Here is a 57671-nt window from a genome sequence, read left to right as displayed (position 1 = left end):
TGAAGCCGCTCCACAAGATCGCATAACATGTCGAGGGAATGGTCTTTCCACGTCAGCGCCATTTCAAGCATTTCGCGCATGAATTTTATGATCGGCTCCCACGTCGAGAACGCTTCACCGAATCCGTACCCGTCGGAGCGCCAGCGCGGCTTGTGACTGTAATGCCCTATCTGGTGATGTACGCCGAACTGAGCGACGCAAATCTTCCACGCAACGTCAGGGCACCTCTTGGCAAGACTTTTCATGAGGTCTACGCGCTGCTGATGGTTAGCCGCAGTCTGCGGCATCCATGCGCGAAAGATGGACTCCAATGAATTGATCGGCTTATTGACCCAGTTGTCGTTGATCTCAATTTGGGCAAGCCGGGCCAGAATGAAAGCCGCACGCGGCAACGTCGCGGGATTCCACGAAAGCCCCTCCAAAGCCCACAACAAGCCGGTGCGGCTCGGATGACGCCCAAAAACACTGCTGTCTACCGGGCGCAGAAGGCCGAGCACCGCAGGTTCGTTGGACTTGAGGTCTCTTTCTAGGATCGAAAGGAATTCATCGGGGGCCGCTTCCGCATAAGTCGGAAGATCGCGGTCGTTGGCCTCCAGAATCCTTGTGTTCAACGGGGTCGGCAACAAGTCCCGTACGACGCGGATCGCCTCAATCTCAGTATCAATGCCAAGGCGACCTGAGAACAAATGCTTGCCGTGCACCGCGAGCAGCACCAACGTCTCTGAAATGCCCTCACGGAAGGCTGATGAAAATTTTCGCGTCTTGCCGTGGATCGCCGCAGCCCAGCGCTGACCTTCGTCTAGGTCGAGCGCAGGGTCATCTTCACCTAGAACCATGCGTGCCATCGAGAAATAGCGCTTCAGATCATCGGCGGTGACCACGCCTGCGATGGCGTACAGCAAATCGATTTTTGAGATCACGCCCGTGAAATCGCCGATCGACCAGATCGGCGCGTCATTCAACTGTGCTAATTTTTGACATTCTTCCTCCAGCTCGTCGTAAGTATGTCCCCTCGACAGCAGCGAAAGCGCCAATTTGTCCGTTTCGTTCTTGCTGTTCCAGGCGCCGACGAACAAGAACGGCACGAGGCTTGCCGCTGTCTCATGATTGTCTGCCCATGCCGGCGTGCGCACGGCCGGCACCGTGGAAAGCTGGCGTCGCAGCACGGTAAGGGAGCGGCCGGTGGCGGTCGACAAGCGCGCAATGTCGTCGCGATCCTTGCCCATCTCTGCGAGGGCCTTGTCGAAAGCCTCATAATTGACGGGCTCCAGGACGATGTCTGGTTCTTTGGTCGTGGCGTTGCGCGGGTAGACGACGATGGAATGCATCGACGTTGCATAAGGCCCGAGTTCGCGCTCGACCTCCCGCGTAAATACCACCGGAATGAAGCTCTGCGCGCCCGCAGCCAGGCGCGGCAGGACGCCGGGCTTGTCGAAGACCAGCACGCGGTCGCGGTACGATATCAGTTCCTCGCCACCGCGTTCGCCGAGCAGTTGCGCGAGGAAAGCGAGCGCTTCCTCGGTCGAATCTGCCGCGATCATGATTGGGGCTTCGGATGGCTTGGACAAACGTGCGAGCATGACCCGCTTGGCGGCTTCGATGGCGGGCGCGAATAATGCACCCGTCAGCGGTGGCTTGGAGACGTCGGCCCAATCTGCCCAACATTTATCGAGCGAGCGCACATGCTGCGCTGGAATGTCCGTTTCGTTGGCAAACCATGCCTGACCGGACAATGATTGTTCGAGCCATTGCTCAAGATCGCTCGCATCGTACGCGCGAACATCCTTCCAGAGCCTCTTTGCCTGCATGGCCGACACCCATGTGGCCTTGCCGAGCCAGCGCCGCGGTGTGACGAACACGAACGTCGTCTCGGCCCGCTCTTTTTTGCCGTGCGCCTTAACGCTTTTCTCGAAATCGCCCTCGGCCTTCGTCTTGGGATCTTCGTTCACACCGAATTCCCAGCCTGAGCGCCCGGCGGGCACCCATGGCGTTCCCTCACCCGCCTCCACAAAACCGTCCCAGCCGGGCCGTTCCGCGTCGTCATTGCCCGGGAAATCGACCTTAGTAATCCCCCTGCCGGTGGAATGGACCAGCGTACGCAAGAAAACCGCGAGGCGGCTGCGTGCGGGGATGTTGTGGGAAACCCAGCCTTCAATGTTGTTGGCTTTGATCCTCAGAAACGGCGGCACATAAGCCATGGCATTGGCCGGCGCATCCTTTTGATTGGCCTGCGCGGCATCGTATTCCGCCTGCATGTCGAGAAGCTCTTTGCGTGTGAATTTCTTGAATGCTTTCTCCAGCCGCGCTGCCATGTCAGCGGACAGCGCGGCGTTGCCGTTGAGCAGGTTCGATAAAGCCGGTCGCCCTACCCCCATGATCTGGGCGGCCTTGGTGACCGACATTCCGTGCGGAATAACCTCAGTTTTGATGCGGGTTCCGGGGTGCGGAACTTCATTCGATTCAGACATGGTAGGCTCCCAGGAACTGGTGGCAGCAAGCCGAATCGTTCGCTTGAGCCGAGTGTAGCTCGTAGCGCTACACAATACAATGGCGAAGGAAAGCTAGCCCTTCCCTGGCATGCAGCAATTGCGCGCGCCTATGGCTCGCATTCGCTGCGACGTGCACGGCGTCTTTTGACCTACATCGAGGAGCAGGGCTCCATCGTTTGCCAGCTTGACGGTGCCGGTCGGCGGATCGTGACGCTAGTCGAACTGGCCACTGATCGGATGCCGGTGCGAGACAAGCCGCAGTCTGGCCTTGCGTCGCGGATCGCAAGGCCGGTCCACTCAACGGGGGGCCGATCACTCAACGTCATCACCTACGCGAGCCAGCGTTTGCGCCGCTTGTAGTGCTTCACATCGCGGAATGATTTTCGTTTCTCGCCGGCGACGCCGAGATAGAATTCCTTGACGTCCTCATTTGCGGCGAGCGCCCTCGCCTCGCCGTCCATCACCACTCGGCCATTTTCCAGGATGTATCCGTAGTTTGCGTATTTGAGTGCCATATTGGTGTTCTGCTCGGCGAGAAGAAACGAGACGCCTTCCTTGACATTCAGATCCTTCACGATCTCGAAGATCTCTTCGACGATCTGCGGCGCGAGGCCCATCGAAGGCTCGTCGAGCAGGATCATCTTCGGACGCGACATCAGCGCACGGCCGATCACACACATTTGCTGTTCGCCGCCGGACGTGTAGCCGGCGGTCGAACTACACCGTTCCGCGAGACGGGGAAAATAGGCATAGACTCGCTCCAGGTCCTGCGCGATCGCGGCCTTGCCGTCCGTCCGCGTAAAGGCGCCGGTCAGGAGATTCTCTTCGACCGTAAGGTGAGCGAAGCAACGCCGTCCCTCCATCACCTGAATGCAGCCGCGCCGCACCACTTCGTTTGGCGACAGGGACTGCACTTCGACGCCGTCGAACAGGATCGAGCCCTTGGTGACCTCGCCGCGCTCTGCATGCAGCAGGTTGGAGACAGCCTTCAGCGTCGTTGTCTTGCCCGCACCATTGGCACCGAGCAGCGCGACAATACCGCCTCGCGGCACGTCCAACGATACACCTTTCAATACGAGGATGACGTGATCGTAGACAACCTCGATATTGTTGACCACCAGAAACAGCGCTGCCGCTTCTGTCGCCGTGGGGGCGTTAAGGTTTGACACGCTGCTCCCTCCAGACGGTTTCGGCTCTCGCTAGATCCGGGAGGAGCGAACGCTTCTCCCGGATCGCTGAGATGAGTTCAACTCTCTTTCGAGCAGTCGCGCGGTTGAATCTTTTTGTCCGCGGCATACTTCGCCGAAACTTCCTCGACGAGTGGTTCAGTGTCGGATTGGTTGGCCGTGTACCAGTCGGAGATGACCTTCCAGCCCTTGCCGTCCCACTGCTGTACGCGCCCGTCCCGCGCCCCCTCGTGATCTGAGCAGGAAATCTTGATCGGCTTCAACATGCCTTCGAAGCCGAGTTCCTTGAGACGTGCTTCAGAGAGGTTGAGGTTCTCAAGGCCCCAACGGACCTGCTCGCCTGTCAGCGGCTTCTTGCCGAACTTTTCCTGCGCCTTCCGAATCCCCTCTACGCCGAGCATGGCGTTCACCATGCCGCGGTTGTAGAGAACCTCGCCGACCTTGTCGGGCTCCGACGCCCCCTTGCCCTTTGCATAGACGTATTTCTCGATGTCGGCATGCACGGGGAATTTGCCTGCACCATGCTGAAGCATCAGCGCCTTGTAGCCGACGGCTTGATCGCCTGCCGGCTGTACATCCGGCTCTGCGCCCGACCACCAAACACCGATCATCTTGTCGCGCGGAAAGGCAACGGCCGCCGCTTCCTTGACTGCCGTGCCGTTCATGACGCCCCAGCCCCAGACCAAGACATAGTCCGGCCGGTTCTGGCGGATTGACAGCCATTGCGACTTCTGTTCGACACCGGGATGCGTGACCGGGATCGGCGTGAACTCAAAGCCGTACTTCTTGGCCAGCACCTGCAGCATCGGGATCGGCTCCTTGCCGTATGGGCTGTCGTGATAGAGCAGCGAAATCTTCTTACCCTTCAGCTTGTCGGCGCCGCCCACCTCCTTGGCGACGTGCTGGATCGCGATATCGGCCGCGGACCAATACGTGCCGAGCAGCGGGAAATTGTACGCGAACACCGCTCCGTTCTTGGAATCGGCACGGCCATAGCCCATCGTGATAATCGGGATCTTGTCGGTTGCGGTCTTTTCGGTGAGGGCGAACGTAATGCCGGTCGACAGTGGATTGATGAAGGCTGCGCCGGTCGGGCCCTTGCCCTTGAGACGCTCGTAACACTCAACGCCCTTGTCGGTGGCGTATCCGGTTTCGCATTCCTCGACCAGGAGCTTGACGCCGTTGATGCCGCCATCGCGCTCGTTGATAAGGTTGTAATAGTCGGCCACGCCGTTTGCGTACGGTACGCCATTCACGGCGTATGCGCCCGTCCGGTAGGATAGTATCGGGACGAATTGCTCGTTCTGCGCTGCAGCAGGAGAGGCAAACGCCCCGCCTGAAAGTATGGCTGCGGCCAGCATCAGTTTGTTGCGTAGCATGGTTGATGTCCTCCTCTGTGAGCCCCTCTTTTGCAGTGCCGGGGGCTTTGCTTCTTCACTCCTTCTACCAACGGCCGTCACCCGCATTGCGATCTCGGCCCGATCGCTTCAGTAAGGAAACGGCCAAAGTCTGAGTTTCTCCTTGCCAATCGAAATAAGCCGGGCAAACCCATGTGGCTCCTTGATGAGAAGATAGCAGATCAACGATCCAAAGATGATGAACTCCAGATGCGTAATCGTCTCCGTCGACAGCGGCACACCGAGTTGGGTTGGAATCAGGTTCAGCATGATCGGCAGAATGAGGATGAAGGCCGCACCGACGAATGAGCCCATGATCGATCCAAGGCCGCCGATAATCACCATAAAAAGAAGCTGCAGCGAGCGGTCGATCGAGAAGGCGAGCGGCTCCCACGAGCCCAGGTAGACGAACGCCCAGAGTGCGCCCGCCACGCCGATGATAAATGAAGAGACCGCAAACGCCGTGAGCTTTGCGTAGAGTGGCCGGATGCCGATCAGCTCGGCGGCGATGTCCATGTCGCGGATTGCCATCCATTGTCTGCCGAGATTGCCGCGAACGAGGTTCTTCGCCAGAACCGCGAACACCGTTACGAAGATCAGGCACAGCAGATAGCGCTCAATCGGCGTGCCTACGTGCAGACCGAAGAAGTTCAGTGCCGGTGCATTGACCGACCCTGAGGGCGCGTAATTGGTGAACCACGGCACTCGCAGGAATACCCAGTCGAAAAAGAACTGTGCCGCGAGCGTTGCGACCGCGAGATAGAGGCCCTTGATCCGCAGGCTGGGAATACCGAAGAGGATTCCGGCAATCGCTGCCATGAGCCCGCCGAGCAAAATGGATGTCGGCACGGGCAGCGGCGGGATCGAAATCGCAAAGCCAAGCCAGGCAAGCGGAATATGAACTCCGGTCCCAAACTTGTAGGCAGAGTAGGCGCCGATGGCCATGAACGCGCCGCTGCCGAGCGTGATCTGGCCGCAATAACCGACGAGAATGTTTACGCCGATTGCGGCGAGCGCGAGGATCAGGAAGGGCAGCAGAATGGCGCGAAGCAGATAGTCGCTGCCGAACGGCCAAATGTCGAAGTCGGCCAGGAGCGGCACGCCAATGAAGGCAATACCGAGCAAGATGGCGAGCGCAATACGGTCCTGGCGGATCGGGAAGATCGCCATGTCCTCCGCGTAGGTCGTCTTGAATTGGCCTGCCTCACGATAAAGCACAAGGAACTCCTCGTCGTCAGATTCGCTCGATGATCCGCTCGCCGAACAGCCCCTGCGGCCGTACGAGCAGCACCGCCAGCGCCAGCACATAAGCGAACCAATATTCGATACCGCCACCAATATGAGACCCCAGGAACACCTCGGCTATCTTCTCGCCCGCACCCACAATAAGCCCGCCGACGATGGCTCCTGGCACCGAAGTAAGGCCCCCAATGATCAGAACAGGCAATGCCTTCAGCGCGAGAAAGGTGATGGAGAACTGTACGCCCAGCTTGGTACCCCACACGGTCGCCGCAACCAGCGCGACGAGACCGGCGGCAAGCCAGACCACGAACCAGATCCAGCTGATTGGAATCCCGACCGACTGCGCGGCCAAGTGGTCGTCGGCGACCGCCCTGAGTGCGCGGCCGGTCTTGGTTTGCTGGAAGAAGATCGCGAGACTCGCGACCAGAATGCCGGCGATAACGGCGCCCCAGACATCCAGTTTGTTGACCAGAATTCCACCCGGAAAATGACTTTCGAACAGGAGCCAGACGTCGGTCGGGAACAGTCGCAACGGGTAAACATCGGAACCGAAGATCATCTGCGCTGCCCCCTCGAGGACGAATGTCACGCCGATGGTGGACATGAACAGCGTGAGGGCGCCCTGATTGACAAGCGGTCCGACCACGAACCGCTGTATCAGCCAAGCTGTTATCGCCATGATCGCGGCAGCGAAGCCAATGCCAAGAATGACCGCTGTCCAAGGCGAAAAGCCCCTGGCTACCAGCAGGTCGAGCGAGCGAACCAGCGCAAGCCCGGCAAGCAACACCATCGCGCCTTGGGCAAAATTGAACACACCGGATGCTTTGAAGATCAACACGAAGCCGAGCGCGACCAGCGAATACAGCACGCCGGACATCAATCCGCCGATCAGCACTTCGAGAACTTGACCCAATGCGATCACGCAATGCTCCCTGGATCATGATGCGATTACAAGTAATCGCATCATGATCTCATCTCGTTGTTTGAGCATGATCTTTTCGGAAAACCGGTTTCCACTCTTCCGGATCATGCTCTAGTGCGCGACGCCAAGATAGGCGTCTATCACGCCCTGATTCTTTTTGACCTCATCCGGCGTGCCATCGGCGATCTTCACGCCATGATCGAGCACCACCACGCGATGGGAGAGATCCATCACCACAGCCATGTCGTGCTCGATCAGCGCAATCGTCGTGCCGTAGTGAAGGTTCACGTCGATGATGAAGCGCGACATGTCCTCCTTCTCCTCGAGGTTCATGCCTGCCATCGGCTCGTCGAGGAGAAGAAGATCGGGCTCCATCGCAAGGGCGCGGCCAAGTTCGACGCGTTTCTGAAGGCCGTATGGCAAACGCGCAACCGGTACCTTGCGGATTGCATCAATCTCCAGAAAATCAATAATCTCCTCGACCCGGTGCCGATGCTCGATCTCCTCCGCCAGCGCAGGGCCGTAGCGCAGCATCTGCCACAGAAGGCCCCGGCGCATCTTCAACGTGCGGCCAGCCATAATATTGTCGAGCGCGCTCATTCCCTTGAACAGTGCGACGTTCTGAAAGGTTCGCGCGATACCGCCCCGGGCCGCCTCGAACGGCTGCATCTCGGCGCGGGTCCTTCCCTTGAAGGTGATGGCGCCGTGATTGGGATGATAAAAGCCGTTGATGACGTTGAGCATCGAAGTCTTTCCGGCGCCGTTCGGTCCGATGATGGCGCGAATTTCGCCTTTCCTGATGTCAAACGAAACGTTCCTCAGCGCTTTCACGCCGCCAAACGCCAGCGATACCCCCTCGACCTGAAGCAGGATTTCGCCGGTATCCGGCATCCTCATGCGGCTCTCCCCAGAGCTTGCGTCGCACCAATTGTTGGCACGTCGCGGATCTTGACCCGCGCCGCGATCACGCCCTTGCGACCATCCTCAAAAGTGACCTCGGTGGAAATGTCGACTTCACGAGAACCGTCGTAGAGCGCCGTGATCAGTGGCGCATAGCGCTCGGCGATGAACCCGCGGCGAACTTTCTGCGTGCGGGTCAATTCGCCATCATCTGCGTCGAGTTCCTTGTGCAGAATGAGAAAGCGGCGAATCTGCGCGCCCCGCAGCATCTTTTCCTCCGCAAGGGAACGGTTCACCTCGGCAACATCTTTCGCCACCATGTCATAGACGAGCGGATGCCCCGCCAGCTCCTGATAGGAACCGTAAGCGATGTTGTTGCGTTCGGCCCAGTTCGCCACAGCGACCGGGTCGATATTAAGAAAGGCGCAAACGAAATCCCTGCCATCGCCGTAAACGACCGCTTCCTTGATGTTGGGAAAAAACTTCAACTTGTTCTCAAGATATTTCGGCGCAAACATCGTGCCGTCAGCTAGCCGACCGACATCCTTCGCGCGATCGATGATCTTCAGGTGTCCGGTCTTCTCGTCGAAGAAGCCGGCGTCGCCGGTCTTGACGTAGCCGTCGGACGTCATGGCTTCCGCAGATTTCGCCTGATCCTTGAAGTATCCGACGAACATGCCCGGTGAGCGGAACTGCACCTCGCCCGTTTCCGCGATGCGGATGTCGACGTTCGGTGCAGCCGGGCCGACCGTATCGGAGTAGATCTCACCGTCAGGCTGGCAGGTAACGTAAAGGAACGCTTCGGTCTGACCGTACAGTTGCTTCAGGTTTAGTCCGATCGAGCGATAGAACGCGAACAGATCCGGACCGATAGCCTCGCCTGCAGTATAGGCGACTCGCACGCGAGACAGGCCAAGGACGTTCTTGAGCGGCTCGTAGACCATCAAACGTCCGACCGCATAGAGCAGCCGACCAGACAGCGGCACCGACTTTCCGGTCAAGATCTGTTCGCCATACCGCCGCGCAATGCCAAGGAAGTAGTTGAACATGCGCCGCTTGATGGCTGCGGCGTCCTCCATGCGGATCATCACCCGCGTCAGCATGGCTTCGAAACCACGCGGCGGGGCGAAATAGAAGGTTGGCCCGATCTCGCGCCGATCCTGTTCGATCGTCTCACTGCTCTCCGGACACGCCATGCAGAATCCAGCGACAATGCCCTGTGCATAGTTGAGGTAATGATCACCAACCCAGGCGAGCGGCAGGTAGGCGAGCGCCACGTCCTTGTCGGTCAGCCTGTCAAACCTGACGGTGTCAGTCGCAGCGTCGATGCAGCCTCGCGCCGACAGCATGACGCCCTTCGACGCGCCGGTTGTTCCCGAGGTGTAGAGGATGATCGAGATGTCAGAACCTTCACCCTGCCGGATGAACTCGTCGATCTGCCTGCCGAGCGCCGCGCTGGCGGTCAGCGCGGCGCGGCCGTCTTCAATGACATCGCGGATTGCGATTAATCGGTCGTGGTCGTAGTCATCGAGGCCACGCGGCTCGTCATAGACGACCTTGTGGAGATGCGGCACCCGGTCGGATATAGAAAAGACCTTGTCGACCTGCTCCTGATCTTGCGCCGCAACAAACTTCACGTCGGCGTGAGCGAGGACATGAGCAAGCTCGTCGGCCACTGCGTCCGAATAGACCGGAACGGGAATCGCGCGCAGCACTTGCGCTGCCATCAGCGTCCAATAGAGCTTCGGCCGGTTGGAACCAACGATGGCGATCGTGTCTCCTGGCTGTAATCCAAGTCGATGCAAGCCCGCAGCGTAAGCGCGCACGATCTCTGCCACCTGGGCCCAGGTCCACGTCTGCCAGATGCCGAGATCCTTATGCCGAAACGCAGGACGGCTGCTAAACTGCGCGGCATTTCGCGCCAGCAGCTTGGGGAACGTGTCGAACGATCCGCCAACGGCCATGTCGGTCTCGATCTAAAAATCGGCACGTTGGTTCGCGCCTGCTTATTGTGACGCTGCGCCCTTCGGGAAGCAGCCATACAGATTCCGCATGCGTCCGTTACATTACAACGGATCGAGGGTCCTACAAGTGCCGGCGTGACCGACCCAGGCCCATTGGTGGGGTATCAATTGGTAGAAATGAGCAAGCGGGCGAGGGACGGTAGCGTAGCTTCGCGCTACTTGCAGTAGCAGGTCTTCGAGCATGCAGACCGTAACTCAGCTAGAGGCCGATATACCCACGCGCCTTGATCGCAATTGCGGCCGCACTGCGGGACCGCCCGAATCCGATTCAGCAGGTAACGTGAAAAAGGCCGATCTTCTTCGCGCGCGAGCTGTTGAACGTATGGATCGCCTCAGGGGTCGGCTGCAACACGACCACGCAACCCTTTTTCGCAAAATACGCCTCTGCTTCCGGCGACAGATGCACATTGCCCATCTGGCCCGAGCCAAGGATTAGCTGCTCGCATCCATCCTCAAAGACGAATTTCGCTTCGTCCTTCGAGAGGACATGCGAGGTGCCGTAGTACTTCTTCGACAACTTCTTCTTCCGCTTTGCCACTTCGCCGGACAGACGGACGATCACGTCGTGTTCATAAGTTTTTCCGTCAATCGTGATGGTGCCGAATGTAGTGCGTTCGATCTCCATGGCTGACCTCCTCATGATCCCCGCACAAGACCCCAACTCCGCGTCGGCAGACGAGCCAGGCATCGATGTCAGGGCAGCCCGCGTCGCTCGCCGGCTTGCGGGCCTCCTGTTTTGCGAACCTTGGACCCGGCGGTGCCGTTAGCCGGCAATTCGCTCCTGCCGTCTACCCGACGATCTGGAACGCGTCAGCCGCACGCAACACCGTGCCGTCCTCCCAGTGGCGTCCGACCAGCATCATGCCAACCGGAAGCCCTGCCGACATGCCTGCCGGAACCGTGGCGGCAGGATGGCCAGTAACGTCGAACGGGCACGTGTTGGAAATCATCTCGAGTGCTCGCGCAACGTAGTCCTCGCGGCTCGCATTCGGGGCCGGGAGTAGCGTGGCTTTCAACGGTAACGTAGGCATGAGCAGAAGATCGACTTGTTTAAGTTGCTCGTCGTAGGCGGCGCGTAGAACGCGCGCGAGGTTTTGGGCCTTGGCGTAATAGCGGCCCTGGTAATTGTCCTGCATGTACTGGCCGAGCAGGACGACGAGCTTGACGGTCTCCGAAAGATCGTTGGCGCGCACCCGTCGGCTCCGGCCGTAGAAGTCCAAAAGCGAAGTTGTGTAGTGCCCTTTCCAGTTGGTACCCATGCTGTTGCCCGCGACCATCAACGCGGTGGCGCCCTCGACGGCAATAGCGTTCCAGATGTGGATGCCGTCACGGTGCAGGGGGATCGATACCTCGCTCACAGTCCCTCCTGCTCGCGTCAAGCGCTGTGCCGCCTCGCGTACCATGGCATCGACATCGGGCTCGGAATTGGGCCAGCCAAACCCCTCCTTGACGATCCCGATCTTTAGGCCGCGGGCGTCTCCGGTGAGTTGCTTGGTATAGGCTTCCGTACGCAGTCCCGCTGGTTGGCGTGGGTCGAGGCCATCGGGTCCGGCGAGCACCTCGAGAAGCCGGGCGGCATCGCCGGCGGTACGGGCAATGGGTCCGGTATGATCGAGCGTTAATTCAATCGGAAAGACACCTGTGTATGGCACAAGTCCGTGCGTGGGCTTGTGGCCAACCGCTCCGCAGAAAGAGCTGGGAATTCGGATCGACCCTCCCTGGTCGCCGCCGATGGCCATGTCGCACTCGCCGGCGGCGACGAGCGCCGCGCTGCCGCTGGAGGAGCCTCCGGCAGATCGCTTCGGATCGTGCGGATTGAGCACGGGCCCAGTGTCGGAGGTATGGCTGCCGCCCGAGAAGCAAAGATGCTCACACACGGCCTTGCCGACGATCTCCCCACCGGCATCGAGGATGCGGGTCACAATGGTCGCGTCCACGTCAGGGACGTAACCCTCCAACACGTTGGAGCCGTTCATCATGGGAATCCCGGCGACGCACACATTGTCTTTGATCGCGATTTTCTTGCCCGCGAGAGGCCCCGACGCTGCGCCTTTAACCGAGCACCTCCAGTACCAAGCGTTGAGCCGATTATCTGAGGCGGGTGGACGGAATCCCGCGTCCCGCGGGTACTTCACCGCCAATGTCGGCTCCGCGAACTGGTCCAGGCGACGGTATGACGCAAGCACACCGTCCATGAGGTTGCGGAACGACATCAAATCGTCGCGGCTGAGATCCAAATTGTAAGATCTGGCGATGCGCCCCAATTCAGGCAGCGGCGGCTTGCGCAGAATCCGCGGAGCCGTCACCGTCGGCGGTGGCGCTTGCATGCCCGACTCGGCGGCCGCACGAGCGGAAGTTGTCGTTGCGGCGACAACGGTTGCCGCCACACCAGCCGTGCCGGCATGAAGGAAGCGGCGACGCGAATAGTTTGGCGATGCTCTCATGGCATATCCTCCCTCGACCAACGGGTTGACTCCTCGATCCACCACTCGTCCTAAGGCGTCGGGGACGGTTTGGTGGTCGGTGGCCGCGACGGTCAAGCGGAGGCCACCGCCGCGGCCGGCGTGCCAAGCTGCAAAGTCATAACGAGCCCTTGCGTCCGGACAGCGCTGAGGCGCAGCAGTCGCATGAGGTCGGAACGTGAGGCGTGGGGCCGAGCAGATCGGCGGCTAAGGCCTCTACCAGATGCCTCCGGCATCCTCGCGCGGACTGCGGAGCGACGCGCGGTCCAGCAGGCAGATTATCGCGCAGCCACCGGCGATCTTCAAGAGCTTGCAGCTTTCACGGCTTGCGTTCGTCAGGCCACGTCGGGGACGATGTCGAAGCCGCAGCGGAAGTCGGCATCGAATGGCTCCGTCGCAAGATGAGGCCGGCGGCGCTAGCCGAGAGGTCGGCTTTGTCTGAAATGGAAGCCGTTCGGAGTGAACCGGCGTGCCACGGCGCGCGCCTTGTCCTCGCATGTCTCGAGCGCGATCTTCTGGGCGAGCATGACATCTCCGATCGGAAGCGCGCCGATCGGCATGAAACACAGCCCCTCCTGCAGGCGACCTCTTTCGTCGATCTCGCAGACGTTCACCGAGGCCCCGGCGTGGATTCTGTACCGCTTTCCGCTGTCGCTTCCGACGACTTCGAAGTAGCCCCTCTTGGCGAACTGCTCCCGCTGCGCGGGCGATAGCCATCTCCGCAGAAGCCGCAGCGACCGGCCTTCTGGCGTGCTCTCGGCGCCGTGCGTGATGAAGAGACTGCGCGCCGCTCTCACCCGGGAGCGGCCGCCCGGCGGCAACCGCCGAAAACCGAACATGGTGACTACCCGCCGACCAATCTGGGGAAAAAGAGGGTTTCTTCCGCAGTGGGGTCGAACGATCGGATCTGCGAGACCTGATCGGGGCCTCGCCTGACCGCGGCGGTGAAGCCAGCCTTCGTCAATTCATAGAACCGCTGCTCCGCCTTCGCCACTTCCCGTACGTCGTGGGGGTTGAAAGAGTGACGGCTGTCGCCGGTGCGGTTCATCACGATCTGGATCGCCATGATCTTCCTCCTCGGATGGATGATAGCCAAGGACCCACCAGTATCTGACCGACCTGACGGATTTTCAAGAGAAGAACATTCCGATTGGAAGACGCCGGAGCCAGACGATGGAGCTACCAACATCCGCAAGGTCGCTAGCAAGCACTGGGCTCAATGGGCTCGGGGACCGAAAACCGTTGCGCTATATCATTCAACTTCTTCAGAAATTTAACCGCCAAGGCGGCGACATCTGCTTCGCAATCGACGGGGCGCGTCCCCTCGCCTGCTTCGCCGGTATCTGGACCAACTGGATGTCGGCACGGAAACTGAAAGAAGGTAAAACTATCAGCGATCTGTTCGCGTTGCTCTGAGAGGACACGGCTGAGCGTCCCGTCGAGGCTCGTCCAAATCACTCGGCGCGACTAAGGTCGTGAATGACCGGCCGAAGGTCACTTGAGGTTAGCTCCAAAGTAGCCAACGTGATAGGCAGCTTGAAACGCCGTGGCCCGGCACTTCCAGGATTTAGAAAGAGTACACCGTCAATCGTTTCGATCCGCGGTCGATGCGAGTGGCCGGAAACGACGACATCAATTCCGCAAGCTGCTGGATCGATCTGCAGTTGCTGAAGGTCGTGCAAGACATAGAAGGACCGATCGCCGAGCCTTACCGTCAGAGTATCGGGATAGTGTTCCGCCCAGGCGCCGGCATCGATGTTTCCTCTGATGGCAGTGACAGGCGCGATCCGACGGAGCCTGACGAGGACCTCCGCCCGACCGATGTCACCAGCGTGAATAATGTGCGCCACCCCGGCAAGTTCCTGCTCAGCCTCGGGCCGCAGGAGCCCGTGGGTATCCGAGATGATGCCAATCCTCAGCACTGCGCGGCAGTATCCTTCGATGCGCGGCGGGTCTGACCGCCTTGATACCGCGTAACATGGCAGGCGTCCAACAGTCGCCGTCCGTCACGACACGCGAAATGGCCATGCGACTTGCACCCTGCGTCAAGTCAACGGGCGTGGCCGAAGTCGAGGCATTCCGCAACACGAGAACGAGCAGGCAGCTTATCCGAAATGCGGCTCTGCGAAGAAGCCGTCCTTTCGTGATGTCGCCATCATCGTTCCCGGCTGATGAGCCTCCCGAGATTTCCAGAACTACCCCGCGAGAAACGGCGGCCATCGTGCACATGCAACGCTCCTGCTTCGTTGAGCACGCGCACGATGCGGTCCGGTTGTCGCAGAACTTTGCCGACCGCTACCGGAGATTGTCGCGATCTGTCTCAAGGATGCTGCATTGCATAGTTCGCGACAGGTTGGGCCATCTTTACCTGACGCCGGCTCCCGTCAGCTGCTCTTCAATCACCTTGCGTTCAATGCGGGTTCCCAATTGAATCAAATCCTGGTGGCCATGCACGCGGCCGATACATTCTGTTACACTTTTCCGATGGGTTGGGTGGCGGACTTCAGTATGATGCGGAACGGAGCAATCGGATGGACTCAGCACCGCACATCGCCGTCGTGGACGATCATCGTGACATCCGCGACCTGGTCGGCAAATACTTGATGCAGCATGGCTACCGCATCAGCCTTGCGGAGAGTGCTGTCGCACTGCGCCGTTTGCTCGAGCGAAGTGCTCCGGACCTGGTGGTTCTCGACATCATGATACCAGGCGAGGACGGATTGTCCCTCTGCCGCCATCTGCGCAGCACCACGGATCTTCCTGTTATCCTGCTGACTGCCATGGCGGAGGAGACCGATCGCATCGTCGGTCTGGAAGTGGGCGCAGATGACTACGTGACCAAGCCATTCAATCCCCGCGAACTCCTCGCCCGCATCAAGGCGGTGCTTCGACGAGTGCAAAGCCTGCCGCCGCAGAAGGGCCGGCTCGCGAGCAAGATTGTACGTTTTGATCGGTGGACCTTTGACGTCAATCGGCGCGAGTTGCTGGGAGACGACGGCGTTGCTGTGCCGCTCAGCACGGCGGAGTTCCGTCTCTTGTGCGCATTTCTCGATCACCCGGGCCTGGTACTCAGCCGCAATCAGCTCCTTGACCTCACCGTCGGCCGAGATGCCGATCCGTTCGACCGGAGCATCGACAATCAGGTCAGCCGCTTGCGGAAGAAGATCGAGGCCGATCCGAAAGTACCTACCTTGATCAAGACGCACTGGGGTGGTGGATACAGCCTCGTCGCAGAGGTTGGGCAGCCATGATGAGCTTGTGGACGCGCAGTCTTGCAGCCCGCTTCATCTGCTTCACGCTGCTGTCCCTCGCGCTGTCGCAAGCAGTCGTGTTCTTCATTTCCTGGGATGAGCACGGGCAGGCGATCCGGAAGGCCGCCAAGGGCGAGATATTCAGCCGGTGTGCATCGCTCGCCCGGGTCCTGGAAGCGACCCCTCAGTCGCTGCAGACCGACATCCTCAATGCCAGCAACACCAGTTCGGCGAGATATTGGATATCGACGAACGGCCTGAAGGACGCCTCGGCGTGGCGAGAGGAGGCATGGGAGCGCCTGGCGCAGCCATTGCCGCGCGTATCCTTTCCCGGCCACAATGTGCCCGCCGAGGTGAGACCGGACTTCACCCGAAACACAGCCAAGAGCAGCAGCGCCACCTCCTCACAGTGGATCGACCTGAAACCGGAAGCCTGGCCGCTTTCCCGGCCGGCGAAGTTTCTTTATCTCGATGACACCACTGGCATGGGTCTGGCCGTTCAGTTGGCGAACGGGGCGTGGTTGAACACCGCATTTGCCAAACCCGCGCAGGACGGCTTTTGGACCTCCAAATCCACTCTGGCGCTCGGCCTTTCGGCGCTGTCGTTGTCCATTATTGCCGTGTTTGCCGCACGCGGCATTGCGCGACCCTTGCGCCGCCTCGCCGTAGCGGCCGAGGCCCTTGGCCGTGGCCAGGAGATCGTGCCGCTGCCGGAAACCGGCCCCGACGATATCCGACGCACCGCCGAGGCATTCAATCGCATGCAAGCGCGCCTGCACCGTTTCGTCGACGACCGCACCAAGATGCTCGCCGCGATCGGTCATGATCTGCGCACACCTCTGACCTCGCTCCGTTTGCGTGCCGAATTCGTGCGCGACGAGGAAGTCCGCGAAAAAATGCTTTCTACCATTACCGAAATCCAGACAATGACAGAGGCTACCCTCGCTTTCGCCCGCCAAGATTCAACCGTGGAGAATACCCGCGCCGTGGACCTCACGGCTCTCGTGGAAAGTCTCTGCGACGATCTCGCCGAACTCGGTCATGACGTCTCGTTCTCGAACGGACAGAAGATCGGCTACAGCTGCCGGCCAGATGCACTCCGCCGCGCGTGCCGAAACCTCGTCGAGAATGCCATCCGTTATGGCGAGCGGGCGCGCGTCAGCGTGGAGAGGCGCGCAGATACTATCGAAATCATCGTCTCGGATGATGGACCCGGTATTCCCGACAACGCCCGCGAGCAGGTTTTTACGCCATTTTTCCGGATGGAGAATTCGCGAAATCGCGAAACGGGAGGCGTCGGTCTCGGCCTTTCCATTGCGCGGAGCATTGTCCGCCACCACGGCGGAGACATAGTTTTGACCAACAAGCCGAAGGGACTGCACGCGGTCATCAGCCTGCCGGCGCAGGAAGGCGCACCCCCTCCCGTCGGCCGACCGATCACGGCCGCAGCAGCGAAGGATGTTATCAACGCTCTCGAACCGGCCCCGCGCAGCATCTCCGCTTGAGGGCGCGCTGCGCCTCGGCGCGATCTGGTGCAGCGCCACCTTCATCTGACCCGTATACGAGCCGGCAACCGAAAATCCGTAAACGGCACAATCGTAGTGTCAGCTTGCCAAGTGCGGGTGTCCACTTCGCTCGAAATCGCTATACTGGCCTATCGGAGCCGTGCAACGGACCGCGGTCACAGCAGCACGTCAAATCCGCTTGCTCCCTCAATCGGCTCGCCCACTGTGATCGTAGGCTCGGCGCAATGTCGATTTCGCGTCTCCTCATCATCTTCGGCTTGTCGCTCGTTGCGCTTGGACTGCTATGGCCAGTGATCAACAAGGTCGGCTTGGGCCGCTTGCCCGGCGACTTTGTTATCGAGCGCGACAACTTCCGCGTTTATATTCCGCTCGCAACATCGCTGCTGGTCAGCGTGATTCTTTCCCTGATCCTTTGGCTCGCGAACCGTTAGCCGTCGGCGCCTTCTTGCTCTGGGTGGATGGCGCTCGGCAGCGTTCGCGGCCGTCCTGCCGGCAGCATCATCGTCTGCGCCGTGAGGAGCCACGGCATCCACATTAATCGTGTGGCCTGCACCCAAAACGTGAAAGGGTTAGCCGCCTCGAACGAGGACCCGAACGCTTCGAAGGACGGCGTTGCCCGCAGGTTGATTGATATCTGCTCCCAATCACCATTCGGCGATTGCCGGCGAATGATGTCGATGTCGAGGCCGGCCAGACGAGCGCTTGCTCTTGTAGTATCGATATCGCCGTCTGAACTGTACATCCGCTCAGGCATCCGCCTCTACCTCCGTACACCGATTCATGCCGCGCCGCACCGGCCGCGAACCGGCCTTCAATTATCGCCCATTATTCCCGGCAATGAAAGCTCGGAGACTTACTGCACGACCGGAACCCGCACTCCTTGAAGCGCGCGAGGATGGCCTTAACAGGTTCAAGGCGGAGCAAAATGGCTTACAAAGGACCGCTAGGTCATGGATCCAATCAGACCAACAACGGGGAGGAGGAAACCAATGCGAGCATCATCGAGCTTCGGGTTGCGCGCGGGCTTGGCCGCGTTCGCCCTTCTGCTGGCGGTGCCGGCTTCGCTGGCGCAGCAACCACTCAAGGTCGGCATCGTTACGTTCCTGTCCGGTCCGGCCGCCGGTCCGTTCGGTGTCCCGGCGCGCAACGCCGCCGAGCTGACGGCGGAGTTGCTCAACGCGGGCACCGTGCCCGCACCCTATTCGCAGAAGGGCTTCGGTGGGACACCCATCGAACTCGTCATCATCGATGAGGCGGGCGGCCCTCAGAAGCAGGTGGCCGAGTATCGCAATCTCGTGCCAAGGGTCGACATCGTGATCGGCTACATCTCGAGCGGCGATTGCCTGGCGATTGCACCCGTTGCCGAGGAGCAGAAGAAGCTCACCGTCCTTTTCGACTGCGGCACGCCGCGCATCTTCGAGGACGCGAGCTATAAATATGTGTTCCGCACCGGTCCAACCGGCACGATGGATAACGTGTCCGTCGCGCTCTATCTGGTGGAACGCAATCCCAACGTAAAATCGATTGCCGGCCTCAATCAGAACTATGCCTGGGGTCAGGACTCCTGGGCGGACTTCGAGAACGCCATGAAGACTCTCAAGCCTGGCATCGAGGTGAAGACCTCGCAGATGCCGAAGCTTTTTGCGGGCCAGTTCGGCGCCGAAATCACCACGCTTCTCGGTAGCGGGGCGGAGGTGATCCATTCCAGCATGTGGGGCGGCGATCTGGAGGGCCTCGTGCTGCAGGGCGCACCGCGTGGCCTGTTCGAGAAGCACAAGGTGGTGCTGTCGGCCGGCGAACCGGCCATCAACAGGCTGGGCACGCGGATTCCGGACGGAACCATCCTGGGGGCGCGTGGTCCGTTTGGGCCGTTCGCACCGGACACTGATCTGGCGCGCTGGCTGAAGACCACCTACCAAGACCGCTACCACATCCCGCCGAACTATGCGTCCTTCAAGATGACGCAGGCAATCCTCGGCGTGAAGGCGGCCTACGAGAAGGCCAAGGGCAGCAGCAATGAGGCACCTGACCAGGACAAGATCATCGCAGCATTCGAGAACCTAACCTTCGAAGGCCCCGGTGGGCCGGTGAAGATGGCGCTCGGCAAGGGCCACCAGGCGATCATGGACGCCGCCGTCGGCACGACCAAGGTCGAGGCTGGTGAACTCAAGATCGTCGATATCGCACGCTATTCCGCGGACAAGGTGAACCCACCCGACGGCGTGAAAAGCGAAGTCTGGATCAAGTCTGGCCTCAAGAAATAACAATCAGGGACGGCAGCCCTGCAGGCTGCCGCCGCTTGGCTTCCGATGAGCAGCATCCTACCCATTGCCTTCGACGGCATCACCTATGCGTCCTGGCTGTTCCTGATCTCGGCCGGGCTGACGCTGATCTATGGCGTCATGCGCATCCTCAACGTGGCCCATGGCAGCCTCTATGCCCTGGGCGCCTATGCGGCCTGCTCGCTTGCCGGCGCGTGGCTCGGTGGCGGACTGCCGGCGGCCGGCAGCTTCGCGATGCTGCTGCTCGCGGCCGTCCTCGTCGGCTCCCTCGTCGGTCCGGTGATCGAGCGTGGCCTGCTGCAGTGGATGTACGGCAAGGACGAGGTCGTGCTGGTACTGATCACCTATGCTGTCTTCCTGATCATGGAGGACGTGATCAAGCTGGTGTGGGGCGTGGACTCGTTGCTGCTGCCAGAGCCCTACGCGTTGCCTGGAAATCTTCAGCTCGGCGGCCTGCCCTACCCCGTCTATAACGTACTGCTGATCGCATTGGCGTTGGCGACCGGGCTCGCCCTTGCCTGGGCGCTCTATCGCACGCGCCAGGGCAAGCTGCTGCTCGCCGTCATTCACGACCGTGAGATGAGCATGGCGATGGGCATCAACGTGAGCCGGGTCTATCTCGCCACCTTCGCCGTCGGTGCGACGCTGGCGGCGCTCGGCGGGGCATTCACGGCACCGACGATCGCCGTGACGCCTGGCATTGGTGTTGAGGTGATCGTGCTCGCCTTCGCGGTAGTGGTGATCGGCGGTCTCGGCAGTCTCGGCGGAGCGGCGCTCGGCGCGCTTCTGGTCGGCCTCGTCCGCTCGGCCACGGTGCGCTACTGGCCGGAGGCTGAGCTGTTCTCCATCTACGCGGTGATGGCCCTGGTGCTCATTGCGCGCCCGAAGGGACTGTTCGCGGCGCAGGAGGCGCGCAAGATATGAAGGCTGCGATCGTCGCAATCGCTTCTCTCGCCGCGCTGACAGCGTTGGCTCTGCTCGCGCCGCAATGGCTGGTTTTCATGGCCATGCTGGCGCTCGCAAAGGGCGTGGTGGTGCTGGGCCTTCTTGTGCTGATGCGCACCGGGCTCGTTTCGTTCGGACAGGGGCTGTACTTCGGCATCGGCGCCTATACGGCTGCGCTGCTCTCGCATCATCTGCATGTTGCCGATGCGGCCGTGATGCTGCTCGCAGGCGCTGCAGCCGCCGGGTTGATGGCCGCCCTGCTCGGCCTGCTGCTCGCGGGGTATCGCGACATCTTCTTTGCCATGCTGTCACTGGCATTTTCGATGATCCTGTACGGCGTGTTGGTGAAGAGCGCCGCGCTGGGCAGCACGGACGGATTCAACCTCCATGCGCGCACATTCTTCGGAGTTGCCTTGGCGCCTGGCGTGGAGCGGCGGGTGTTTCTCATTGCCGGCGCGGTCTGTGCAGTGGTTGTGGCGCTGTTGGCGCACAGGCTGCTGGGCGGACACTGGGGACGGCTCTCCACCGGCGTGCGCGACAACGAGCTGCGGGTGGCCTATCTCGGCGCCTCGCCCTACCGCGTGGTGTATGTCAACTACCTGATTGCGGGTGCCATGGCGGGCCTGGGCGGCGCCCTGGCGGCATTGGCGGTCGGCCATGTCGATCCCGAGATGACCTATTGGACGACCTCAGGCGAGTTCGTGTTCATCGCCATCCTAGGCGGCACCCAGAGCATTCTGGCCCCCTTCGTGGCAGCCTCCATCTTCGAGGCTCTGCGCACGATCGCCAGCCAGTATGCGCCCAACGTGTGGCAGATGTCGCTTGGCCTGGCCATGCTGGCCATTATCATGTTCCTGCCGGCCGGCCTGTGGACGCTCGCCGAGCGGCGGCGGAGGTCCGCATGAGTGCGGTGCTGACTGCAAAAGGGTTGCAGAAGAGCTTCGGCGCCGTGAGGGCGGCGGCCGATATCAGCCTGACGTTCGATCCTGGCATCGTCGTCAGCCTGATCGGTGCCAACGGCGCCGGCAAGACGACCTTTCTCAACATGGTGACGGGCTATCTCAGGCCCGACAGCGGTCAAATCCTGTTCGGCGAACGCGACATCGTAGGCCTCAGCCCGCGCCGGATCACTAAGCTCGGCATCTCGCGCTCATTCCAGATACCGCAACTCTTCAATTCGCTGAGCGTTCGCGAGAACCTGCTGGTCGCCGAGAGCATTGCCGCGATGGACGATCCGCAGGCGGCGGCCGACGAGACGCTGGCGAGGTTCGAGCTCGCACCCTACGCCGCGCAGAAGGCCGGCCTGTTGCCCGAAGGAATCCGCAAGTTGCTCGACGTCTCCATGGCCCTGTCCAGCCGCTCCAAGCTGCTGCTCCTGGACGAGCCGACGAGCGGCGTCTCCGCCGACGAGAAGTTCGCAATCATGGACGTCGTGATGGGCGCGGCGCGTGTCGCCGGGGTAACGGTGATCTTCGTCGAACACGATATGGACATCGTCGCGCGGTTTGCCGGGCGCGTGGTGGCGTTCTACGACGGCAGCATCATCGCGGACGGATCGCCCGACACCGTGCTGCGCGCAGAGAACGTGCGCCGCTACGTGATCGGCGAGGAGATACCCCATGCTGCGGCTTGAGGGCGTCTCCGTGTCGATCGGGGCGGTGGCGATTCTGCGCAGCATCGATCTTGAGGTCAGCTCAGGCGAGTTCGCCGGCCTGATCGGGCGCAATGGCGCAGGAAAGACTACCCTGCTCCGCACCATCATGGGATTGCAGGCGCGAGCATCCGGACGGCTCGACTTCGAGAGCCGGGAGCTCGCGGACTTGCCGACCTACCGTCGCGCGGGGCTCGGCATCGGCTATATGCCTGAGGACCGGCGGCTTGTGCCGGGCCTGTCGGCGGAGGAGAATATCCTGCTGCCTGCCTGGGCCGCGGATGCGGACGACGCAAAGGTGCAGCTCGCGCACATCTACAACACCATCCCGGAGCTGACGACCTTGCGCGCGCGCAAGGCCTTGCAGCTCTCAGGCGGTCAGCAGAAGCTGGTGGCCTTGGGTCGGGCGATGATGGCGGGACGCAAGCTTCTCTTGCTCGATGAGCCGTTCGAGGGCGTGGCACCGGTGCTGGCCCGGCGCCTAGCCGAGGTGATCTCTGGGCTACGCAAGTCCGGATTGTCAGTGATTATCGCCGAATCAAGCATGACGCACGCGCACGGTCTGCTCGATCGCGTATTCACTATTGACCGCGGATCGGTAGGCGTGAGGAGTTGAAGAGGACCCGTCGAACCATCGCGGCGGGCCGACTTGGACAGATAGCTATTGGCCGATAAGATATTTTAGGCTTAAAATATTGTACGAAACTGTCGCCACAGCCAAGGGCCGCGCGGGCTCCCCGCCGCCGAATCCGGGGGCTGGAGGCATCAACAGGAGCTGCGTCCGCAATGAGCCGGGACATTCCCCATCGATCGCCGTCCGATGCATTCGCGGCTATGGCCGCAAGGCGGCCGCACGCGCCATTCCTGCTCGCCCCTGCCAGCGCACAGCTTCCCTACGCGCCCGAGGGATTCAACATTGCCTACGGAGCGTTCAAGGCCGAGGTCGATCGCCTTTGCACCGAATATGCAGCGGCCGGCTACGGACGCGGTGCGCGGGTTGCGTTGCTGCTCGAAAACCGCCCAGTCTTCTTCCTGCATTGGCTGGCGCTCAACGCGCTCGGGGTTTCGATCGTTCCGATCAATCCCGAAGTCCGCCCCGACGAGTTGTCTTTTCAGCTCGATCTTTCTAATGCCGACCTGCTAGTAGTGACAGCAGACCGCATGCATGTGACCAAGGATGCCGTGCTCGGGCGCGCCCGCCTGATCGACACGGATAGCCGTATTCCGCCGTGCCACACGGATATTGCGGCGCAAAGTCCCGAGTTGAGTGATGAATGCGCGCTGCTTTTCACGTCAGGCAGCACCGGGAAGCCCAAGGGCTGCATGCTCTCGAACCGCTATTTCCTGCAGGTCGCCGACTGGTACCTCTCACAGGGCGGCGTCGCCGAACTGCAGCCGGACCGCGAAATCAACCTGACGCCGTTGCCGATGTTTCACATGAACGCGCTCGGCTGCAGCGCGGTCGGCATGATGATGCTCGGCGGCGCCGTGGTGCCACTCGATCGCTTTCACGCCAACCGCTGGTGGCAATGCGTGGCCGAGAGCGGCGCCACTGTCGTCCATTGCCTGGGCGTCATTCCAGCCATTCTGCTTCAACTGCCCGTAACAGAAGTCGAAAGACAGCATCGCGTGCGCTTCGCTTTTGCGCCGGGCGTCGATGTCCGCCACCGAGCCACATTCGAGGAGCGTTACCGCATCCCGATCGTCGAGGCCTGGGCGATGACCGAGACCGGAGGCGCGGCGGCGACCACCACCGCGCGCGAACCGGCCGGGTTCGGCGCGCGCTGCGTGGGGCGGCCTTCCGCGGAGATGGAATATCGCCTCGTTGACGATCAGGGCGCCGATGTCGCGCTTGGGAAACCCGGCGAATTGCTGGTGCGCGCGAAGGGGGACGATGCCCGCGCCGGATTCTTCAGCGGTTACCTGAAAGACGAGGAAGCCACTGAAGCGGCTTGGCAGGACGGCTGGTTCCACACTGGCGATCTCGTTTTCGCCGACGAAGGCGGGCTTCTCTATTTCTTCGATCGCAAGAAGACCATCGTTCGGCGTAGCGGCGAAAATATCGGCGTGCTCGAGGTCGAAAGCGCGCTTTACATGGATGCGCGGATTGGCGGCTGCGCGGTGACACCCGTGCCGGATGAGATCCGCGGCGAAGAGGTCTTTGCGTTCATCGTGCCGAACGGCAAGGTCGATGACGCCGCCGCGCTCGCGGCCGAGATCGTCAAAACCTGCGCCGAACGGCTCGCCTATCACAAAGTGCCCGGCTATATCGCAATCGTTGAGGAATTGCCGCTGTCGTCGACACGCAAGCTCGCCCGCGGCGAGATCAAGACACTGGCGGCTGCTTCCGTCAACGAGAAGCGCGCGATCGATGTACGCGCGCTCAAGGCGAAGCTGCGTCACGCCTGAGCCAAGGCCCCCGGCGCTTTAGGGCAGCAGCTTGTATTTCCCGTTTTCGATCTGGACAAGGATGCGCGCCCGGCCATCGACGCCATGGCGATCAGCCGGCGTATAAGTGTAGATGCCATGCGCGCCGACGACATCTTTGGTGGTGAACAACGCCTCGCGCAGCGCGTTGCGGAACGCCGGCGTTCCCGGCGCCGCGCCCGATGCCTTTGCGCGCTTGGCGGCATCCATGAACACCAGCCAGCCATCGAACGCATAAGGTGAAAACGCGTCCGCCGGCGCCTCGCCGTTAGCCTTCTCGTAGGCCGCGCGGAACGCAAGCGCGACCTTGCGGATCGGATTGCTCTCGGGGAGTTGCTCGGCCGCGGTCACCGGGCCGGTCGGGCAGATGATGCCTTCAGCGGATTTGCCGGCGAGCCGCAGGAAGTCGGCACTGATCATGCCGTGATTGCCGTAGAGTGGGCCCTTGTAACCACGCTCGGACAACGCAATCACGGGCAGCGCGCCTGGCGTGCCCGTTCCGCCCAGCATGATCGCATCGGGACGCGCGGAGATCGCGCGCAGCACTTGTGCGGTCACCGAGTTGTCGGAACGCGCATAGCGCTCGTTCGCGATCACCTTGATGCCGGCAGGCTCCGCGCTTTGCAGCAATGAGTTATACATCAGGTCGCCGAAGGCGTCGGAGAAGCCGATGAATGCCACCGTCTTCACGTTGCGGCTCTTCATGTGATCGACGATGCCTTGAACGAGCAGCGGCGTCGGCTGCGGCGTCTGCACTACCCACGGCCCGCCCTCCCCGGCCGAAACGGGCGCGATCGGCGAGACCGCCACCATCGGGACCCTCATCTCGATGGCAGCGGTCGCCATCGCCAGTGTTTGCGGGGCGCCCGACGTGCCGATCAGGAAATCGACCTTCTCCTGCTCAACCAGCTTGCGGGCGTTGCGTGTCGATGCGGCGGGATCCGAGCCGTCATCAAGCTGGATGACGCGGACTTTTTCGCCGTCGATCTCACCGATATAGGCCTGGCCCGCAGCCAAACCCTTGGCGTTCGGCACGCCGATCGAGGACACCGGCCCGCTCAGCCCGATGACGAAGCCGACGAGGATTTCGGCATGCGCCGGCGCCATCATGCCGAGCAAGAGCGCAGCACTGATCAACAGAGTCTTCTTCTTTTTCATGATGCCACTCGATGTAAGCGAAAAGGCTAAGCCGCGGGCAGCAGCGCAAGCACGCGCAGTGGACTGCCGGAGCCGTTCTGGATCTTGAGTGGCGCTGCGATGATCACCGCGCCGGTCGGCGGCAACTGATCGAGATTGCACAGGCATTGCAGACCGTAACGCCCGCCACCATGCAGGAAATGATGTGCCGGATAAGGGGGATCGAGATGACCAGCCTGGCCGGCATCCGTTCCAATCGTCTCGGTGCCGAAACCGATGATGCCGCGCTCCTCGACGAGCCAGCGCATCACGGCGGCATTCGGTCCGGGCGTGTGCGCGCCGTCGTCCTTGAGGTTGGCGTAGTCGCGCCAGCTCTTCTTCGACCAATCGGTGCGCAGCAAGACCCAATGACGCTCCGGAATCCGTCCGTGGCGACTCTCCCATTCTTCCACGACCGGTATCGTCAAAAGGAAATCCGGGTCCTGCGCGGCCTGCGCCGAGCAATCGATCACGCAGGCCGGCGCGATCATGTCGCGCACCGGGAGCGTATCGACTGCGTTGTTCGGCAGATCCTTGCCGGTGAACCAATGAATCGGCGCGTCGAAATGCGTTCCGGTGTGCTCGCCGAAACTGAGATTGTTCCAGTACCAGGCAGGACCACTGGCGTCATAGCGCGAAATCTGCTGGATGCGGACGGGCGCGGCTTGACCGAATTCCGGCGGCAGCACAATGACAGGGAAATCCGGACTCAGCGTGAAGGTCAGATCGACGACGCGCACCGTGCCGGATGCAATTGCGCCGGCAAACTGCATGAGACTGTTGCTGTCCATTGCGCTTCTCCCGCTCCAACAAGCTTGCTATGTCCCAAGCTCTCGCTCGACCGCCTTGGGATTGGCCGCAAGGCGCTGGCGAATGTCTTCGGCGACGTCGCCCACGAACACATCTTCGAGTCCGCGCTTGAGTGCCGATACGATTGACGACGCCACTACCCGAGGCGCGACCTTCGGCGGCGGCACCGTCTGGAACCATTCGATATCGAGCGGCCCCGTGAACACGTTCACCACCTTGATCCCGCCGGGCCGCAGCTCCGCGCGCAGGGAGTGCGACAATGACAGACAGGCGGCCTGTGACGCCGAATACGCGCCGAACACTGGCCAGTTCGCGAGCGCATAGACCGACAGGATGTTAACCCAGGCGGCGGCACTGTTGACGCCATCGGAGCCGCGCATCCGCATCGCCGGGCCGAACGCCTGCGCCAGATGTACGAAGCCGAGGTAGCTCTGGTCGATCTCGTCGCGCACGATGCTGGTGCCTTGACGATCGAGCAGCCCGCCGGCACGGACATGTTCGGTGGTGTTTACGAGAATATCGACCTTCCCACCGATATCGGCGGCCAGATCGGCCACCGACTTCTCGTCGCCGATATCGAGCGGCACGATCTCGACGCCCTCGAGAGCGCGCAACGCATCCTCGCCGCGAAACGGCTTCCAGGGCTCGGCGATGCCGACGAACACGATCGACGCACCCGCCGCCTTCAGCGCGGCCACAGTTTCCTGGCCGACGATGCTCCGCCCGTTCGTTACGAGAACGCGCCGGAATTTCGGCTCGGCCGTCATCTCACGCCACTGCCTGTCGTCTGCCATGTTGGGGGTCTCCCGTTCGGGATGCGCGAAGGCCACGGCCTGTCCGCTCTTGTCCAGTTGCAACGACATCACCACCGGCTGCCCCTCTTCGCAGTCGGCATGCAGGTGCGCCACCACTGTCGGACCACATTCCATGGCGACCAGGCCGACGCGCCATGGCGCGCGCTCGCGGAAGTGCACGTCGGCCGGGACATGCAGCATCGTCCCGCACAGAAGCGTGCCGCGCCGCGGCGCGTCCGTGAAGACAAGATCGGCGGAAAGACAGGATGGGCACGCGTCGCGCGCGGGGTAACAAAAGGTCGCGCAGGCGCCACAGCGCTGCAGCATGAAGCGGCCTTCGGCGGCGGCTCGCGTGAAGCCGTGCGATGCGCGGCTTCGCGCCCGCGGGGGCGAGGTCGGCAGCCGCGTCCGCAACAGCGGATTCTTCCGGCGCGGCTTTGCGATCGGCTCAATCATGCGCCTGGTCCCGCGAGGATCGCCGCGCCCGAGGCGAGGCCGCGATCATAATTGATCATTCCGAAACCGGACGCCAATCCGATCCGTGCGTCCTTGACCTGCGTCGGACCAGCCAACCTGAGCACCTGGCGCAGCGCCTCGACTACCCCGAGATAGGCGCCGCCCGCGCCCGCCTGCCCGACCGAAAGCTGTCCGCCCGAAGTGTTGTGCGGGAAGCTGCCGTCGATCGTCAGATCATGCTGCCGCACGAAGTCCGGCCCCTCACCCTTCCGGCAGAAGCCAAGATCCTCGAACTGCATCATCGAGATGACGGGATAATCATCATAGGTCTGGACGACGTCGAGATCATCTGGCTTCACGCCGGCCATTGCGTAGAGCTCGTCGATATCAACAGCCCATCCGCCTCGCACCTGAACAGGATCGTCGCCGAACGCATTGTGGCGCTCGATCGTGGCAAGGATCTTGGCCGCCGGCAAATTCAGCGATGCCGCGACATCCTCGCCCATCACCAGGAACGCCTCGGCGCCTGCGCACGGCATCACGCAGTCGAACAGATGAAGCGGCTCGGCGATCGGCCGCGCCGACATGTACTGTTCGATCGTCAGCGGCGTTTTCATTAGGGCATGGGGATTGCGCAGCGCGTTGCTGCGCTGGGCAACCGCGATCTTGCCGAAATCCTCACGCTGCGCGCCAAAGGTTCGCATGTAATTGCGCGCGATCAGGGCAAAGCTCGCATTGGCGCCACCGGCGCCATAGGGATAAACGGCGTCCTGGTTGAAGCGGGAGAAATTTTCGAGCGTGTAGCGGAAGGAATCGACATGGTAGGTGTCGCCGGCGACGCAGGCCACCATGCGGGCATCGCCCGCCTGCACCGCCCGCGCGGCGCGGCGGAGCGCCGCAATTGCGCTCGCCCCGCCAAGCGGAATGGTGTCGATCCATCGTACGCACAGCCCGAAATGCTGGGTGAGGCCGATCCCGCTGTCGAGCCCCGCCGTGAAACTCGAGACACAGAAGCCGTCGATATCGCGCGGCGTGATCCCGGCGCCATCCACCAGCGCCTTCAGCGCGCGGCCGATCCACCACTGCGCGCTCTCGATCGAGTAGCGCACATAGGGGATCGTCACAGGAACCGCCATCACGACCCGATCATATGGTGTTCGGATGGAGCTCTGCATCGAACTACCGGATTCCTGTATGCCGTTTAGAGCACGGTCAGTTTCATGTCGATATTGCCGCGCGTTGCGTTGGAATAAGGGCAGCGCTCGTGAGCGCCTGCGACGACTTCCTCGGCGACGGTTTTCTCCACGCCGGGGAGCTGCACCTTGAGCTCGACGGTGAGCGCGTAGCCAACCGCGACCGGTCCCATGCCGACCCTGGCGGTGACAGTCGGTTCTGCCGACGGCGTGATCTTGCGCGTGCGCGCGACGAGTTTCACCGCGCCGAGAAAGCATGCCGCATAGCCGGCCGCAAAGAGCTGCTCCGGATTGGTCCCCGGTCCGCCCGGACCGCCCAGGGATTTCGGCAGCGACAGCGACACCGACAAAAGCCCGTCATCGCTCGCGGCCTTGCCATCGCGCCCGCCGGTCGCCGTGACTTCGGCTTCATACAGAATCTTGTCTGGCTGCAGCATGTTTCGTCCTCAAGAACCCTTCGGTTTGTCCCGCGCCACAACCGCGCGGAAATCCTGGCGGGCGCGGTCATTGGCCAGCGCGAAGCTCGGCCCCCGGCTCGGCCCAGTGCCGTTGAGGCGCTGCAACTGCACCCACATCTCCGCGCTCTTCAGCGCAACCGCGGCACAGTTCACCACCGGCGCATAGCCGACCTTGAAGCCGTGCTCGCTTGCAATGAGCAAGCCAGGCAGCACGCCGGCCGGAATGATGACATCAGCGCCGCGCTCGACCAGCGGCTGCGCGCAGGCCGCAAAATCGCTCAGCATGCGCGCTTTCGCCGTCGCATCGCCTGCAAACGCAGCACTGAAGTCCTCCGGACGGCACCCCATGCCGGTAACATGCGCGATGCGGCCGGATAATCCGTAGCGATCGGCCTGCTCGTAGTGCCAGACCTCGAAGGCTGAATCGAGCGTAACCAGGCCGAGGCGGCGGCCGAGCTGCGAGGCGGCGAGCAGCGTAGCTTCGCCGGTCCCGATCACCGGAATGGTCAGCGCCGAACGCAGCTCGTACAATCCGGGATCCTGGAAGTGCCCCATGACATAGGCGTCGAAGCCGTTCTCCTGCGTAGCGAGCCCATTGTCGATCGCCTGGATTGCGCAACGGAGTTCGCTGAGACGACCGAAATCGCGGTCCGCGGGCGTGATGCCTTCGACGTGCACGGTGGTCCCGGGCGCCGCGATCTCGTTCAGATAGGCTGCAAGCCGCGCCATGTAGGGAGCGCTCGTAGCCTGGTCGACGAAGCTCTGCCAGAAGATGCGCACAGCGGATGTCCCGTTGACTGGCGGCGCGTGCCGATCGCCGAACCTTCGCAGCAAGAGGCTGACGACACGCCTAAGCCGATCGTCGTGAGCGTCGTAACGGAGCGCTCATTCCATCGACTGAAATATTTCAACCACAAAATAATTTTCGCGTCAATTAAACGGAGCATCGATGCTTCTGTGCAAGACGAAATCGCTTTGCCAAAACGACAGGCAGCCAGCGCCTCACGCTTTTGCACAGGCGAATTCCGCTTTCGCGCTTGCACGCACCGCCCTACGTTTTTTCAGGAGAAGCGCGAAACTGGCGTATTGACCTTCCGCCGACAAATACTTTAGGCTTTAAACAATTGGCAGGCACTGGAGCTTGTGCGGGGCGCATCTCGCCCTGGTGGTTGCGTTGATAGAGGCTCATCAATCGTGGCTGAGATCATCGACCTCGGAACAGCACGGGCTACCGGCCGGTCCGCATTCGTCGCGATCGGACCGGACGTTCCGTCAGCTGTTTCATTTTCCGGCCGCCTGCGCAGCGATGAAATCGCGGACGAGACCGGCGAAAGCTTCGGGCATCTGATCGGGAAGCGGCACCATGCCTCCTGAGAGCTCACGCAGGATACTGCCCTCGATAGCTCCAGCGATCCTCGGGGCTACCGGATGAACGTGCGGATCGCCCGTCGGAGCAATGACCAGCGTGGGACAGCGGATCTGCCCCAGACGGTCCTCCATCCGATAGCGATTCACCACCCGATGGCCTTCCGCCGCCATCTCGCCAGCCCGCAGCGCATCGATCATGAAGCGTTGCAGCAGATCAACATCATCAGCCGGATAGAACGGCTGCCGCCGAGCCCACAGCTCAGTGAGATGGGCGCCATCGGTGCGCGCCTCAACATCATCAATGACGCGCATGCCCTCATGTTTGGCCCGACGCGCCGCATCGACAAAGGGACAGGCCGAGAGCACCAGCGCGCTCACCCGCGCCGGCGCCGAAGCAGCCATTTCGACCGCGATCACCGCGCCGGTGTGGTGTCCAACGATCGCGGCGCGCGGTTCTTCCAGCGCATCGAGCAGCGCGAAAGCCCCTTGTGCCCACAGTTCGATCGAGGGATCGCCCGCAGGCGGATCGGAATCCCCAAAGCCGAGCGTGTCCATTGCGATCGCGCGGAAATCGCGGCCGAGCAGCGGCAGCACATCGCGGTATTCGTCCCACGAGCGCGGTGTCTGATGCAGCAGCAGAACCGGGAAGCCGGTTCCCGCTGTCGCGACATGGATGCGCCCAAGAGGCGTCGTAACAAAGCGACGCTCGACGTTGGAACCGGTTCTCGTGACGCTCATTTCGTAACTCCATCCGGGCGCGGGGACCGGGCCCACGCCGGCTTTCGGTGGCAATCGCGGCATCGATCGTGCTGGTCCGACCTCGATCCATGCTGACATCTCGCTCAGGTCGCGGCTGTTTTCAACCAAGGGGGAATGCAATGCGCAAGATGTTGAGTTTGACTGCACTCATCGGCAGCCTCATCGCGGCTTCGACCGCACAGGCCGACATCACGGTCGGCTTCGTGACGTCGCTCAGCGGACCCGGCTCCTCGATCGGCATCCCGTATGGCCGTGGCATCCAGGCTGCGGTGGAGTACAAGAGCGAGGTCAATGGCGAGAAAATCCGGCTGATCCAGCTCGACGACGGCTCTGATCCTTCTGCCGCAACACGTAACGCCCGCAAGCTGATCGAGGAAGAGAAGGTCGATGTCCTGATCGGCACTGCGACTACCCCGTCGACCATCGCGATGATGGGGGTCGCGACAGAGTTGAAGGTGCCGATGATCGCCGTCTCCCCGCTGTCCGGACAGCCGAATCCGGCCGATCAGTGGGCCATCTCCGTTCCGCAACCCGCCTCGCTGCTGGTCAAGGTCGTCGCCGATCGCATGAAGCGCGATGCGATGAAGAACATCGGCTATATCGGCTTTTCAGATGCGTGGGGCGACCTCGTCTACAACGGCGCCAAGGCAGCCGAAGCCGAAGACGGCATCAAGGTGCTGACCAACGAACGCTATGCACGGGTCGATACGTCGGTCACCGGCCAGATCCTTAAAGTGCTCGCTGTGCGCCCCGACGCCGTGCTGATCGGCGGATCCGGCACGCAGGGCGCGCTGCCGCTGCTTGCGCTTGGCGAACGCGGCTTCAAGGGCAAGACCTACGGCACGGTAGCATTGGTCAATCCTGATTTCGTGCGTGTCGGCGGCAAGGCGGCGGAAGGAATTCAGGTCTCCGCCGGCCCGGTCATCGTGGCCGAGCAGCTTCCCGACAACCACTTCGCCAAGAAGCTCGCGCTTGAGTTTCGGGCTGCCTTCCAGAAGGCCAACAATCTGCCGACCACGGACGGCTTTTCCGCGTATTCGTTCGACGGCTGGAGGATATTCACCTCTGCCGCGGAGCGCGCGCTGAAAACCGCCAAGCCCGGCACCGCCGAATTCCGCAAAGCCCTGCGCGACGAGATCCTCAACACCAAGGAGCTCTCGGGCGTGCACGCAGTCTACAACTTCAAGCCGGGCGCCTATTACGGCGTGGACGAGCGCGCGCTGGTGATCGTCCGCCTGGTCAACGGCGCCTGGACTTACCAACCCTGAGTGATGCCAACTGACAGCACGGAAGGACGGCCGACGGCATGACGGCAGATATCGCAGCGATCCTTGCGATCGACGGAATAGCGACCGGGGCGGTCTACGCCCTGGTCGCGATCGGGACCGTGCTGATCTTCACCGTGACGCGGGTGATCTTCATTCCGTTCGGCGACATTGCAGCCTTCACGGCGCTGACGCTGGCTGCGCTTGACGCCAAACAGCTCCCCGGAACGGTCGGGCTCGTCGTTGTGCTGGCATGCATGGCCTGCCTGATGGAAGTCGTGTCGCTGGCTCGCGCGGGCGAGCTTCGCGCCGTGCCAAAGGCGATCCTCGGCTATCTCGTGTTACCGCTGATCGTCGTCGGCATCGTCTGGCTGACGATGCGCTTCAATCCGCCGATGCCCGTCAGGATCGTGCTGGCGCTACTCTTGATCATGCCGATCTCGCCGCTGCTGGACCGGATCGTGTTTCGTCCAATCGCGGACGCCTCGGTCCTGCTGCTGCTGACCGTCTCGGTCGCGCTCCACTTCGCGCTGGTCGGGCTTGGCCTGTTGTTTTTCGGTCCTGAAGGCGTGCGGACCGAGCCGCTGACGTCGATGGCGTTGGAGATCGCCGGCGTGCACGTTTCCGGACAGACCATACTGATACTCACTGCAGCATTGGTGTTCAGCGGTCTGTTGCTTCTGTTCTTCGACTTCACCCTGCTCGGCAAGGCGCTGCGCGCGACCGCATTCAACCGGACCGGCGCCCGGCTGATGGGTATCCGGCCCGCACGCGCCGGGACGATCGCTTATCTCTTGGGATCGCTGATGGCGGGCGTATCCGGCATCCTGATCGCCCCGGTCAATACGATCTTCTACGATTCCGGGTTCCTGCTCGGGCTGAAAGCGTTCGTCGGCGCCATCGTGGGCGGCATGACCAGCTATCCCGGCGCGGCGCTCGGCGCGTTCGGCGTCGGCATTCTCGAAAGCTTCGCCTCGTTCCAGAGCAGCACCTTGAAGGACGTCATCGTCTTCTCGCTGCTGATTCCGATCCTGCTCTGGCGCTCACTCGCCTCGCACCATTCCGAAGAGGAAGTCGAGGAATGACGCTGCTTCAGATTCGCCTCATCATTGCCGCGGCGATCGCCTGTCTCGTGGCGGCGCCGTTCGTGCTCAATCCGTTCAGCATCACCCTGCTGAACTATATCGGCATCTACGCGCTCGCGGCCATCGGGCTTGCGCTACTGACCGGAGTCGGCGGCATCGTGTCGTTCGGCCAGGCGGCTTTCGTCGGCGTCGCGGCTTATTCGACCGCATGGGCCACAGCGCTGAACGGCTATTCGCCCTGGCTCGGACTGGTGCTGGCTGTCATCCTGACATGCAGCGTCGCGGCGATCCTGGGTTTCGTGACGCTGCGCCTTGGCGGCCACTTCCTGTCGCTGAGCACGGTCGCCTGGGGACTGGCGATCGCGTTCCTGTTCGGCAACATCGATGGCCTCGGCCAGCATAACGGCATTTCCGGCATTCCGCCGATCTCCATCGGTCGGGTCGCTTTGGTCGAGAGCTGGCAGATCTACTTCCTGATCTGGACCATCGTCGTGGCGATCCTGCTCCTCTGCTACAACCTTCTCGACTCCCGGATCGGCCGCGCGATGCGCGCACTCCGCGGCGGCAACACTCTCGTCGAGAGCCTCGGGATCAGCGCGTTCCAGATCAAGCTGCTGACCTTCGTCATCGCCGCTTTTTTCGGCGCGCTGTCCGGATGGCTCTATGCCCATCTCGGCCGCTTCGTCAGCCCCGGACCGTTCGAGGCCGGCATGGGTATCGAATATCTGATGATGGCGATGGTCGGTGGTGCCGGCAGCATTCTGGGCGGTGTGATTGGAGCTGCAATCGTCACGCTGCTGAAGAATGCCGTGCAGGACTATCTGCCGCTGATCGCCAGGGGTGCCTCCGGCCAGCTCGAAATCGTGGCGTTCTCGGCGCTGTTCATCCTGTTCCTGCAACGCGCAAGGCAGGGCATCGTCCCATTCCTCTCCAGCTTCCTCCCCGGCATGAAGCTGTCCCGCCCGCAAGCGGCGGCGCCACTGCCACGCCGCGAGCAACCGCCGCCCGGCACGTTGCTTCTCAAAGTGAGCGAGGCACAGCGACGGTTTGGCGGCCTGATCGCCGTCAACAATGTCAGCTTCGAAGTGAAGTCCGGCGAAATACTCGGGCTGATCGGACCGAACGGCGCGGGCAAGACCACGATGTTCAACCTGCTCACGGGAGCACTCCGCGCCAACAGCGGCGAGATCGCGTTCGCGGGACGGTCGATCACCCGCGACCAGCAATTCCACATCGCCCGCTCCGGAATTTCCCGCACTTTCCAGCACGTGAAGCTGCGGCCGAGGATGACGCTGCTCGACAACGTGCTGCTCGGCACCTATTCGCGCACCAGGACCGGCCTGTTCGCAGGCGCCCTGCGCCTCAATCAGGCGGAAGAAGCCAGCGCGCGCTACGAGGCATTGCAGCAGCTCGAACGCGTCGGGCTCGGCGACAAGCCGTTCGAGCTTGCCGGCAACCTGCCACTTGGCAATCAGCGCGTGCTCGAGATCGCCCGCGCGCTCGCCGCCGATCCGACGCTGCTTGTGCTCGACGAGCCGGCGGCCGGTCTGCGTCGCCAGGAGAAGCTCAAGCTTGCCGAGCTGTTACGTTCGCTGCGCGCCGATCACCTGACCATCCTGCTCGTCGAGCACGACATGGAGTTCGTGATGTCGCTGGTCGACCGCATCGTCGTGCTCGATTTCGGCTCTAAGCTCTGTGAAGGAGAACCTGCGGCGATCCGCAGCGATGCCCGCGTCCAGGAAGCCTATCTCGGAGGTGTCGCGTGACGCAGATGTTCTCGATCGAAAATGTGTCGGTCGCCTACGGCAAGGTGGAAGCCGTGCGGAACGTCTCGCTGTCGGTCGAGCAAGGGCAGATCGTGACCGTGATCGGCCCGAACGGCGCCGGCAAGACGACCCTGCTGATGGCGGCGATCGGGCTGCTGAAGTCCACTGGGCGAATGATCTTTCAAGGCACCGACCTGGCGAAGATCGATGTCGAGGGCCGTGTCGAACGCGGCCTTTGCCTCGTGCCGGAAAAGCGCGAGCTGTTCGCCGACATGTCCGTTGCCGACAATCTCTTGCTGGGCACCTACAGCCTGCGCGATCGCTCGATGACGCGCAAAAGCCTCGACGATGTGTTCGATCGCTTCCCGCGGCTGAAGGAACGGGCTAAGCAGGCCGCCGGCACGCTGTCGGGCGGGGAGCGGCAGATGCTGGCGCTCGGCCGCGCGCTAATGGCGAAGCCGAAGCTGCTTGTGCTGGATGAACCCAGCCTCGGCCTTGCGCCGCTCATCGTGCGCGAAATCTTCCGCACCATCGCCTCGCTGCGAAGCCTCGGCGTCTCGGTCCTCCTCGTCGAGCAGAACGCCCGCGCCGCGCTGGAAACTGCGGATTACGGCTATGTGCTGGAGACCGGCGAGATCATCCAGTCCGGGCCAGCGGAAACCCTGATCCACGACCCGAAACTGATCGCAGCCTATCTCGGCGGCCACTGAAGCGAAGGCGCGGCCTCCGGCTGCGCTTCAAACTACAGGTTCGCGAGCGAGCCCCATCGTCCGCAGCGCCAAGGCAAAGGCCGCAAGCCGCTGCTCGCGATAGGCTGCCTGGTCGACGCCTTCGTAGTTCATGAACCCCTGCCCGGTCTTCATGCCGATGCGTCCTTCGCGCATATTCGTCGCAATGATGTCAGGTGCGGCATACCGGCTGTCGCCGAGCGCCTCAACCAGATAACGGCTGGCGTGATACAGGATATCGCCGCCGCCCCAGTCGATGAACTCGAGCAGGCCCAGCACCGCGAAGCGGAATCCAAAGCCATAGATGACGGCCTTGTCGATATCCTCTGCCGACGCGACGCCCTCTTCCACCATGCGCGCGGCCTCGTTCATCGCCAGCGCCTGGATTCTGGGAACGATGAATCCAGGCCGCGCCGCGCAGACGACAGGCACCTTGCCGATGCTTTCTAGAAGCGCCTTCATCCGTGCCGTGACCTCCGGCGCGGTGAGCCGCCCGGGTGACAATTCGATCAGCGGCACCAGATAAGCGGGATTGAGCCAGTGTGCATTGAGGAAACGGCCGGGATGCTCGATCGCTTCAGCAAGGTCGTCTACCAGGATCGTCGACGTGGTCGAAGCAATGATCGGACGTTCACCCGCCAGCCGGGACGCCTCGGCCAGCGCCGCCTGCTTTAGCGCGAGAATCTCCGGCATTCCTTCGAAGATGAAGTCGCAGCGCGGCAAGGCCGTTTCCGCCTCCTGCCGCGATACGATCGTGACCCGCTGCGCAATCGTGCTCACATGCTCTGGCGAGAGCAGGCCTATGCGTGAAAGGATTTCCAGCGTCGAGCGGATCTCGGCCCGCGCCTCGCCCGCAAGCGCGTCAAAAGCCGGCGCATCCCGTTCCTTGAAGTCGACGACGACAACCTGATGGCCGGCGAACGCGAATACGACCGCGATGCCGCGACCCATGCGTCCGGCGCCGAGACAGCCGATGACCGGTTTCATCGGAAGCCCTCGGCAAGAAGATTTTGCAATGCAGCCCGGTCGAGGCCGCCGAGACCGAGCGAAGACAGGGTCCGGCCGGTCACCGCAAAATCTTCTCCGGTGATGGCGGAGCCGATCGCCAGGAACGCCTTGGCGAGCGGCGTTTGCACGCCGGCGAGGCCCGCCACCGACGCGAGGAACGACAGGCCGAGACGTAAGTCCTCCTGCATATAGCGGTGCTCGACGAGGATGAGGCGTTCAGACCAGCCGCCGGAGTCGGTGAGCTGCTCGTGCGCATCGCGTGCGTACATCCAGGGCTCGCCATCGCGCGAGTAGTGGTCGGCAAGAGGAAAATGCGGCTTTCCGTAACCGAGCGCCTCGCGGATGGCGATGCGTTCGGCGTCGAGCGCGTCTGTCACGCGGCGTATGGCCGGCTGCGTCCCTTCCTTGTGGATGTCCCATTTGTCGAAATGTTCGATCGGGCCGGCGTTCATGGTGATCAGCGGCGGATGAATGATCGGCCCGGCATTCATCAGCGCGGCTGAAAGCGCATCGCCGCATGGCTCGATGGCGTTCGGAAACGCGCGTTCGATGACGCCGAGCGCATGCTTGGCGAGACGCGTCGGAAACACGCCGGTCGGCAACCGCGCGCCCCTACCTGAGATACGGACGGCGTGAGGACCCTGCTTGCGCGCCAACCACGGCAATGTCCCGGTCTCAGCGGTTGCGATCTCCGTGCGATTGCCCACGGCCCGTGCGGCGCGAGCAAGAGCCGAACGTGCCCGGCGGCAGGAACACGACCTGGCCGTCGCGCAAATGCGGTGCGACCCGTTCGGCGATGGCCGGCTGCGCGAAGGCCGGTGCCGGACACAGGATAAGGTTGGCGGCATTTATGGCCTCCGCGATCGAAGATGTGATCGCTGCAAGCCTGGCGTCACGACGGCCCGAGCGGTCGATGACCGTGATCGTGCCGCCCTGGGCACGATGCGCCTCGACATCTGCGGGATTTCGCCGCCACAAGCGGACCTCATGACCTGCCAGCGTAAGATCGCCGGCCGCCGCGAACGAACCGTTTCCTCCACCCAACACTGCAATCTTCAAGATGTCCTCCGCTTCACTGCCAGCCGGCACAAACGATGCGGCACCAAGCGAGGCTCGCCGCACACAGAGAGAGCGTTACGCCGGTTCTGCCTTGACCTTCTTTTCCTGCCACGCCGCCCAAGTCGGCCGATCGATCTGGAACAGATCGGTCGAGCGCGCATACCAGCCGCTGCCATGCATGCGGGCGATCAGATGCAGCGCCTGCGTATCGATGTGGCAGCGCTCCTTGTCCAGGATCACGGCATCGTCGACATGGGCGCGAACGATACGGCCGATAACGGCCGTCTGCCGCGGCCCCGTCACCAGCGAAGTGAGGACACGACACTCGAACGACACCGGCGATTCCGCGATGCGCGGTGGGCGTACCGCATCCGAAGCAGCCGCCGTCAATCCAGCGAGCGCCAGCTCATCGATATCAGGCGGCGCGTCGATGCACGTGATGTTCATCGCCTCGGCGTTGCGCTCGGCGACCAGGTTCACAACGAACTCGCCGGTATCGAGAATATTTGCCGCCGTGTCCTTGAAGCGCCCTGAGCCCGCCAGAAGCCCAATCGCGACCGTCGGTGGCTCATGTCCCATCACGTTGAAAAAGCTGAAAGGCGCGGCATTGATCACGCCGCTCGCGGAGAGCGTGGTGATCCAGGCAATGGGGCGCGGCGTCACCGTGGCCGTCAGGATCTTGTAGCGGTTCTGCGCCTCCAGCGTCTCCATATCGAAGATCATGTCGGCCTCTCAGATCGCCACCACTGGATGGCGCAGCCGGCCGATGCCCGCCACCTCCGCCTCCACGACGTCGCCCGGCCAGAGCCACTCCTGCGGACTTCGCCCGGCGCCGACGCCCTCGGGCGTACCCGTCGCGATGATGTCTCCGGGCTCCAGCGTCATCGCCGCCGAGATATCCGCGATCAGAAGCGGCACCTTGAACAGCATGTGGCGCGTGTTGGAGCGCTGCTTTTCGACGCCGTTCACGGTCAGCCAGAGATCGAGCGCGTGCGGATCGGTGATTTCGTCTGCTGTGACGATGCATGGCCCGAACGGCGCATAGGTATCCTGCCCCTTGGAATAGATCCATTGGCCGGCGCGGCGATTATCGCGGGCGCTGACGTCTATCATCACGCTGTAGCCGAACACAAAGCCGAGTGCATCCGCTTCCGAGACCCGCCGCGCGGTCCGTCCCATCACGACGGCGAGTTCGACTTCCCAGTCGAGCTGCTGCGTGATCTGCTTGTTGTGTTGGATCGCCTCGTCCGGCCCGATGATGCTGGTCGGCGGCTTCGAGAAGATGATGGGCTGCTTGGGCAGATCCTTGGCCGTGTCGAGGGCACGCGAGGATTCCTCGACGTGCTCGATATAATTGAGGCCAATGCCGAAGACGTTCTTGCGCGGACGCGGGATCGGCGCGAGCAGTCTGACATTCGCCAGTGGCAATGCGGCGCCGACGGGCCATTGGTCCCTGCCCTCGTTCAGTATCTTCTTGAGCGCCGCCGACGCCGGCGGCCCAAGATCGATGAAGTCGAGCATAGATGATGGAAGCGAAACGCCGGCGTGCAGACCGGCCTTCTCGACGTCGATGATGAGATCGTCGACAACAGCACCAAGACGGGCGGCAGCCTCAACTGTGCTGCGATAGGTAACGAGACGCACGGTTTCTTCTCCTATGCGAGGGGCTGCCGGCCGCCATTGTCGCCAAAAGCTTCCTCGCGATAGAGCCCGAGCGCCTGCATGACCGGGAGGTCGTTGAACGTGAAGAGGCAGGCATCCTCGCTGGTGGATGAGTTCGCGTGTTCATGCCAGGCCCATGAGGGAACACAGAAGATGTCGCGCTCCTTCCAGTCGAAGCGCTTGCCGTCGATGATCGAGTGGCCGCGGCCCTTTGCGACCTGATAGATGAAGCTGCCGGTGTGACGATGCGCGCGCGTGCTCTCGCCCGGCCGCAGCATCTGCATCGACGCACCGATCGTCTGCATCACCGGACCGCCGGTGACCGGATTGACGTAGTTCATGAGCACGCCGTCATAGGGCGAGCCGTCGGCCGCCTTGGCGTAACGCTGTAGCGCCTCGTAGGTCGGACCCCACTCATACTTCAGCAGGGGCGAATATCCCTTGGACCATTCTGCGCCCGCCGGACGCAGGCCAGGACTTCCCCAGGTATGCGTCATGTCATCGACAGGGTAACCAACGCTCTGCTGCAGATCGGGGTGAACGACGTAGAAGTTGGCCTCTAACGTGTTGACCAGGGGAATGTCGAGGCCATCCTGCCAGATGCAGGGCGTTCCGTCGCTGGAGACGCCATGCTCGTGCCAGGTGCCGTTCGGCGTCAGGACGAAGTCGTTGGCGCCGAGCGTCATCTTATGACCGTCGACGATGGTGTAGGCGCCCTCGCCTTCCATGATGAAACGCAGCGCGGAAGCCGAATGAGCGTGGGCGGACGCGACCTCGCCCGGATGCATGACCTGCAGGCCGGAATAGAGCCAGCCGACTGCGGCGGCGTGCTCGCGCCGGCCGGGATTATTCAGATAGATGACGCGGCGCCCGGCCTTCTCGGGCGACACCAGCTCGACGGAGCGCAACACGTGCGCGCGAAGATCCTCGTAGCGCCACAACACCGGAACGGAGGAGGATTTCGGCTGCCAGGGCTCGATCTTGTTCGCTACCGTCCAGAGCGCGCCCGCTTCCAGCCGTTCGAGTTCGTCATAATAGGCGAGCAGTTCCGGCGTATCCTCGACATTGGCCCGGCCGGCCACGTCTTCCCGATGATTTTCACGAGCTTTCGTTGCCATCTCGCCCTCCTGTGGGTTGGCGCCGTTGCCGGCGTCGTTGTCAGCTCATCTGGTCAGGCACCATCGCTATCGCCTGGATTTCGACCTTGGCGCGATCCTCAACCAGCCCCGAGACCTGCAGCGCCGTCATCGCCGGAAAATGCCGGCCCATGGCATCGCGATAGGCCACGCCGATTTCTTTCAGGCGCGCCGAATATTCCCTGCGGTCGAGCAGGAACCAGGTCATCGACACGACGTGCTCGGGTGCGGCGCCGCCGGCGCGCAGGACAGCTGCGACGTTTTTGAGGGTCTGGCCGATCTGCTCCACCAGATCATCTGATAGGAACTTGCATTGCTCGTTCCAGCCGATCTGGCCAGCGACGAAGATCATCTTGCCGCGCGCGGCGATGCCATTCGCGTAATCGCTCGGCTTGGCCCAACCTGGCGGCTGCAAGACTTCGAACATTTCAAGCTCCCACTGCAGGACACGACTGGATGCCTGTTCGCTTAAGCTTTCAGGACGTCGCGTCCTATGATGAGTTTCTGGACTTCGGTCGCGCCTTCATAGATGCGCAACGCGCGGATCTCGCGGTAGAGCTGCTCGACCACCTCGCCCGAGCGAACGCCGCGGCCGCCGAACATCTGCACCGCGCGGTCGATCACTTCCTGCGCGGTTTCGGTGGCGACCATCTTCGCCATTGCCGCTTCGCGCGTGGTGGAGGCTTTCTGCACGTCGCGCCGCCAGGCGGCGCGGTAGGTCAGCAGCGCGCTGGCATCGACGCCCGCGGCCATGTCGCCGAGAGCTGCCTGCGTCAATTGCTGATCTGCCAGCACGCCGCCGAACATCCGCCTGCTACGTGCATGTAGGGTTGCCTCATCCAGCGCCCGGCGGGCAAAACCCAGCGCGGCGGCTGCGACCGACGCGCGGAAAATATCGAGGGTGCGCATCGCAATCTTGAAACCTTCGCCGGGCGAGCCCAACAGCCGCGCCGCCGGAATTCGGCATCCCTCGAAACGCAGCGTCGCGAGCGGATGCGGCGCCATCACATCGATGCGGTCGGCAATCGAAAAGCCGGGATCGTCCGGAAGCACCACGAAGGCCGAAATGCCCCGCGCACCCGGCGCCTCGCCGGTTCGCGCAAACAGCGTGTAGACATCGGCAAGGCCACCGTTGGAGATCCAGGTCTTCTCACCATCCAGAATGTAGTGATCACCCTCGCGCCGGGCGCTACAGCTCATCGCGGCGACGTCAGAACCGGCTTCCTTCTCCGACAGAGCGAAGGCTGAAACCCACTCGCCACGCCGCGCCTTCGGCAGCACCAGCGCGCGCATTTCGGGAGAGCCGGCAATCGCCACCGCGCCGGTGCCAAGTCCCTGCATCGCAAAGGCGAAATCGGCGAGCCCGCTGTGCCAGGCCAGCGTTTCACGAGCGAGACAAATCAGCCGGGAATCGATCACGGCATCGGGTCGGTCGCCCGCGACCGACGCCTCCAGCAATCCTGCAGCGCCAAGCCGGCGAACCAGCGAACGGCAGGTTTCGTCGACATCCCCGCCATGCGTATCGCCGAGATCGGCGGCAAAAGCGTCGAGTGCCGCAACGTATTCGCTGTGGCGGGAATCGAAGAACGGCCACGCGAGATGTTCGCGCGACGGCCCGCGTAATTGGGAAACCGGGGTCATGTCAGTCTCCTGCAAAGGCCGGCTTTGCGCGCCGCCACCCGCGCAACTCGCCTCAATAATGTTTCATGGCTAAAATATCCTGTCAAGCAAGCCGGCGCGCGATCGGAACTGCACCTCAAGCACGGAGCCTACGAAATAGGCTGAAAACCGCTCGCGATTGCACGCGCGATGTCACGCCGCGCGCAACTTCGGAACTTCGATTGACACCATTTTTGTTTGATGTCTAAAATTATCTCCGGTCATCCGGAGTTCGCCCGCAAGGCCGAGGAGACGAGCATGGCAGAACGCTCTTTCGCGCGCGAGGTGGAAGACCTGAAGCTCGGCGCGGGCGAAGAGTTTCGCGGCGAAGGCATCCTCGCAATCACCAAGGCACTGCTCGAATGCGGCGTCAGCTATGTCGCCGGCTACCAGGGCGCGCCGATCTCGCATCTGATGGACGTGCTGTCGGATGCCCAGGATATTCTCTCTGATCTCGGCGTGCATTTCGAATCCAGCGCCAGCGAAGCGACCGCAGCCGCAACGCTTGCGGCTTCCGTGATGTATCCGATCCGCGGCGCTGTTACCTTCAAGGCGCCGGTGGGCATCAACGTCGCGTCCGACGCGCTCGCCAATCTCACCTCGGGCGGCGTCACCGGCGGCGCGCTGATCATCATCGGCGAGGATTATGGCGAAGGCTCCTCCATCATGCAGGAGCGCTCGCATGCCTTTGCGATGAAGTCGCAGCTCTGGCTGGTCGATCCGCGTCCTAACGTGGCCTCCATCGTCAAGGCCGTGCACGATTCATTCGAGCTATCGGAGGCGTCGAATACGCCCGTGATGCTGGAAGTGCGGATTCGCGCCTGCCATGTGCATGGCCGCTTCGCCACCCGCGACAATGTCCGCCCCGCCTTTCCGCTCGCCCGCGCGCTCGAACAGCCATCACGCGACACCAACCGTATCGTGTTGCCGCCAGCCTCGTTCCTGCACGAGAAGGAGAAGGTCGAGCGGCGCTGGCCTGCGGCGGTCGAATTCATCCATGCGCGCGGCATGAACGAGACGTTCGGCGGCGATATCGACGATATCGGCATCATCATGCAGGGCGGCATGTATAACGGCGTCATCACCGCGCTGCGCGAGGCCGGGCTCGCCGACATCTGGGGCGAGACGCGCGTGCCGCTCTATGTGATGAACGTAACCTACCCGATCGTCGACCGCGAGGTGATCGACTTCTGCCGCGACAAGAAGGCGGTGCTGATGGTCGAGGAGGGCCAGCCCGAATTCATCGAGCAGGCGCTGCACAAGATCCTGCGCAATGCGGACATTCCCGCGAAGCTGCACGGCAAGGATCTATTCCCGATGGCCGGCGAGTACACCGCGCAGGTCATGGACGAAGCGATCGGGGCCTTCATCCGCCGCTGGCGTCCCGATGTGCTGCCCGATGCCGCCCGAGCGCCGAACATCGACCGCATCGAGGTCGACGACAAGATTCGCGCATTGGCCAACGTGGTACCGCCGCGTCCGCCCGGCTTCTGCACAGGCTGTCCGGAGCGGCCGATCTTTTCGGCGATGAAGCTGGTGGAGAAGGAACTCGGTCCGCATCACATCGCCGCCGATATCGGCTGCCATTTGTTCTCGATCCTGCCACCATTCAACATCGGCGCGACCACCATGGGCTATGGTCTCGGCCCGGCGTCGGCTTCGGCCTTCAACGTGCCGGCGGGGAAACGCCCGATATCGATCATGGGCGACGGCGGATTCTGGCATAACGGGCTGACCAGTGGCGTCGGCAACGCCGTCTTCAACCAGCACGACGGTGTGATCGTCGTGGTCGACAACTACTATTCCGCTGCAACCGGCGGCCAGGACATCCCCTCCTCGCGAGCCGACAACCGCTCGCGGTCGACCAAGCATCCGATCGTCGAGGCGGTAAAGGGCGTCGGCGCCAAATGGGTGCGCCAGATTGATCGCACCTACGATGTGACACGCATGCGCAACACGCTGCGCGAGGCGCTGACGACGGAGGAGAAAGGCCCGAAGATTATCGTCGCCTCCTCGGAATGCATGCTGAACAAGCAGCGGCGCGTGAAGCCACTCGTGGCGGCGGCCGCCAAACGCGGCGAGCGCGTCGTGCGCGAGCGCTTCGGTGTCGATGAAGACGTCTGTTCGGGCGACCATGCCTGCATCCGTCTGTCGGGCTGTCCGTCGCTGTCGGTGAAACAGACCAGCGATCCCCTGAAGGACAATCCGGTCGCCGCCGTCGACAACAGCTGCGTCGGCTGCGGCCATTGCGGCGAAGTCGCGGACGCCGCCGTGCTCTGCCCCTCCTTCTATCGCGCCGACATCGTTTCCAATCCGACCGCGTTCGAGGCGCGGCTCGACCGCATCTGGCGGCGGCTGATCGGCACGCTGCAGCGCTGGCGCGCGGGACGACGGGTCATGTTCGAGCAGGGGGCGGCATGAACGTATCGGTAGCGCCCTCCTCTGTTGGCCTCAGTCAGGCACGCCCTATCAGCGTGGCGGTGCTGGCGATGGGCGGCCAGGGCGGCGGCGTGCTGGTCGACTGGATCGTGGCGCTGGCCGAACGGCGCGGATGGTTCGCGCAATCGACCTCGGTGCCCGGTGTCGCCCAGCGCACGGGGGCCACGATCTACTACATCGAGATGATTGCGCCCGACGCCAGCAAACCGGATCGCCACCCCGTGCTGTCGCTGATGCCGGTGCCCGGCAAGGTCGACATCGTGATCGGCGCCGAATTGATGGAAGCGGGACGCGCCATCGTGCGCGGTCTGGTCTCGCCCGACCGCACGCTGTTGATCGGCTCCTCGCACCGCTCGCTTGCCGTGATCGAGAAAACCGCACCCGCCGACGGCACCGCGGATGCAGCACAGGTCTTTGATGCGGCGAATGTTGCGGCCAATCGTTTCATCGCCTTCGACATGGCCGAGATTGCCGATGCCACCGGGAGCGTGGTTTCCGCTGTTCTCTTCGGTGCGCTGGCAGGCTCCGCCGCCCTGCCCTTCGCGACGGAAGATTTTGAAGCGACGATCCGGGCAGCGGGTGTCGGCGTCGATGCCAGCCTGCGCGCCTTTGCCGCCGGCCGCGAGCGGGCCATCGCTGAAATCAAGCAAGACCCAAAGGTCAATCCTGCAGCCAAGCCGCTGCTCGCCAAGCGCTTTCCGCGTCTCGAACCGATCGGCCATGCCGGCTATGACGCGCTGGTCGCGCGGGCGCAGCGATTGCCGGAAGAACTGCACGGTATTGTCGCCGCCGGTCTGCAGCGCGTCGTCGATTTCCAGGACGTCGCCTATGGCAGCGAATATCTCGACCGGCTGGAAGCGATGCCACGTGAAGCGATAGGCCTGCTGCATTCCTTTGCCAAATATCTCGCGATCGCGATGGCGTATGACGACGTTATCCGCGTGGCCGATATCAAGACGCGCGCTGGTCGATTCGACCGGGTGCGCCGCGAAGTGCGGGCCGGTGACGACCAGGTTCTCGCCATCACCGAATTTTTCCATCCGCGGATCGAGGAAATGGCGGGGCTGTTGCCGCCGCGTCTTGGCGAGAAGGTCGAGCGCAGCGAACGGCTCGCGCGGCTTGTCGACCGTGGACGAAAAGTCCGTACCACCGCGCCATCGTCGTTCCTGCTCTTGTACTGTGTGGCGGGCCTGCGGCGATTCCGCCGCGGCACGCTACGGCATGTCCGCGAGATGCGCCATCTCGACGAATGGGCACAACGTATCAAGAAATTCGCCGCTAAAGATCCTGCACTCGCGACCGCCGTGTGCGACGCCCGCCGTCTTGTCGGCGGTTACTCGGACACGCATTCGCGCGGTGAATCGAAGTTCGACAAGGTCATGCGCGCCTCCGACCGCCTGGCCGGCCGGTCTGACGCCGCCGAATGGGTGCAGCGGCTGACCAAGGTGGCGCTGAAGGACGCCGATGGCGCCGAACTCGATGGCGCATTGCGCACGGTCGAGACCCTGTTCGAGGACGCCTGAGGATGGATCAATTCGAAGTCGTGGTGTCGAAGACCGAGGCGCTCACGCCACGCATCCGCGAACTCGTGCTGGCGCGACCCAATGGCGCGCCGATGCCGGGCTGGGCCGCAGGCGCCCATATCGACGTCCATTTACCCGATGTCGGCCGTCGCTCGTATTCGCTGATCGAGACGGTTTCGCCGCGCGCGGCCGCTGAACATCCGGCCGCCTATCGCATCGCGGTGCTGCAGGAAAGCAAAAGCCACGGCGGCTCGACCTACATGCACGGCCTCAAGACCGGCGATCGCCTGACGATCTCGCCGCCGGCGAACAATTTTCCGCTTGGCGCCGGCGCAGGTGAAGTCGCGCTTGTCGCGGGCGGGATCGGCGTGACGCCGCTGCTTGCGATGGCCTGCGAATTGAACGCGGCGAAGCGTCCGTTCTCGTTCTATTACGCCGGCCGCAGCCGCGGCGAACTCGCTTTTCTCGGCGAGATCGAGCGGCTGACAAGCGCAAGCGCGACCATCCATGCCGACGAAGAGGCCGGGCGCTTCTTCGACCTCGAGGGCCTGATGACGCGGCTCTCACCCGAGGTGCCGCTCTATCTTTGCGGGCCGCTCCCGATGATCGAGGCCGCCATCGCGCTGGCAAAGCGGATGAACTGGCCGCAGGGACGACTGCATTTCGAGATATTCACCGCGCCCGAAGAGAAGTCCGGAGACTCCGCTTTCGAGGTCGAACTCAAGAGCAGCGGACGCGTTTACGAGATCCCCGCCGGCAAGACCATCCTCGACGTGCTGCTCGAGGCCGGCGAAGACCCCATGCACGACTGCAAGCGAGGCGATTGCGGCATCTGCCAGACGACGGTGATAGACGGCATTCCCGATCATCGCGACTACATCTTGAGTGACAGCGAGAAGGCGTCCAACAAGGTGATGCAGATCTGCATTTCGCGCGCAAAAACCAAGAGACTCGTGCTCGACCTGTGATGGAGGAACGCATGACCCGATACGCCGGCAACGCTGCGGCCATTCGCGCCCTGGTCCGCGAACAGGAGGTTCACCGCGACGTCTATGTCAGCGAGGAGGTCTTCCAGCTCGAGATGGAGCACATGTTCCCGAATAGCTGGGTCTATGTCGGCCATGACAGCCAGGTTCCTAACGCCGGCGATTATTTCAGCACCACGATCGGCACGCAGCCGGTGCTGCTCGTCCGCCACACCGATGGCACGGTCAAGGTGCTGCACAACCGTTGTCCCCACAAGGGCACGCGCATTACGTCCGAGACCTGCGGCAACACCGGCAAGTTCTTCCGCTGTCCCTATCATGCCTGGAGCTTCAAGACCGACGGCTCGCTGCTCGCGATACCCCTGAAGAAGGGCTACGAGAGCACCGGCTTCGAGCAAAGTCACGCCGCCACCGGCATGGCCCCGGTGCGGCACGTTCGCAACTATCGCGGCTTCGTATTCGCCAAGATCAATGATGGCGGCCTCGACTTCGAGGAATTCTTCGGCGAAAGCCTGTCGAGCTTCGACAACATGATCGACCGTTCGCCGGTCGGCCAGCTCAAGGTCGCCGGCGGCGTACTGCGCTACATGCACAATTGCAATTGGAAGATGCTGGTCGAAAACCAGACCGACACCTGCCATCCCATGGTCGCGCATGAATCCTCGGCCGGGACCGTCGTCGAGGTCTGGAAGAAGGCGCCGCCCGGCACCAAGAAGCCGATGGCGGTCGAGATCATCGCCCCCTTCATGAGCCCGTACGAGTTCTTCGAGAACATGGGCATAAGGATCTGGGACAACGGCCACGGCCACACCGGCGTGCACCACTCGATCCACTCCGACTATTCGGCGATACCAGGCTATTTCGAGAAGATGACGGCCGCCTACGGCGAGGAGCGCGCCAAGGCAATTCTCAGCGAAAACCGGCACAACACGGTCTATTTCCCTAACATCATGATCAAGGGACCGATCCAGCTACTGCGGCACTTCAAGCCGATCGCGGCGAACAAGACGCTGGTTGAATCCTGGACGTTCCAGCTCGTCGATGCGCCCGACATGCTGCTCGAGCGCACGCTGATGTACAACCGGCTGATCAATGCGCCCACCTCCATCGTCGGCCACGACGATCTTGAAATGTATGAACGCGCGCAGGAAGGCCTGCATTCGAACGGCAACGAATGGGTGAACATCCAGCGCCTCTACAGCCCCGACGAAGTCGGGCAAACCAACGTGACCACCAATGGCACCAGCGAATGGCCGATGCGCCATCAGTTCCGGGCGTGGACCAAGTTCATGACGATGGGGATGTGACATGACCATGCTTGCCGAGGCTCCCCTGAAGAATGCAGTTCCCACCGACCAGGAGTTGATCGATTTCGTGGTCCGCGAGGCGCGCCTGATCGACCAGCAGCGTTTCGACGAATGGCTCGATCTCTACGCCGACGACGCCTTCTACTGGATGCCGCTGGAATGGAATCAGACCGATCCGCGGCTGACCTGCTCGCTGATGTACGAGGACAAGCTCTTGCTCTCGATCCGGGTCGAGCGCCTCAAGGGCGCACGGACTTTTAGCCAGAAGCCGAAGAGCCGCTGCCACCATGTCCTGCAGACACCGCAGGTGGATTCCCGCGACACCTCGGCCAACCGCTACGTCACCTGGACGCCGATGCATTACATCGAGACCCGCCTGGACGAGCAGACGCTCTATGCGGCCTGGGCGACGCATCATCTGAGCGTCGAAGGCGGCAAGCTGCGCATCAAGCTCAAGCGCGTCGACCTGATCAATTGCGATGCTGCCTTCGGCAACATCCAGCTCTTCATGTGAGGCAGGATAGGCATGGCCCATCACACGGCGATCGTGAGCGGCGGCAATACTGGCATTGGCGCCGCGATCGCGCGCAGTCTTCTCGCCGAGGGGTATGATGTGATCTCACTGTCGCGGCGAAAGCCCGACTGGAGCCATCCAAAACTCTCCTCGCGCGAAGTCGACCTGCTCGATGCGGCGGCGACGCGAGAGGTGGCGTCTGAGATCGCCGCTAAGGTCGCGATTACCCACGTCGTTCACAATGCCGGCGCTATCAGACCAAAGCTGCTGGAAGAAGTTGCCGACGAGGATGTCGGCGCATTGGCGCAGCTGCATTTCGGCGCCGCGATTGCGCTTGCGCAGGCGGCGCTGCCCGGCATGAAGCAGGCGCGCTTCGGCCGCATCGTGTTATTGTCTTCCCGCGCGGCGCTTGGGGCCGCGACGCGCACGGTCTATTCGGCCACCAAAGCCGGCATCATCGGCATGGCGCGGACATGGGCGCTGGAGCTTGCCCCGTTCGGAATTACCGTCAATGTCGTCGCTCCGGGCCCGATCGCAGATACCGAGATGTTCGAGAGTGTGATGTCGCCGGAATCCGAGCGCGCGAAGGCGCTGGCACGGTCAATTCCGCTCGGCCGGCTGGGCAGATCAACCGACGTCGCCCGCGCGGTGACGTTCTTCAGTTCACCGGATGCCGACTTCATTACCGGTCAGACGCTGTATGTCTGCGGTGGAGCCAGTATCGGATCAATTTCTATCTAGCCAATTTCTATAACGGCGCGAGATGCCAGCCATGGATGCCACAGTCAAACGCAAAGCCAGATCTGCGAAAGGCGCGCGCTTGCAGCCATTGCGCCCGCCCGAGCCGGCGCATGAATCCGATGGCGCGCATCTGGAACTGCGCATCTGGCTGCGGCTGCTCTCCTGCGCCACCCGGATCGAGAAGGCGCTGAACGCCCGGCTGCGCAAGGAGTTCAACACCACACTCGCCCGCTTCGACCTGCTGGCGCAACTCGCCCGCAAGCCGGCCGGCGCGACCATGTCCGAGGTCTCGGAACTGCTGATGGTCTCGAACGGCGCCATCACCGCGCTCGTGCAGAAGCTGGAAGCCGACGGCATGATCCATCGCGAGGTCGATTCCGAGGACCGCCGCACCTTCCGTCTGCGCCTGTCGCAGGAAGGCGCAAGGGAATTCGGCCGGATGGCGCGGCGCCACGAGGAATGGGTGGTCGCACTGATCGGCGAGCTTTCGCCCGTTGCACAGTCTGACTTGCTGCAGCACCTGACCCTGCTGAAACGGCGCCTGGATAAATATTCCTGACGTCCGCAACGGACCGATTTTCGATCGGATCGGCCGCACTGCAACTAACCGCTGCAACTGTCTCTGGCTTCGGCGCGGCCCGCCTCCCAGAGCGCGAGCGCCTCCTGGCGCGCGATGCCGCGGGTGATGAACACGATACGCGAGCGGCGGTCGTCGTCGGGCCATGCGGGAAGCGCCACCGGCGGATGGAAGACATGGTGCACGCCGTGGATAACGATCGGCGCCTGCTGCCCGAGAAGGTTGAGAATCCCTTTGACGCGCAGCAGGTCCTCGCCACGCGCGCTGCGCAGATACGCGAGCCAGCGCGAAACGGCCATCCAGTCGAGCGGTTCGTCGAACGCGATCATGAAGCTGGTGATCGATGCATCGTGGCTGCGATGGGCGTGATGGGCGTGCTCGTGGGCCGCCTCGCAGGATCCTGCGAACGCCTGCTCGTTGAGCCAGCGAGCAACGTCGACTGCTTTCTTCTCGGGATCGACCAGGCCGGCACCGAATAGCCCGGCCGGGTCGATCTCGCCATGCGTCACGCATTCGATCCTGGCGCCACGGTTGAGCCGGCCGAGACGCTGATACAATGCGGCAGTGTTACTGACCAAATCGGATTTGGTGATCAACAGGCGGTCTGCAAGCGCCACCTGTTTCACCGCCTCATATTGACGATCGAGTTGATGAACCGCGTTGACCGCATCCACTGTCGTTACGACAGTGTCGAGCCGCAGGAAATGCGAAACCAATGGGTTGTTGAGCAGAAGCTGCGCGATCGGGGCAGGATCTGCCAGACCCGTGGTCTCGATGAGAATACGGCGAAATGGCGGCACCTCGCCGCGATCGCGTTTGACCAGAAGCGTGCGCAGCGTCTCCTCAAGATCGCTGCGGATTGTGCAGCAAATACAACCGCTCGCGAGCACGGCCACCTCGCCATCGACGCGCTCGACCAGGAGATGGTCGAGGGCGGTCTCGCCGTATTCGTTGATGATGACGGCGCTGTCTCTCATCGCGTCGTGGCGCAGCACGCGGTTGAGCAGCGTGGTCTTGCCGCTGCCGAGAAAGCCGGTGACCAGCGATACCGGCAGGCGCTCGGCTGACTTGTCTTTCTCGAAGAGGCTCATCGGCGCCCTCACCTCAACCATCTTATTTTTGTCGCTGGACAACAGCCTAGCCGAGGAGGAGCATGCCGAAAACAATCTTTAAGCCCAGCTTCTGGGCACAACCTGGGAGGAAACGATGGACGACGAAGTCAGGGGCGAAGAGCCGAAAGGCGGGATGGCAGCAACCGATCGCCGCACATTGCTCCGCACGGCCGGCCTGGCCGGCGCTGCGGGAGCGGCGCTTGCGGGCGCGATGCATGGCAAGTACTCGCTCGCGCCGGTCACCGCCGCACAGGCGCAGGCCGCTACCTCCATGCCCAAGGGAGTCGACAGGCCTTGGTGGCCCTCAAAATGGGGAAAAGACGACGAGGCCGGTGCATCCAACCACATCACGCCGGCAAAGGTCCTCGACGCGGTGAAATGGATCAAGGACGGCAAAATCTACAAGATCGGTCGTGTCTACGAGCAGGGCATGCCGCTGTTTGGCGCGCGTGCGTTCACGCTGCGCATTCCCGGCGGGCCGACCGGCGGCCCATTTGGTGACAACAAGCTCGTGTACAATGACGAGTTTCTCGCCACCGAGATCGGCCAGACCGGCACGCAGTTCGATGGTCTCGGCCACATCGGCATCCAAATGGGCAAGACCGGCGATAAGAGCGAGATGCGGTTCTACAACGGCTTCACTGCCGAAGAAATCGGCGATGCGTACGGCCTCAAGAAGCTGGGTACCGAGAAGCTCAAGCCCCTCTTCACCCGCGCCCATCTCATCGACATGGTCGGGCTAAAGGGCGGGATGATGGATGCCGGTCAGGAGATCACCACGGCCGACATCAAGGCGGCACTGCAGAAGCAGAACATCGCTGAAAGCGACATCAAGCCGGGTGACGCGATCATGTTCCATACCGGCTGGGGCTCGCTATGGATGAAGAACAACGATCGCTACAATGGCGGCGAGCCCGGCATCGGACTCGACGCAGCCCGCTGGGTGATCGAAAAGGACCTCGCGCTCACCGCCGCGGACACCTGGGCGGTCGAAGTAGTTCCCAATCCCGACAAGTCCGTCGCCTTCCCGGTCCATTCCGAGCTGCAGACGAAGCATGGGATACTCAACCACGAGAACCTGATCTTCGACGAGCTCATCGCCGAGAGGAAGTATCAGTTCGTCTACTGCTTCACCCCCGCTCCGATAAAGGGCGCTACGGGAAGCAATGGCTGCCCGATCGCGATCACATAACGAGGGCACATTGGCGGGTGGGCTGATGGACCGCCCACCCGCTCCCTAGGCGCATGATGATTTTTGGTTAGATCGATTTGGCCGCAGGCGCGCTTCACCTCTCCCGCTTGCGGGGGAGGTCGGCGCGAAGCGCCGGGTGGGGGCTCTCTCCACTCGGGCAGTACCGCCCGCGGAGACACCCCCACCCCAGCCCTCCCCCGCAAGCGGGAGAGGGAGCGCACCTTCTTCTTGGTCGCAATCAAACATAATCTCATCCCTTTCTAGCGATCGAGCTCAGCGCTCGCGGAAGGCGCGCGCCACCTGATCAAACAGCGGCTTGGTCAGATAAGAACCTACTGTGCGATCGCCGGTCTTGATGAAAGCCTCGACCGGCATTCCCGGCAACAGCTTGACGTCCCCAAGCCGCGCGATTTCATGCGGCTCTATCGCAATCCGCGCGGTGTAGTAGGTCATGCCGGTTCTTTGCTCAGTCGTCACATCGGCCGAAACGCGGCTGACGGTGCCGCTGATCTCCGGCGTCGTGCGCTGGTTGAAGGCAGAGAAGCGCAAGCCTGCGGCCTGCCCGATCTTGACCTGATCAATGTCCTGCGGCGCGACCCTCGCTTCCACCGTCAGCCGGTCCGAGCCGGGCACGATCAGCATGAGCTGCTCGCCGGCACTGATAACGCCACCTATCGTATGAACGTTCAGCTCGTGCACGATGCCGGAAATCGGCGCGCGGATGTCGGTCCGGCGCAACTGGTCTTCGGCCGCGACCTTCCGCTCGGCATACTCATTCGCCTTGCCGTCGATCTCGCGCAACTCGCGGCCGACTTCGCTCGCCAGTTCGCGGTCGATCTGGGTTATCTGCAGCTCGATCTCCGCGATCTTACCGCGCCCCTGGGCCTCCGCCGCCATGAGTTGCGCCCGATCGCCATCGAGCCGCGCCGCTTCCCGTTCAAGCGTGGTGAGCCTGTTGAGCTGGATCAGATTTTTCTCCCACAGCTCGCGAACGCCTTTCAGCTCGCGCTCAATTAGCAGGATTTCCTGGGATTTCGCCGTCTGCTGCGCGGCGATGCCGGCCGCTTCCTGGGTCAGCTGCGCGATACGCTCGCCCAATTGCCGTTTCTGGCCGAGACGCGTGGTGTTACGGAGCTGAAACAGGCGCTCCTCGTCAGCCATCACTTCGATAATGGCCGGTTCGTCGCGCCTGCCGCGAAATTCGGAGGGCCAGGCAACTTCGCGGGCGCCGTCGCGCTCGGCGCGCAACCGTGCCCGCCTCGCCGTCATTTCGTCCAGCGTTCTTGAGACGATCTGCAGGTTCGCACGCGTCATCGTCTCGTCCAACCGCAACAGCAGGTCACCTGCGTTGACGGTCTTGCCGTTGGTCACGGCGATCTCGCCGACCACGCCGCCAGTCGGATGCTGCACCTTCTTCGCGTTCGACTCGACGACGACGCTGCCAGCCGCGATCAAGGCTCCCGAAATATCCGTGGTCGCAGCCCAGCCACCGATACCGCCGGCAACGAGCATGACCGCCGCCAGTCCGAAAACGATGTGACGCCGGATTGACGGGCGTACGTCGAATTCGCTGGTGTCGCCCGTCATGACCGGGCCTGCGCGGTTGCATGAACGATTTTCGGGGCGGCGGGCGCCGCATCACGCCGCAATACCTTTGCCAGCACCTCGTCCTTCGGACCGAATGCCTGTTGCCGCCCGCCGTTGAGCGCCAGCACATGGTCCACGCCGGCGAGCGCACTTGGGCGATGGGCCACCACAATCGCGATTGCCCCGCGGGCCCTGATATTGAGGATGGCCTGCGTCAATGCTTCGTCACCCTCAACATCCAGATTGGAATTCGGCTCATCGAGCACGACGAGGAATGGATCGCCGTATAGGGCGCGCGCCAGTGCAACGCGCTGCTGCTGGCCGGCCGACAGGGCTGATCCTTGCTCCCCAATCTCAGTGTCGTAGCCCTGCGGCAGTCCCAGGACCAGTTCGTGCACGCCCGCGGCTCTCGCCGCCGCGATGATGCCCTCAGGTGACGCGTCAGGATCGAACCGGGAGATGTTTTCGGCGATTGTCCCCTCGACCAGTTCGACATCCTGCGGGAGATAACCGATGTGCCGGCCGAGTTCGTCGGGCATCCATTGATCCAAAGTCGCGCCATCGAGCCGAACGGTTCCGCGCGCCGGTTGCCACAGCCCGACCAGCACGCGCGCCAGCGATGATTTTCCGGACGCGCTCGGACCGATGACGCCGAGACCACTTCCGGCCTTCAACGCAAAGGTCAGTTCCTGCACAACCGCACGCGGTACGTCCGGCGGCGCGGCGCTGACGCTATCGACGTTGAGACTTCGTTGCGGTTTGGGCAGCGCCGTCGGCACCCTTCGAACCGGCAGCAAGGCGAGAAGTTTATTGAGACGTTCGCGCGCCTGCCGTGCGCCGACAAAACTTCGCCAGTGCGATATCGCCAGATCGACGGGACCGAGCGCACGGGCCGAGAGGATTGACGAGGCAATGATGACGCCGGCCGTCGCCTGCTGGTTGATGACGAGGTATGCGCCGACAGCCAGCACGCCCGATTGCAGCATCATGCGGAATGAGCGGCCGACCGCGCTGAGCGCTGCGGCCAGGTCGCTCGATTGGTTGAGTCCCGCCAGGAACTGGCGATTTAGCATCTGCCAGCGGCGAGCAACCCAGCCCGTCATGCCCATTGCCGTCAACGCCTCCGCATTGCGCCGGCTTGTTTCCGAGAGCCTCGCCCGTTCGTTGCCGATGCGGTTCGAATCGCGTGACGAATTCCTAGCCAGCAGTTCGGACAGCAGCGTCAGCGATATCAGAACGAGCGCACCCGCAAGTACGGTGACCCCGATCCAGAAATGAAAAGCAAAGCAGATCGCGAGGTAGAAAGGTACCCAGGGCAAATCGAAGAACGCGGTCGGTCCCGGTCCCGACAAATAACTCCGAAGCGTGTCGAGATCACGCAGCGGCTGGATCGATGCCCCTCGCTTCGGCGCCTCGATCGGAAGGCGCATCACCGTCGCGTAGACACGATCCGACATAATTTGATCGACGCGCACGCCGATGCGGACCAGCAACCGGCCACGAAGCGCATCCATTAGGCCTTGAAAAACGTAGAGCGTCATTGCCAGGATCAGGAGGCCGATCAGCGTCGGAACGCTCCGGCTTGGCAATACCCGGTCATAGACCTCCATCATGAACAAGGAGCCGGTGAGCGCCAGAATATTGAGAATTGCGCTGAATCCGGCGATGGCGATGAATGCGGACCGGCATTGCGACAGCGCGCCGTCAAGCTCCGAGCCGGCATGACCGGGTTGATTTGCGCTGGTGCCCAAGGTTGACGCTCACTCTTCAGAAGCGCCTTAGCCGCTGATTGTTACAGTTATCTGACACGACGAGCGGGGGCGCCGGCGCCCCCGCTCGATTCACAGGTCAAGTTGCGGCCCGTCAGGCGAACTTGAAATCGTCCACCGTCAGGCTTGCCTTGTTGACGCCGAGCAGCGTGATGTTCGACCCGTCGTCATAGCTGATCTGGACGCCGATCTGCGTGTCCTGCAACGCACTGGAAGCCATCAGCGCGCTGAAGTCGGCAAATTTCGACTGATCGAGCTGAACGATGTCGTGGTCCGGACCCGAGCCCGCACGGAAATCGAACACGATGTCGCGTCCGGACCCGCCATTGCTGTACTGGAACACGAAGGTGTCGCGGCCCGATCCGCCATAGAGCAGATCATTGCCTGCTCCGCCGACGAGAACGTCATCGCCATCTTCGCCGAACAGGTTATCGCGGCCGCCATTGCCGTTGAGGGTGTCGTTACCGGCACCGCCGAACACGAAGTCGTTGCCCTCGCCCGCATGCACCGTGTCATTGCCGCCCTGGGCAAGAACAAAGTCGATGCCGCCGCGTGCATTGATCAAATCGACACCATCGGTTCCGAGCAGAAGGTTCGTGCCGTTGGTCCCATTGATCACGTTCGCGTCGGTCTCGCCCGTGACCGTCAAGGTGAACGTACCGGTCGACTGCGCATTCAGTTTGTCGGCGGCCGTATAACGGATCGAGACCGTGGCGTTCTCTCCGTCGTTCAGGCCATCGAACAGATTGCCCGGTGTGAACTGCAACCGGCCGTTCGGGGCAATCGAAAACGCCGACTGCGCCTGTGCGTTGGTCAGGTTGATGCCGTTGACGTCTA

General features: G+C 62.5%; 51 protein-coding genes and 3 pseudogenes (2 of these 54 cut by a window edge). 23 read left to right on the top strand and 31 right to left on the bottom strand.

What is annotated here, in order from left to right:
- Positions 1-2468, bottom strand: the 5' portion of a protein-coding gene (locus J6524_RS17055) for a HigA family addiction module antitoxin (RefSeq protein ID WP_225672504.1). It extends 1669 nt beyond the left edge of the window; the window shows 2468 of its 4137 coding nt (coding positions 1-2468); it begins with the start codon at positions 2466-2468; its stop codon lies beyond the left edge, outside the window.
- 102 nt (positions 2469-2570) lie between these two features.
- Here J6524_RS17055 and J6524_RS37965 point away from each other — a divergent pair.
- Positions 2571-2732 (top strand): annotated as a pseudogene (locus J6524_RS37965) (ATP-binding protein); the annotation flags it as partial.
- Between the two features lie 86 nt (positions 2733-2818).
- On the opposite strand, the gene J6524_RS17050 reads toward J6524_RS37965, so the two are convergent.
- From J6524_RS17050 to J6524_RS17005, 10 genes are all read right to left on the bottom strand, one after another.
- Positions 2819-3658, bottom strand: a complete 840-nt coding sequence (locus tag J6524_RS17050) for an ABC transporter ATP-binding protein (protein WP_225672501.1) — start codon at positions 3656-3658, stop codon at positions 2819-2821.
- Between the two features lie 77 nt (positions 3659-3735).
- Positions 3736-5055 (bottom strand): ABC transporter substrate-binding protein, encoded by a 1320-nt coding sequence (locus J6524_RS17045; RefSeq protein ID WP_225672499.1) that lies wholly within the window; start codon positions 5053-5055, stop codon positions 3736-3738.
- A 108-nt stretch (positions 5056-5163) separates the two neighbouring features.
- On the bottom strand, positions 5164-6291 hold the full coding sequence (locus tag J6524_RS17040) for a branched-chain amino acid ABC transporter permease (RefSeq protein ID WP_225672497.1): 1128 nt from the start codon (positions 6289-6291) through the stop codon (positions 5164-5166).
- A gap of 16 nt (positions 6292-6307) precedes the next feature.
- Complete coding sequence (locus tag J6524_RS17035) at positions 6308-7192, bottom strand: branched-chain amino acid ABC transporter permease (protein WP_225672592.1); 885 nt, start codon at positions 7190-7192, stop codon at positions 6308-6310.
- A gap of 156 nt (positions 7193-7348) precedes the next feature.
- On the bottom strand, positions 7349-8134 hold the full coding sequence (locus J6524_RS17030; RefSeq protein WP_225672495.1) for an ABC transporter ATP-binding protein: 786 nt from the start codon (positions 8132-8134) through the stop codon (positions 7349-7351).
- Positions 8131-10101 (bottom strand): AMP-binding protein, encoded by a 1971-nt coding sequence (locus J6524_RS17025; protein WP_225672493.1) that lies wholly within the window; start codon positions 10099-10101, stop codon positions 8131-8133. The genes J6524_RS17030 and J6524_RS17025 overlap by 4 nt, the downstream gene beginning before the upstream one ends.
- Before the next feature lie 328 nt (positions 10102-10429).
- Positions 10430-10786, bottom strand: coding sequence for an Mth938-like domain-containing protein (locus tag J6524_RS17020; protein ID WP_225672491.1), 357 nt, complete (start codon positions 10784-10786; stop codon positions 10430-10432).
- A 163-nt stretch (positions 10787-10949) separates the two neighbouring features.
- Positions 10950-12488 (bottom strand): amidase, encoded by a 1539-nt coding sequence (locus J6524_RS17015; protein ID WP_376712034.1) that lies wholly within the window; start codon positions 12486-12488, stop codon positions 10950-10952.
- A 551-nt stretch (positions 12489-13039) separates the two neighbouring features.
- Positions 13040-13462, bottom strand: a complete 423-nt coding sequence (locus J6524_RS17010) for a hypothetical protein (RefSeq protein WP_225672487.1) — start codon at positions 13460-13462, stop codon at positions 13040-13042.
- Positions 13463-13467: 5 nt separating this feature from the next.
- Positions 13468-13689: a hypothetical protein gene (locus J6524_RS17005; RefSeq protein ID WP_225672485.1), complete on the bottom strand. Its 222-nt coding sequence runs from the start codon at positions 13687-13689 to the stop codon at positions 13468-13470.
- A gap of 97 nt (positions 13690-13786) precedes the next feature.
- On the opposite strand from J6524_RS17005, the pseudogene J6524_RS17000 reads away from it, so the two are divergent.
- A pseudogene (locus J6524_RS17000) lies at positions 13787-14036 on the top strand (SOS response-associated peptidase); the annotation flags it as partial.
- 41 nt (positions 14037-14077) lie between these two features.
- Here J6524_RS17000 and J6524_RS16995 read toward each other — a convergent pair.
- Positions 14078-14545: a metallophosphoesterase family protein gene (locus J6524_RS16995; RefSeq protein WP_225672483.1), complete on the bottom strand. Its 468-nt coding sequence runs from the start codon at positions 14543-14545 to the stop codon at positions 14078-14080.
- 609 nt (positions 14546-15154) lie between these two features.
- Between J6524_RS16995 and J6524_RS16990 the strand changes: the two genes are divergently transcribed.
- The 3 genes from J6524_RS16990 (at position 15155) to J6524_RS16980 (ending at position 17831) form a co-directional block, all read left to right on the top strand.
- A complete protein-coding gene (locus J6524_RS16990) occupies positions 15155-15874 on the top strand; it encodes a response regulator (RefSeq protein WP_225672481.1) in 720 nt (239 codons plus the stop codon).
- A gap of 341 nt (positions 15875-16215) precedes the next feature.
- Positions 16216-17379, top strand: coding sequence for an ATP-binding protein (locus J6524_RS16985; RefSeq protein ID WP_225672479.1), 1164 nt, complete (start codon positions 16216-16218; stop codon positions 17377-17379).
- Between the two features lie 245 nt (positions 17380-17624).
- Positions 17625-17831 carry a DUF2905 domain-containing protein gene (locus J6524_RS16980; RefSeq protein ID WP_249789481.1) on the top strand — a complete coding sequence of 69 codons (207 nt, stop codon included), beginning with the start codon at positions 17625-17627 and terminating at the stop codon, positions 17829-17831.
- Here J6524_RS16980 and J6524_RS16975 read toward each other — a convergent pair.
- Positions 17828-18154, bottom strand: coding sequence for a hypothetical protein (locus J6524_RS16975; RefSeq protein WP_225672477.1), 327 nt, complete (start codon positions 18152-18154; stop codon positions 17828-17830). The genes J6524_RS16980 and J6524_RS16975 overlap by 4 nt on opposite strands.
- A 235-nt stretch (positions 18155-18389) precedes the next feature.
- On the opposite strand from J6524_RS16975, the gene J6524_RS16970 reads away from it, so the two are divergent.
- The 6 genes from J6524_RS16970 (at position 18390) to J6524_RS16945 (ending at position 24687) form a co-directional block, all read left to right on the top strand.
- On the top strand, positions 18390-19664 hold the full coding sequence (locus tag J6524_RS16970) for an ABC transporter substrate-binding protein (protein ID WP_225672475.1): 1275 nt from the start codon (positions 18390-18392) through the stop codon (positions 19662-19664).
- A gap of 45 nt (positions 19665-19709) precedes the next feature.
- Positions 19710-20606 (top strand): branched-chain amino acid ABC transporter permease, encoded by an 897-nt coding sequence (locus tag J6524_RS16965; RefSeq protein WP_225672473.1) that lies wholly within the window; start codon positions 19710-19712, stop codon positions 20604-20606.
- Positions 20603-21532: a branched-chain amino acid ABC transporter permease gene (locus J6524_RS16960; protein ID WP_225672471.1), complete on the top strand. Its 930-nt coding sequence runs from the start codon at positions 20603-20605 to the stop codon at positions 21530-21532. The genes J6524_RS16965 and J6524_RS16960 overlap by 4 nt, the downstream gene beginning before the upstream one ends.
- Positions 21529-22260 (top strand): ABC transporter ATP-binding protein, encoded by a 732-nt coding sequence (locus J6524_RS16955; RefSeq protein WP_225672469.1) that lies wholly within the window; start codon positions 21529-21531, stop codon positions 22258-22260. The genes J6524_RS16960 and J6524_RS16955 overlap by 4 nt, the downstream gene beginning before the upstream one ends.
- Positions 22247-22894, top strand: coding sequence for an ABC transporter ATP-binding protein (locus J6524_RS16950; protein WP_225672467.1), 648 nt, complete (start codon positions 22247-22249; stop codon positions 22892-22894). The genes J6524_RS16955 and J6524_RS16950 overlap by 14 nt, the downstream gene beginning before the upstream one ends.
- Positions 22895-23064: 170 nt before the next feature.
- Positions 23065-24687 (top strand): AMP-binding protein, encoded by a 1623-nt coding sequence (locus J6524_RS16945; protein ID WP_225672465.1) that lies wholly within the window; start codon positions 23065-23067, stop codon positions 24685-24687.
- Positions 24688-24705: 18 nt separating this feature from the next.
- Here the strand turns inward: J6524_RS16945 and J6524_RS16940 are convergent, their stop codons facing one another.
- The 7 genes from J6524_RS16940 to J6524_RS16910 form a co-directional block, all read right to left on the bottom strand.
- Positions 24706-25863: an ABC transporter substrate-binding protein gene (locus J6524_RS16940; RefSeq protein WP_225672463.1), complete on the bottom strand. Its 1158-nt coding sequence runs from the start codon at positions 25861-25863 to the stop codon at positions 24706-24708.
- Between the two features lie 26 nt (positions 25864-25889).
- Positions 25890-26672, bottom strand: coding sequence for a cyclase family protein (locus tag J6524_RS16935; RefSeq protein ID WP_225672461.1), 783 nt, complete (start codon positions 26670-26672; stop codon positions 25890-25892).
- Between the two features lie 27 nt (positions 26673-26699).
- Positions 26700-27941 carry an SDR family NAD(P)-dependent oxidoreductase gene (locus tag J6524_RS16930; RefSeq protein ID WP_225672458.1) on the bottom strand — a complete coding sequence of 414 codons (1242 nt, stop codon included), beginning with the start codon at positions 27939-27941 and terminating at the stop codon, positions 26700-26702.
- Entirely contained in the window at positions 27938-29116 is a 1179-nt protein-coding gene (locus J6524_RS16925) for a thiolase family protein (protein WP_225672456.1), read from the bottom strand. Before J6524_RS16925 ends, J6524_RS16930 begins: the two co-directional genes overlap by 4 nt.
- 26 nt (positions 29117-29142) lie before the next feature.
- On the bottom strand, positions 29143-29571 hold the full coding sequence (locus J6524_RS16920) for an organic hydroperoxide resistance protein (protein WP_283843317.1): 429 nt from the start codon (positions 29569-29571) through the stop codon (positions 29143-29145).
- A gap of 9 nt (positions 29572-29580) precedes the next feature.
- Positions 29581-30372 carry an aspartate/glutamate racemase family protein gene (locus J6524_RS16915; RefSeq protein ID WP_225672454.1) on the bottom strand — a complete coding sequence of 264 codons (792 nt, stop codon included), beginning with the start codon at positions 30370-30372 and terminating at the stop codon, positions 29581-29583.
- 501 nt (positions 30373-30873) lie between these two features.
- Positions 30874-31698, bottom strand: coding sequence for an alpha/beta fold hydrolase (locus J6524_RS16910; protein ID WP_225672452.1), 825 nt, complete (start codon positions 31696-31698; stop codon positions 30874-30876).
- A gap of 140 nt (positions 31699-31838) precedes the next feature.
- Here J6524_RS16910 and J6524_RS16905 point away from each other — a divergent pair, with 140 nt between their 5' ends.
- From J6524_RS16905 to J6524_RS16890, 4 genes are read left to right on the top strand one after another with little or no spacing between them, the layout of a single operon-like run.
- On the top strand, positions 31839-32987 hold the full coding sequence (locus tag J6524_RS16905) for an ABC transporter substrate-binding protein (RefSeq protein ID WP_225672450.1): 1149 nt from the start codon (positions 31839-31841) through the stop codon (positions 32985-32987).
- Positions 32988-33025: 38 nt separating this feature from the next.
- Positions 33026-34069, top strand: coding sequence for a branched-chain amino acid ABC transporter permease (locus tag J6524_RS16900; protein ID WP_225672448.1), 1044 nt, complete (start codon positions 33026-33028; stop codon positions 34067-34069).
- Positions 34066-35835, top strand: a complete 1770-nt coding sequence (locus J6524_RS16895) for a branched-chain amino acid ABC transporter ATP-binding protein/permease (protein ID WP_225672446.1) — start codon at positions 34066-34068, stop codon at positions 35833-35835. Before J6524_RS16900 ends, J6524_RS16895 begins: the two co-directional genes overlap by 4 nt.
- 5 nt (positions 35836-35840) lie before the next feature.
- Positions 35841-36545, top strand: a complete 705-nt coding sequence (locus J6524_RS16890; protein ID WP_249789513.1) for an ABC transporter ATP-binding protein — start codon at positions 35841-35843, stop codon at positions 36543-36545.
- Positions 36546-36572: 27 nt separating this feature from the next.
- Here J6524_RS16890 and J6524_RS16885 read toward each other — a convergent pair whose 3' ends face one another.
- The 7 genes and pseudogenes from J6524_RS16885 to J6524_RS16855 form a co-directional block, all read right to left on the bottom strand.
- Positions 36573-37550: a 3-hydroxybutyryl-CoA dehydrogenase gene (locus J6524_RS16885; RefSeq protein ID WP_225672442.1), complete on the bottom strand. Its 978-nt coding sequence runs from the start codon at positions 37548-37550 to the stop codon at positions 36573-36575.
- Positions 37547-38630, bottom strand: a pseudogene (locus J6524_RS16880) (NAD/NADP octopine/nopaline dehydrogenase family protein). Before J6524_RS16880 ends, J6524_RS16885 begins: the two are co-directional and overlap by 4 nt.
- Positions 38631-38705: 75 nt before the next feature.
- A complete protein-coding gene (locus J6524_RS16875; protein ID WP_225672440.1) occupies positions 38706-39353 on the bottom strand; it encodes a flavin reductase family protein in 648 nt (215 codons plus the stop codon).
- 9 nt (positions 39354-39362) lie between these two features.
- Positions 39363-40274 carry a fumarylacetoacetate hydrolase family protein gene (locus J6524_RS16870; RefSeq protein ID WP_225672438.1) on the bottom strand — a complete coding sequence of 304 codons (912 nt, stop codon included), beginning with the start codon at positions 40272-40274 and terminating at the stop codon, positions 39363-39365.
- Between the two features lie 11 nt (positions 40275-40285).
- Positions 40286-41410: a cupin domain-containing protein gene (locus J6524_RS16865; protein ID WP_225672436.1), complete on the bottom strand. Its 1125-nt coding sequence runs from the start codon at positions 41408-41410 to the stop codon at positions 40286-40288.
- Between the two features lie 40 nt (positions 41411-41450).
- A complete protein-coding gene (locus tag J6524_RS16860) occupies positions 41451-41855 on the bottom strand; it encodes a RidA family protein (RefSeq protein WP_225672433.1) in 405 nt (134 codons plus the stop codon).
- A 41-nt stretch (positions 41856-41896) separates the two neighbouring features.
- Positions 41897-43069, bottom strand: a complete 1173-nt coding sequence (locus tag J6524_RS16855; protein ID WP_225672431.1) for an acyl-CoA dehydrogenase family protein — start codon at positions 43067-43069, stop codon at positions 41897-41899.
- A gap of 276 nt (positions 43070-43345) precedes the next feature.
- On the opposite strand from J6524_RS16855, the gene J6524_RS16850 reads away from it, so the two are divergent.
- From J6524_RS16850 to J6524_RS16820, 7 genes are all read left to right on the top strand, one after another.
- Complete coding sequence (locus J6524_RS16850; protein WP_225672429.1) at positions 43346-45508, top strand: thiamine pyrophosphate-dependent enzyme; 2163 nt, start codon at positions 43346-43348, stop codon at positions 45506-45508.
- Positions 45505-47049, top strand: a complete 1545-nt coding sequence (locus tag J6524_RS16845) for an indolepyruvate oxidoreductase subunit beta family protein (RefSeq protein ID WP_225672427.1) — start codon at positions 45505-45507, stop codon at positions 47047-47049. Before J6524_RS16850 ends, J6524_RS16845 begins: the two co-directional genes overlap by 4 nt.
- Positions 47050-47051: 2 nt before the next feature.
- Positions 47052-48017 carry a PDR/VanB family oxidoreductase gene (locus tag J6524_RS16840; protein ID WP_225672425.1) on the top strand — a complete coding sequence of 322 codons (966 nt, stop codon included), beginning with the start codon at positions 47052-47054 and terminating at the stop codon, positions 48015-48017.
- 11 nt (positions 48018-48028) lie between these two features.
- Complete coding sequence (locus J6524_RS16835; RefSeq protein WP_225672423.1) at positions 48029-49342, top strand: aromatic ring-hydroxylating dioxygenase subunit alpha; 1314 nt, start codon at positions 48029-48031, stop codon at positions 49340-49342.
- Position 49343: 1 nt separating this feature from the next.
- Positions 49344-49856, top strand: a complete 513-nt coding sequence (locus tag J6524_RS16830; protein ID WP_225672421.1) for an aromatic-ring-hydroxylating dioxygenase subunit beta — start codon at positions 49344-49346, stop codon at positions 49854-49856.
- A 12-nt stretch (positions 49857-49868) separates the two neighbouring features.
- Positions 49869-50597 (top strand): SDR family NAD(P)-dependent oxidoreductase, encoded by a 729-nt coding sequence (locus J6524_RS16825; protein ID WP_225672419.1) that lies wholly within the window; start codon positions 49869-49871, stop codon positions 50595-50597.
- An 88-nt stretch (positions 50598-50685) separates the two neighbouring features.
- Positions 50686-51156, top strand: a complete 471-nt coding sequence (locus J6524_RS16820; RefSeq protein ID WP_225672417.1) for a MarR family winged helix-turn-helix transcriptional regulator — start codon at positions 50686-50688, stop codon at positions 51154-51156.
- 44 nt (positions 51157-51200) lie between these two features.
- Here J6524_RS16820 and J6524_RS16815 read toward each other — a convergent pair whose 3' ends face one another.
- Entirely contained in the window at positions 51201-52265 is a 1065-nt protein-coding gene (locus J6524_RS16815) for a CobW family GTP-binding protein (protein WP_225672415.1), read from the bottom strand.
- A 115-nt stretch (positions 52266-52380) separates the two neighbouring features.
- Here J6524_RS16815 and J6524_RS16810 point away from each other — a divergent pair, with 115 nt between their 5' ends.
- Positions 52381-53478 carry a cyclase family protein gene (locus tag J6524_RS16810; protein WP_225672413.1) on the top strand — a complete coding sequence of 366 codons (1098 nt, stop codon included), beginning with the start codon at positions 52381-52383 and terminating at the stop codon, positions 53476-53478.
- Between the two features lie 273 nt (positions 53479-53751).
- Here the strand turns inward: J6524_RS16810 and J6524_RS16805 are convergent, their stop codons facing one another.
- From J6524_RS16805 to J6524_RS16795, 3 genes are all read right to left on the bottom strand, one after another.
- Positions 53752-55065: an HlyD family type I secretion periplasmic adaptor subunit gene (locus J6524_RS16805; protein ID WP_225672411.1), complete on the bottom strand. Its 1314-nt coding sequence runs from the start codon at positions 55063-55065 to the stop codon at positions 53752-53754.
- Positions 55062-56816 (bottom strand): type I secretion system permease/ATPase, encoded by a 1755-nt coding sequence (locus tag J6524_RS16800; RefSeq protein WP_225672409.1) that lies wholly within the window; start codon positions 56814-56816, stop codon positions 55062-55064. The genes J6524_RS16805 and J6524_RS16800 overlap by 4 nt, the downstream gene beginning before the upstream one ends.
- Before the next feature lie 112 nt (positions 56817-56928).
- Positions 56929-57671, bottom strand: partial view of a choice-of-anchor I family protein gene (locus J6524_RS16795; RefSeq protein ID WP_225672407.1) — the 3' portion only. It continues 9238 nt past the right edge of the window; the window shows 743 of its 9981 coding nt (coding positions 9239-9981); the start codon falls outside the window, past its right edge; its stop codon occupies positions 56929-56931.

It is taken from the genome of Bradyrhizobium hereditatis, assembly GCF_020329435.1.
In the GTDB taxonomy this organism is placed as follows: domain Bacteria; phylum Pseudomonadota; class Alphaproteobacteria; order Rhizobiales; family Xanthobacteraceae; genus Bradyrhizobium; species Bradyrhizobium hereditatis.
This window is presented reverse-complemented; position numbering and strand designations above follow the sequence as displayed.

Bases quoted from the DNA above. Each gene is read 5' to 3' on its own strand.
- J6524_RS16810 (WP_225672413.1), top strand. From the start codon at position 52,381: ATGGACGACGAAGTCAGGGGCGAAGAGCCGAAAGGCGGGATGGCAGCA.
- J6524_RS17045 (WP_225672499.1), bottom strand. From the start codon at position 5,055: ATGCTACGCAACAAACTGATGCTGGCCGCAGCCATACTTTCAGGCGGG.
- J6524_RS16980 (WP_249789481.1), top strand. From the start codon at position 17,625: ATGTCGATTTCGCGTCTCCTCATCATCTTCGGCTTGTCGCTCGTTGCG.
- J6524_RS16900 (WP_225672448.1), top strand. From the start codon at position 33,026: ATGACGGCAGATATCGCAGCGATCCTTGCGATCGACGGAATAGCGACC.
- J6524_RS16830 (WP_225672421.1), top strand. From the start codon at position 49,344: ATGACCATGCTTGCCGAGGCTCCCCTGAAGAATGCAGTTCCCACCGAC.
- J6524_RS16885 (WP_225672442.1), bottom strand. From the start codon at position 37,550: ATGAAACCGGTCATCGGCTGTCTCGGCGCCGGACGCATGGGTCGCGGC.
- J6524_RS16910 (WP_225672452.1), bottom strand. From the start codon at position 31,698: ATGAGCGTCACGAGAACCGGTTCCAACGTCGAGCGTCGCTTTGTTACG.
- J6524_RS16890 (WP_249789513.1), top strand. From the start codon at position 35,841: ATGTTCTCGATCGAAAATGTGTCGGTCGCCTACGGCAAGGTGGAAGCC.
- J6524_RS17005 (WP_225672485.1), bottom strand. From the start codon at position 13,689: ATGGCGATCCAGATCGTGATGAACCGCACCGGCGACAGCCGTCACTCT.
- J6524_RS17030 (WP_225672495.1), bottom strand. From the start codon at position 8,134: ATGAGGATGCCGGATACCGGCGAAATCCTGCTTCAGGTCGAGGGGGTA.
- J6524_RS17015 (WP_376712034.1), bottom strand. From the start codon at position 12,488: ATGCAAGCGCCACCGCCGACGGTGACGGCTCCGCGGATTCTGCGCAAG.
- J6524_RS16855 (WP_225672431.1), bottom strand. From the start codon at position 43,069: ATGACCCCGGTTTCCCAATTACGCGGGCCGTCGCGCGAACATCTCGCG.
- J6524_RS16925 (WP_225672456.1), bottom strand. From the start codon at position 29,116: ATGCAGAGCTCCATCCGAACACCATATGATCGGGTCGTGATGGCGGTT.
- J6524_RS16990 (WP_225672481.1), top strand. From the start codon at position 15,155: ATGGACTCAGCACCGCACATCGCCGTCGTGGACGATCATCGTGACATC.
- J6524_RS16895 (WP_225672446.1), top strand. From the start codon at position 34,066: ATGACGCTGCTTCAGATTCGCCTCATCATTGCCGCGGCGATCGCCTGT.
- J6524_RS17035 (WP_225672592.1), bottom strand. From the start codon at position 7,192: ATGTCCGGCGTGCTGTATTCGCTGGTCGCGCTCGGCTTCGTGTTGATC.
- J6524_RS16940 (WP_225672463.1), bottom strand. From the start codon at position 25,863: ATGAAAAAGAAGAAGACTCTGTTGATCAGTGCTGCGCTCTTGCTCGGC.
- J6524_RS16975 (WP_225672477.1), bottom strand. From the start codon at position 18,154: ATGCCTGAGCGGATGTACAGTTCAGACGGCGATATCGATACTACAAGA.
- J6524_RS16950 (WP_225672467.1), top strand. From the start codon at position 22,247: ATGCTGCGGCTTGAGGGCGTCTCCGTGTCGATCGGGGCGGTGGCGATT.
- J6524_RS16960 (WP_225672471.1), top strand. From the start codon at position 20,603: ATGAAGGCTGCGATCGTCGCAATCGCTTCTCTCGCCGCGCTGACAGCG.
- J6524_RS16930 (WP_225672458.1), bottom strand. From the start codon at position 27,941: ATGATTGAGCCGATCGCAAAGCCGCGCCGGAAGAATCCGCTGTTGCGG.
- J6524_RS16845 (WP_225672427.1), top strand. From the start codon at position 45,505: ATGAACGTATCGGTAGCGCCCTCCTCTGTTGGCCTCAGTCAGGCACGC.
- J6524_RS16970 (WP_225672475.1), top strand. From the start codon at position 18,390: ATGCGAGCATCATCGAGCTTCGGGTTGCGCGCGGGCTTGGCCGCGTTC.
- J6524_RS17025 (WP_225672493.1), bottom strand. From the start codon at position 10,101: ATGGCCGTTGGCGGATCGTTCGACACGTTCCCCAAGCTGCTGGCGCGA.
- J6524_RS16945 (WP_225672465.1), top strand. From the start codon at position 23,065: ATGAGCCGGGACATTCCCCATCGATCGCCGTCCGATGCATTCGCGGCT.
- J6524_RS16825 (WP_225672419.1), top strand. From the start codon at position 49,869: ATGGCCCATCACACGGCGATCGTGAGCGGCGGCAATACTGGCATTGGC.
- J6524_RS16835 (WP_225672423.1), top strand. From the start codon at position 48,029: ATGACCCGATACGCCGGCAACGCTGCGGCCATTCGCGCCCTGGTCCGC.
- J6524_RS16935 (WP_225672461.1), bottom strand. From the start codon at position 26,672: ATGGACAGCAACAGTCTCATGCAGTTTGCCGGCGCAATTGCATCCGGC.
- J6524_RS16905 (WP_225672450.1), top strand. From the start codon at position 31,839: ATGCGCAAGATGTTGAGTTTGACTGCACTCATCGGCAGCCTCATCGCG.
- J6524_RS16840 (WP_225672425.1), top strand. From the start codon at position 47,052: ATGGATCAATTCGAAGTCGTGGTGTCGAAGACCGAGGCGCTCACGCCA.
- J6524_RS17020 (WP_225672491.1), bottom strand. From the start codon at position 10,786: ATGGAGATCGAACGCACTACATTCGGCACCATCACGATTGACGGAAAA.
- J6524_RS16860 (WP_225672433.1), bottom strand. From the start codon at position 41,855: ATGTTCGAAGTCTTGCAGCCGCCAGGTTGGGCCAAGCCGAGCGATTAC.
- J6524_RS16805 (WP_225672411.1), bottom strand. From the start codon at position 55,065: ATGACGGGCGACACCAGCGAATTCGACGTACGCCCGTCAATCCGGCGT.
- J6524_RS17010 (WP_225672487.1), bottom strand. From the start codon at position 13,462: ATGTTCGGTTTTCGGCGGTTGCCGCCGGGCGGCCGCTCCCGGGTGAGA.
- J6524_RS16920 (WP_283843317.1), bottom strand. From the start codon at position 29,571: ATGCTGCAGCCAGACAAGATTCTGTATGAAGCCGAAGTCACGGCGACC.
- J6524_RS16965 (WP_225672473.1), top strand. From the start codon at position 19,710: ATGAGCAGCATCCTACCCATTGCCTTCGACGGCATCACCTATGCGTCC.
- J6524_RS16865 (WP_225672436.1), bottom strand. From the start codon at position 41,410: ATGGCAACGAAAGCTCGTGAAAATCATCGGGAAGACGTGGCCGGCCGG.
- J6524_RS16955 (WP_225672469.1), top strand. From the start codon at position 21,529: ATGAGTGCGGTGCTGACTGCAAAAGGGTTGCAGAAGAGCTTCGGCGCC.
- J6524_RS16875 (WP_225672440.1), bottom strand. From the start codon at position 39,353: ATGATCTTCGATATGGAGACGCTGGAGGCGCAGAACCGCTACAAGATC.
- J6524_RS16850 (WP_225672429.1), top strand. From the start codon at position 43,346: ATGGCAGAACGCTCTTTCGCGCGCGAGGTGGAAGACCTGAAGCTCGGC.
- J6524_RS16815 (WP_225672415.1), bottom strand. From the start codon at position 52,265: ATGAGCCTCTTCGAGAAAGACAAGTCAGCCGAGCGCCTGCCGGTATCG.